Annotated in this window: 52 protein-coding genes (1 of these 52 running past the window's edge); 33 read left to right on the plus strand and 19 right to left on the minus strand. The window is 67.4% G+C overall.

Features of this window, described 5'->3' with window-relative positions; all coding sequences use genetic code 11:
• The 3 genes in view from EOW65_RS02050 to EOW65_RS20190 are tightly spaced (at most 12 nt apart) and all read left to right on the plus strand, a layout consistent with a single transcriptional unit that may run on beyond the window.
• Nucleotides 1–192, plus strand: the end of a protein-coding gene (locus EOW65_RS02050; protein WP_164879962.1) for a helix-turn-helix domain-containing protein. 645 nt of this gene lie to the left of the window's left edge; the window shows 192 of its 837 coding nt (coding positions 646–837); its start codon lies off the left edge, out of view; it ends in the stop codon at nucleotides 190–192.
• Between the two features lie 12 nt (nucleotides 193–204).
• Nucleotides 205–825, plus strand: a complete 621-nt coding sequence (locus EOW65_RS02055) for a helix-turn-helix transcriptional regulator (RefSeq protein ID WP_240664448.1) — start codon at nucleotides 205–207, stop codon at nucleotides 823–825.
• On the plus strand, nucleotides 825–1004 hold the full coding sequence (locus tag EOW65_RS20190) for a hypothetical protein (RefSeq protein ID WP_240664449.1): 180 nt from the start codon (nucleotides 825–827) through the stop codon (nucleotides 1002–1004). The genes EOW65_RS02055 and EOW65_RS20190 overlap by 1 nt, the downstream gene beginning before the upstream one ends.
• Before the next feature lie 229 nt (nucleotides 1005–1233).
• On the opposite strand, the gene ssb is transcribed toward EOW65_RS20190, so the two are convergent.
• Nucleotides 1234–1737 carry a single-stranded DNA-binding protein gene (gene ssb / locus EOW65_RS02060; RefSeq protein WP_128147348.1) on the minus strand — a complete coding sequence of 168 codons (504 nt, stop codon included), beginning with the start codon at nucleotides 1735–1737 and terminating at the stop codon, nucleotides 1234–1236.
• A 261-nt stretch (nucleotides 1738–1998) separates the two neighbouring features.
• Here ssb and EOW65_RS02065 point away from each other — a divergent pair, with 261 nt between their 5' ends.
• From EOW65_RS02065 to EOW65_RS02080, 4 genes are all read left to right on the plus strand, one after another.
• Nucleotides 1999–2262, plus strand: coding sequence for a PepSY domain-containing protein (locus tag EOW65_RS02065; RefSeq protein ID WP_128147349.1), 264 nt, complete (start codon nucleotides 1999–2001; stop codon nucleotides 2260–2262).
• A gap of 52 nt (nucleotides 2263–2314) precedes the next feature.
• A complete protein-coding gene (locus EOW65_RS02070; protein ID WP_128147350.1) occupies nucleotides 2315–2893 on the plus strand; it encodes a cytochrome b/b6 domain-containing protein in 579 nt (192 codons plus the stop codon).
• On the plus strand, nucleotides 2890–3420 hold the full coding sequence (locus tag EOW65_RS02075) for a helix-turn-helix transcriptional regulator (protein ID WP_128147351.1): 531 nt from the start codon (nucleotides 2890–2892) through the stop codon (nucleotides 3418–3420). The genes EOW65_RS02070 and EOW65_RS02075 overlap by 4 nt, the downstream gene beginning before the upstream one ends.
• Before the next feature lie 109 nt (nucleotides 3421–3529).
• Nucleotides 3530–4150, plus strand: a complete 621-nt coding sequence (locus EOW65_RS02080) for a lytic transglycosylase domain-containing protein (protein WP_128147352.1) — start codon at nucleotides 3530–3532, stop codon at nucleotides 4148–4150.
• A gap of 83 nt (nucleotides 4151–4233) precedes the next feature.
• Here the strand turns inward: EOW65_RS02080 and EOW65_RS02085 are convergent, their stop codons facing one another.
• Both EOW65_RS02085 and hemB read right to left on the minus strand, forming a co-directional pair.
• Nucleotides 4234–4791 (minus strand): lipid-binding SYLF domain-containing protein, encoded by a 558-nt coding sequence (locus EOW65_RS02085; protein ID WP_113900259.1) that lies wholly within the window; start codon nucleotides 4789–4791, stop codon nucleotides 4234–4236.
• A 123-nt stretch (nucleotides 4792–4914) separates the two neighbouring features.
• Entirely contained in the window at nucleotides 4915–5913 is a 999-nt protein-coding gene (hemB, locus tag EOW65_RS02090) for a porphobilinogen synthase (RefSeq protein WP_128147353.1), read from the minus strand.
• A 171-nt stretch (nucleotides 5914–6084) separates the two neighbouring features.
• Here hemB and EOW65_RS02095 point away from each other — a divergent pair, with 171 nt between their 5' ends.
• Nucleotides 6085–6615 carry a component of SufBCD complex gene (locus EOW65_RS02095; protein WP_338054885.1) on the plus strand — a complete coding sequence of 177 codons (531 nt, stop codon included), beginning with the start codon at nucleotides 6085–6087 and terminating at the stop codon, nucleotides 6613–6615.
• A 49-nt stretch (nucleotides 6616–6664) separates the two neighbouring features.
• Complete coding sequence (gene mfd, locus EOW65_RS02100) at nucleotides 6665–10099, plus strand: transcription-repair coupling factor (RefSeq protein WP_128147354.1); 3435 nt, start codon at nucleotides 6665–6667, stop codon at nucleotides 10097–10099.
• Between the two features lie 212 nt (nucleotides 10100–10311).
• Here mfd and guaA read toward each other — a convergent pair whose 3' ends face one another.
• The 7 genes from guaA to EOW65_RS02135 form a co-directional block, all read right to left on the minus strand.
• Complete coding sequence (guaA, locus tag EOW65_RS02105) at nucleotides 10312–11868, minus strand: glutamine-hydrolyzing GMP synthase (protein WP_128147355.1); 1557 nt, start codon at nucleotides 11866–11868, stop codon at nucleotides 10312–10314.
• 148 nt (nucleotides 11869–12016) lie between these two features.
• Nucleotides 12017–13345 (minus strand): branched-chain amino acid ABC transporter permease, encoded by a 1329-nt coding sequence (locus tag EOW65_RS02110; RefSeq protein WP_128147356.1) that lies wholly within the window; start codon nucleotides 13343–13345, stop codon nucleotides 12017–12019.
• Nucleotides 13342–14349: a branched-chain amino acid ABC transporter permease gene (locus EOW65_RS02115; protein ID WP_128147357.1), complete on the minus strand. Its 1008-nt coding sequence runs from the start codon at nucleotides 14347–14349 to the stop codon at nucleotides 13342–13344. Before EOW65_RS02115 ends, EOW65_RS02110 begins: the two co-directional genes overlap by 4 nt.
• 1 nt (nucleotide 14350) lies before the next feature.
• Nucleotides 14351–15055, minus strand: coding sequence for an ABC transporter ATP-binding protein (locus EOW65_RS02120; RefSeq protein ID WP_128147358.1), 705 nt, complete (start codon nucleotides 15053–15055; stop codon nucleotides 14351–14353).
• Between the two features lie 52 nt (nucleotides 15056–15107).
• Nucleotides 15108–15896, minus strand: a complete 789-nt coding sequence (locus EOW65_RS02125) for an ABC transporter ATP-binding protein (RefSeq protein ID WP_128147359.1) — start codon at nucleotides 15894–15896, stop codon at nucleotides 15108–15110.
• A 109-nt stretch (nucleotides 15897–16005) separates the two neighbouring features.
• Entirely contained in the window at nucleotides 16006–17190 is a 1185-nt protein-coding gene (locus EOW65_RS02130; RefSeq protein ID WP_128147360.1) for an ABC transporter substrate-binding protein, read from the minus strand.
• Between the two features lie 155 nt (nucleotides 17191–17345).
• Complete coding sequence (locus EOW65_RS02135; protein WP_128147361.1) at nucleotides 17346–18452, minus strand: GlxA family transcriptional regulator; 1107 nt, start codon at nucleotides 18450–18452, stop codon at nucleotides 17346–17348.
• A gap of 190 nt (nucleotides 18453–18642) precedes the next feature.
• Between EOW65_RS02135 and EOW65_RS02140 the strand changes: the two genes are divergently transcribed.
• Complete coding sequence (locus EOW65_RS02140) at nucleotides 18643–20013, plus strand: class II 3-deoxy-7-phosphoheptulonate synthase (protein WP_128147362.1); 1371 nt, start codon at nucleotides 18643–18645, stop codon at nucleotides 20011–20013.
• 83 nt (nucleotides 20014–20096) lie between these two features.
• On the opposite strand, the gene EOW65_RS02145 is transcribed toward EOW65_RS02140, so the two are convergent.
• On the minus strand, nucleotides 20097–20822 hold the full coding sequence (locus EOW65_RS02145) for a PAS domain-containing protein (protein WP_128147363.1): 726 nt from the start codon (nucleotides 20820–20822) through the stop codon (nucleotides 20097–20099).
• 163 nt (nucleotides 20823–20985) lie between these two features.
• Between EOW65_RS02145 and EOW65_RS02150 the strand changes: the two genes are divergently transcribed.
• From EOW65_RS02150 to EOW65_RS02160, 3 genes are read left to right on the plus strand one after another with little or no spacing between them, the layout of a single operon-like run.
• Complete coding sequence (locus tag EOW65_RS02150; protein WP_240664450.1) at nucleotides 20986–21900, plus strand: YicC/YloC family endoribonuclease; 915 nt, start codon at nucleotides 20986–20988, stop codon at nucleotides 21898–21900.
• Nucleotides 21901–21903: 3 nt separating this feature from the next.
• The gene (gene gmk, locus EOW65_RS02155) at nucleotides 21904–22545 is read left to right on the plus strand and encodes a guanylate kinase (RefSeq protein ID WP_128147364.1); all 642 of its coding nucleotides are present in this window, start codon (nucleotides 21904–21906) and stop codon (nucleotides 22543–22545) included.
• Nucleotides 22542–23063, plus strand: coding sequence for a gamma carbonic anhydrase family protein (locus tag EOW65_RS02160; protein WP_128147365.1), 522 nt, complete (start codon nucleotides 22542–22544; stop codon nucleotides 23061–23063). Before gmk ends, EOW65_RS02160 begins: the two co-directional genes overlap by 4 nt.
• A gap of 2 nt (nucleotides 23064–23065) precedes the next feature.
• On the opposite strand, the gene EOW65_RS02165 is transcribed toward EOW65_RS02160, so the two are convergent.
• Nucleotides 23066–23380: a hypothetical protein gene (locus EOW65_RS02165; protein WP_128147366.1), complete on the minus strand. Its 315-nt coding sequence runs from the start codon at nucleotides 23378–23380 to the stop codon at nucleotides 23066–23068.
• A 248-nt stretch (nucleotides 23381–23628) separates the two neighbouring features.
• On the opposite strand from EOW65_RS02165, the gene EOW65_RS02170 reads away from it, so the two are divergent.
• From EOW65_RS02170 to EOW65_RS02210, 9 genes are all read left to right on the plus strand, one after another.
• Nucleotides 23629–24684, plus strand: a complete 1056-nt coding sequence (locus tag EOW65_RS02170) for a sensor histidine kinase (RefSeq protein WP_128147367.1) — start codon at nucleotides 23629–23631, stop codon at nucleotides 24682–24684.
• A 191-nt stretch (nucleotides 24685–24875) separates the two neighbouring features.
• Nucleotides 24876–27278 (plus strand): glycogen/starch/alpha-glucan phosphorylase, encoded by a 2403-nt coding sequence (locus tag EOW65_RS02175; protein WP_276319587.1) that lies wholly within the window; start codon nucleotides 24876–24878, stop codon nucleotides 27276–27278.
• An 8-nt stretch (nucleotides 27279–27286) separates the two neighbouring features.
• Entirely contained in the window at nucleotides 27287–29446 is a 2160-nt protein-coding gene (glgB, locus tag EOW65_RS02180; RefSeq protein WP_128147368.1) for a 1,4-alpha-glucan branching protein GlgB, read from the plus strand.
• Nucleotides 29447–29467: 21 nt separating this feature from the next.
• A complete protein-coding gene (glgC, locus tag EOW65_RS02185) occupies nucleotides 29468–30739 on the plus strand; it encodes a glucose-1-phosphate adenylyltransferase (protein WP_128147369.1) in 1272 nt (423 codons plus the stop codon).
• Between the two features lie 60 nt (nucleotides 30740–30799).
• Entirely contained in the window at nucleotides 30800–32236 is a 1437-nt protein-coding gene (gene glgA, locus EOW65_RS02190; RefSeq protein ID WP_128147370.1) for a glycogen synthase GlgA, read from the plus strand.
• Entirely contained in the window at nucleotides 32233–34251 is a 2019-nt protein-coding gene (gene glgX / locus EOW65_RS02195; RefSeq protein ID WP_128147371.1) for a glycogen debranching protein GlgX, read from the plus strand. The genes glgA and glgX overlap by 4 nt, the downstream gene beginning before the upstream one ends.
• Nucleotides 34248–35873: an alpha-D-glucose phosphate-specific phosphoglucomutase gene (locus EOW65_RS02200; RefSeq protein ID WP_128147372.1), complete on the plus strand. Its 1626-nt coding sequence runs from the start codon at nucleotides 34248–34250 to the stop codon at nucleotides 35871–35873. Before glgX ends, EOW65_RS02200 begins: the two co-directional genes overlap by 4 nt.
• A 47-nt stretch (nucleotides 35874–35920) precedes the next feature.
• Nucleotides 35921–37969 (plus strand): 4Fe-4S binding protein, encoded by a 2049-nt coding sequence (locus EOW65_RS02205; RefSeq protein WP_128147373.1) that lies wholly within the window; start codon nucleotides 35921–35923, stop codon nucleotides 37967–37969.
• Nucleotides 37966–38823, plus strand: a complete 858-nt coding sequence (locus tag EOW65_RS02210; RefSeq protein ID WP_128147374.1) for an FAD:protein FMN transferase — start codon at nucleotides 37966–37968, stop codon at nucleotides 38821–38823. The genes EOW65_RS02205 and EOW65_RS02210 overlap by 4 nt, the downstream gene beginning before the upstream one ends.
• A 29-nt stretch (nucleotides 38824–38852) precedes the next feature.
• Here EOW65_RS02210 and EOW65_RS02215 read toward each other — a convergent pair whose 3' ends face one another.
• On the minus strand, nucleotides 38853–39761 hold the full coding sequence (locus EOW65_RS02215; RefSeq protein WP_128147375.1) for a substrate-binding periplasmic protein: 909 nt from the start codon (nucleotides 39759–39761) through the stop codon (nucleotides 38853–38855).
• Between the two features lie 3 nt (nucleotides 39762–39764).
• Nucleotides 39765–40454: a cytochrome c-550 PedF gene (gene pedF, locus EOW65_RS02220; protein WP_128147376.1), complete on the minus strand. Its 690-nt coding sequence runs from the start codon at nucleotides 40452–40454 to the stop codon at nucleotides 39765–39767.
• A 205-nt stretch (nucleotides 40455–40659) separates the two neighbouring features.
• On the opposite strand from pedF, the gene EOW65_RS02225 reads away from it, so the two are divergent.
• The 3 genes from EOW65_RS02225 to EOW65_RS02235 are packed head-to-tail and all read left to right on the plus strand — an operon-like array spanning nucleotide 40660 to nucleotide 43068.
• A complete protein-coding gene (locus tag EOW65_RS02225) occupies nucleotides 40660–41631 on the plus strand; it encodes an ABC transporter substrate-binding protein (protein WP_128147377.1) in 972 nt (323 codons plus the stop codon).
• A 4-nt stretch (nucleotides 41632–41635) separates the two neighbouring features.
• Complete coding sequence (locus tag EOW65_RS02230; RefSeq protein ID WP_240664452.1) at nucleotides 41636–42451, plus strand: ABC transporter permease; 816 nt, start codon at nucleotides 41636–41638, stop codon at nucleotides 42449–42451.
• A complete protein-coding gene (locus tag EOW65_RS02235) occupies nucleotides 42448–43068 on the plus strand; it encodes an ATP-binding cassette domain-containing protein (protein ID WP_128147378.1) in 621 nt (206 codons plus the stop codon). The genes EOW65_RS02230 and EOW65_RS02235 overlap by 4 nt, the downstream gene beginning before the upstream one ends.
• Here EOW65_RS02235 and EOW65_RS02240 read toward each other — a convergent pair.
• Genes EOW65_RS02240 through EOW65_RS02260 form a run of 5 tightly spaced genes read right to left on the minus strand, consistent with a single transcriptional unit; the run spans nucleotide 43038 to nucleotide 47121 of the window.
• Nucleotides 43038–43817 carry an ABC transporter permease gene (locus tag EOW65_RS02240; RefSeq protein ID WP_128147379.1) on the minus strand — a complete coding sequence of 260 codons (780 nt, stop codon included), beginning with the start codon at nucleotides 43815–43817 and terminating at the stop codon, nucleotides 43038–43040. The genes EOW65_RS02235 and EOW65_RS02240 overlap by 31 nt on opposite strands.
• A complete protein-coding gene (locus tag EOW65_RS02245) occupies nucleotides 43814–44533 on the minus strand; it encodes an ABC transporter ATP-binding protein (RefSeq protein ID WP_128147380.1) in 720 nt (239 codons plus the stop codon). Before EOW65_RS02245 ends, EOW65_RS02240 begins: the two co-directional genes overlap by 4 nt.
• Nucleotides 44526–44972, minus strand: coding sequence for a cupredoxin domain-containing protein (locus tag EOW65_RS02250; protein ID WP_206364003.1), 447 nt, complete (start codon nucleotides 44970–44972; stop codon nucleotides 44526–44528). The genes EOW65_RS02245 and EOW65_RS02250 overlap by 8 nt, the downstream gene beginning before the upstream one ends.
• Before the next feature lie 17 nt (nucleotides 44973–44989).
• Nucleotides 44990–45949: a YVTN family beta-propeller repeat protein gene (locus tag EOW65_RS02255; RefSeq protein WP_128147381.1), complete on the minus strand. Its 960-nt coding sequence runs from the start codon at nucleotides 45947–45949 to the stop codon at nucleotides 44990–44992.
• On the minus strand, nucleotides 45946–47121 hold the full coding sequence (locus EOW65_RS02260) for an ABC transporter substrate-binding protein (protein WP_128147382.1): 1176 nt from the start codon (nucleotides 47119–47121) through the stop codon (nucleotides 45946–45948). Before EOW65_RS02260 ends, EOW65_RS02255 begins: the two co-directional genes overlap by 4 nt.
• 112 nt (nucleotides 47122–47233) lie before the next feature.
• Here EOW65_RS02260 and EOW65_RS02265 point away from each other — a divergent pair, with 112 nt between their 5' ends.
• The 8 genes from EOW65_RS02265 (at nucleotide 47234) to rpe (ending at nucleotide 56577) form a co-directional block, all read left to right on the plus strand.
• Nucleotides 47234–47770, plus strand: a complete 537-nt coding sequence (locus EOW65_RS02265) for a tetratricopeptide repeat protein (RefSeq protein WP_128147383.1) — start codon at nucleotides 47234–47236, stop codon at nucleotides 47768–47770.
• Nucleotides 47771–47870: 100 nt separating this feature from the next.
• Nucleotides 47871–48266: a c-type cytochrome gene (locus EOW65_RS02270; protein ID WP_128147384.1), complete on the plus strand. Its 396-nt coding sequence runs from the start codon at nucleotides 47871–47873 to the stop codon at nucleotides 48264–48266.
• Between the two features lie 205 nt (nucleotides 48267–48471).
• Nucleotides 48472–50241 carry a PQQ-dependent methanol/ethanol family dehydrogenase gene (locus EOW65_RS02275; RefSeq protein ID WP_128147385.1) on the plus strand — a complete coding sequence of 590 codons (1770 nt, stop codon included), beginning with the start codon at nucleotides 48472–48474 and terminating at the stop codon, nucleotides 50239–50241.
• 154 nt (nucleotides 50242–50395) lie between these two features.
• Nucleotides 50396–51106: a response regulator gene (locus tag EOW65_RS02280; RefSeq protein WP_128147386.1), complete on the plus strand. Its 711-nt coding sequence runs from the start codon at nucleotides 50396–50398 to the stop codon at nucleotides 51104–51106.
• Between the two features lie 20 nt (nucleotides 51107–51126).
• Entirely contained in the window at nucleotides 51127–52299 is a 1173-nt protein-coding gene (locus EOW65_RS02285; protein ID WP_128147387.1) for an FIST N-terminal domain-containing protein, read from the plus strand.
• Nucleotides 52296–54530 (plus strand): hybrid sensor histidine kinase/response regulator, encoded by a 2235-nt coding sequence (locus EOW65_RS02290; protein WP_240664454.1) that lies wholly within the window; start codon nucleotides 52296–52298, stop codon nucleotides 54528–54530. Before EOW65_RS02285 ends, EOW65_RS02290 begins: the two co-directional genes overlap by 4 nt.
• Before the next feature lie 217 nt (nucleotides 54531–54747).
• The gene (locus tag EOW65_RS02295; RefSeq protein ID WP_128147388.1) at nucleotides 54748–55734 is read left to right on the plus strand and encodes a class 1 fructose-bisphosphatase; all 987 of its coding nucleotides are present in this window, start codon (nucleotides 54748–54750) and stop codon (nucleotides 55732–55734) included.
• A gap of 150 nt (nucleotides 55735–55884) precedes the next feature.
• On the plus strand, nucleotides 55885–56577 hold the full coding sequence (gene rpe, locus EOW65_RS02300) for a ribulose-phosphate 3-epimerase (RefSeq protein ID WP_128147389.1): 693 nt from the start codon (nucleotides 55885–55887) through the stop codon (nucleotides 56575–56577).
• Nucleotides 56578–56671 lie beyond the last annotated feature (94 nt).

Here is a 56671-nt window from a genome sequence, read left to right on the forward strand (position 1 = left end):
AGTTTCAGCTTTGGGGCGCGCCCGATCTTTACCTCCAACGTCGTCATGGAGCGGCGTCCGGCCGGGGTGAGCCTGCGCGACGACCTGCTCGCGAGCGGCCTCGTCGCACTGAACGATCCGGCGCTTTCGGTGGAGGTGCGCCAGCGTCTGTGCCGTGCCGACGGTACCCCGGTCATGCACCTCGCAGGGTAGGCTGAAGATCAGATGCACAAGGAATTTCCCGCCAATCTGCGCAGGCTCGTGCACCATTATCCGAGCACGTCCCGCGCCGCCGAGGCGCTCGGCATCAACCGCCAGCAGCTGAACAAATATCTGAGCGGGCTCAGCATGCCCTCGCTGGCGACGTTGCGCAACATCGCCGCGCATTTCGATCTGGAACCGGACGATCTGCTGCTACCGCCGGACCGGTTTGCGGCGCGCTGGCGGCCGCCGATGCGGATCGAGGGGCTTCCGCCCCGGATGCGGCAGGCGTTTGCCGCGCTGCTGGAAAACATGGCGCAGACCCGCCGCACCCTTTCGCAGTTTTGTGGCTGCTATCACGTCTGCACGCCGCTGCGCACCAATCCCGACAGGATCGGGCGCGCCTACACCGTGATCTCTCAGGAAGGCGATCTCACCCTGGTCAAGACGATCATGTATGCGACGTCGCGGGGGAGCTTCCGGGAAGCCGGCAGCCAATCAAGATCGACGGCATCGTGCAGTGGCTGGGGGAGCGCATCTATATCACCGATGCTCAAAACGTCGGCCTGCCCAATGCGCGGCTGCAGTCGATCGCGCTCTATCCTCCCGCTCTGCCCTCGATGCCCTTCCTCACCGGCCTGCTGATGACGACGAACAACGCGCGCACGCGGCCGATCTATTCGGCGCCGATCGTGTTCAAGCGCCTTGCCGGAACGGGGCCGAAGAAGGCGGACATCGAGGCCTGCGGGGTGTTCTACAGAAACGACCCGCGGCTGGACCCGGCGATGATTGCCCTGCTCGATGGCGGATCGTCGTCGCTCTAGGGCCTGCGCCGGGTCTGAGGCGCTGAGGGCAATGCCGCCGGACCAGATGCCGGGATCCTCGCAATCTTCCCGAGCGGCAAAGACCGATGCCGCCCCCGGCCGGGGGCGGGTCCGGCTGACCGGTAATCCGGGGCGGCGACGTGGCCGTGACCCGCACGCAATTCCGCGCTCGCCAAGAAAACGGGGTGGCCGATGGGCCACCCCGTGTCGTTTCACGCGCTCGGGCGCTTCAGAACGGGATCTCGTCGTCGAAATCTGCGCGGCCGCCGCCTGCGGGGGCCGCGCCGCCGGCGCCACCGCCGTAGGACGGGCCTTCGTCGTAGCCGCCGCCCTGCGCGCCGCCGCGGTAGCCGCCGCCACCGCCGCCCTGGCCGCCACCGTCACGACCGTCGAGCAGCGTCAGCTCGCCGCGGAACGGGCGCAGCACGACCTCGGTCGAATAGCGGTCCTGACCCGACTGGTCCTGCCACTTGCGGGTCTCGAGCTGACCCTCGACATAGACCTTCGAGCCCTTGCGCAGATATTGTTCGGCGATCTTCGCGAGGTTCTCGTTCAGGATCGCGACCGAATGCCATTCGGTGCGCTCCTTGCGCTCGCCCGTCGCCTTGTCGCGCCAGGTCTCCGAGGTGGCAATGCGCAGGTTGCACACCTTGCCGCCGTTCGAGAAGGTGCGCACCTCGGGGTCGCGCCCCAGGTTGCCCACCAGGATGACCTTGTTCACAGAGCCGGCCATGCAGTTCCTCCGCTGTGGCCGCGCGCGAGTGCCGCGCGGCGATTCCGATTTGTCCGACCGGGTATAGAACAGCGCTTCCGCCCCGCCTAGAGGCCGGGGCGGGAAACCGGCCTCAAACCCGGGGTGGAGGGGCCGAACCCGGGGTGGAGGCGGGCGAAAAGCCCCTCCCTCCATCCGGGTGCCGATGGTGCTGCGCCGCGGCATCGGCGAGAGCGGCGGCACCGAGCCCGGGCATGTCGCCCCGGCCGTAGGGAGATCGTGATGACTCATTTCCGCAAGTTCACCGCCGCCGCTGTCCTCGCTTCGCTCGTCGCGGGCGCCGCGCTGCCGGCTGCCGCCGCCGGTGTCGACGCCGCGACGCAGGAACAGCTGCGCACCAAGCTGACCCAGGAGGGCTATGAAGTGCGCAAGATCGGCACCGAGGACGGCCTGATCGAGGTCTACGCGCTGAAGGACGGCAAGAAGTTCGAGCTCTACTTCAACGACAAGCTCGAGCAGGTGAAGAACGGCGCGTCGGAGAACTGAGCCCGGCCGGGGCCGGGGACGTCTGTCCCCGGCCCGCCCGCAGGAGGACAAGATGACCGCCACGCCCCTTTCCCCCCCCGCCGAGCCCCGCCGCGACACCCGGATCTGGGATCCCTTCGTGCGGCTGTTCCACTGGACGCTCGTCGGCTGCTTTGCCGCGAACGCGCTTGTCACCAACCCCGAGCACAGCCTGCACCACTACATCGGCTTCACCGTCGTCGGGCTGGTTCTCGCGCGCGTCCTGTGGGGGCTGATCGGCACCCGCCATGCGCGCTTTTCCGACTTCCCCCCGTCGGTCTCGGGCGCGATGGAGCAGCTCTCCGAGATCGTCCGCGGCCGCCGTCACGTCCATGCCGGCCATTCGCCGCTTGGCGCGCTGATGATCTACAACCTCATCGTGACGCTGCTGGTGATCGGCTTTTCCGGCTGGCTGATGACGACCGACACCTATTGGGGTGTGCAATGGCCCGAGGACCTGCACAAGGCCGCCGTTACCTGGGCCGAGGTCTCGGTGCTCGCCCATGTCGCCGCGGTCTTCCTCGAAAGCCTGCGGCTGCGGATCAACCTTCCGCGCGGGATGATTACGGGCTACAAGGCTCTGCCAGTGAACGACACGGATAATGGCAGATGACCACCGAACGGGGGGATTCCCCCAAGCCGCGCCGACGGCGCGAGGCCGCGCTGATCGCGCTGATGGCGGTGCAGCTTCTCTGCTCCGCCTTCTTCATCAGCGATGTCATCACCGACACGATGGAAGCGGGCAGCATCTCGGCCCATCTCGATCTCGAGATGCTGGCAAACCTCGGCCTGATCGCCGGGATTGTGGTCGAGGGGCTGGTGCTGCGCGCCATGCTGGCGCGCGAGGCGCGCTCGGCACAGGCGCTGTCGGTGGCGCGCGGCGCGCTCGCCACGTTGATGCAGCAGCGCTTCGAGGCCTGGGGCCTGACCCCTTCCGAGGCTGATGTCGCAGGCTTCACCATCAAGGGCTGCACCATCGCCGAGGTCGCGGCGCTGCGCGGCTCCTCCGAGGCGACGGTGAAGACCCATCTGAATGCGGTCTATCGCAAGGCTGCGGTCAGCGGCCGTGGCCAGCTCGTCTCGCTGTTCATCGAGGACTTGCTTGCCGGTCCGATCGAGGGCGGGGCGGTCGGGGGCTGAGCATCGGCAAGGCTTTGCCGATGGCGCCCGGGGCAGGGCGTGCGCGGCGCTTTTCCTTTGTCGCGCTTTGCGTATAATCGCGACCGAAAAACAATTTTGGTAGGGACGGATGCGGAAGATTGCCGGGGTGGTGACCCTCGGGCTGGCCGTGGCGCTGGCTCCTCTTGACGGAACACAGGCCCGCGCTGAGGGGCTGCAGCTTTCCGGGGCCTCGACGAAATCGCGCGCGCTGCTGTTTCGCAACCAGACGCGCCTGCTCGACACCCGGCTCGCCGGGCAATATGGCAATTCCTCCCGGCTGCGGCCGAGCGGTGGCGACGCGATGATCGGCGATCTGGCCGCGATGCCGCGCTATTCCGGGCGCTACCGCGGCCAGTATCTGCAGGCGGCGAAGACCGCCGCGGCGCATCACGGTGTTCCCGAGGACCTGTTCCTGCGTCTCGTGCAGCAGGAAAGCGGCTGGAATGCCGCCGCCGTTTCGCCGAAGGGCGCGACCGGGCTTGCACAGCTGATGCCGGGCACGGCGGCGCGGCTTGGCGTCGATGCGACGGATCCGCACGAGAACCTCGAGGGCGGCGCGCGCTATCTGCGGATGATGTACGAGCGTTTCGGCAATTGGCGGCTGGCACTCGCGGCCTATAACGCGGGCCCCGAGGCGGTGGACAAGCACGGCGGCGTGCCGCCCTATGCCGAGACGGTGAATTACGTCCGGGTCATCTACGGCGGCTGAGGCGGCCGGCAGATCCCGCGACACCCGCAATGAAAAAGGCGCGCCTTCCGGCGCGCCTTTTGCTCTCGCATCGCCGTCCCGGATCAGGGGATGATGCGCGTGTACTTGGTGCCGGCAAGCGAGGCGCCGGCGATCAGCCCGGCCTGGCCGAAAACCAGCGCAATCACCGGCGCGAGCGAGGTGGTGGTGTCGGTGCCGATCGCGCCGCCACGGTCGGGCAGGGCGTAGCGCGCATCCGCGCCCACTTCCCAGCCGTCGTTGCGGCGGAAGTCGGCGAGTGAATCCTCGGTCATGAAAAACAGCGCATGGGCGAATTGCTGGGCGCCGATCTGGAAGCCGATCGAGGCCGAGGCGGCCGAGTAGTAATCGACCGTCACGTTGTTGATCCGCAGCGCGCCGCGGCCATAGGAGCCGCCGATGCCAAAGCCCGCCTCGGTCATCAGCGGCATGTAGAGCACGCCGCGCGCCTTGCCCATCAGCTCCTGCGTGCCGGGGTACTTCTGCAAAAGGTAATCGCGCGTCGCATCGACGCGTGCATCAATCTTTGCCGCCCCGTCCGACCCGATGCCGTTGCCGCAGGCCGCAAGCCCGAGTCCGGCACCGCCGATCGCCAGAAGGGTTCGTCTGGTAAACTGTGTCATCCGCTCGCTCCGCTCATGGTCCCGGGCATTATGGCTGCCCGCTGGCCACAAAGTATAGGGCAGAAACGCCGTCCTGCAACCGCCGGTTGGGCTGGGGTGCCGGCCCGCCGGCGCTTTCGGCAATCAGGCGCCGATCAGCCGCGCCGCTGCCGGGGCGAAATAGGTGAGCACCCCGTCGCAGCCCGCCCGGCGGAAGGCCATCAGGCTTTCAAGCATGACCTTGTCATGATCGAGCCAGCCGTTGCGCACCGCCGCCATCGCCATCGCGTATTCGCCCGACACCTGATAAGCATAGGTCGGCACGCCGAAGGCGTCCTTCACCCGCCGGCAGACATCGAGATAGGGCAGGCCGGGTTTGACCATGACCATGTCGGCGCCTTCCTCGAGATCGCGCGCCACCAGCCGCAGCGCCTCGTCGCTGTTCGCGGGGTTCATCTGATAGGTCTTCTTGTCGCCCTTCAGCGCCCCCGTCGCCCCGACCGCATCGCGGAACGGGCCGTAGAAGGCCGAGGCGTATTTGGCCGAATAGCTCATGATCGTGACGTTCTGGTGCCCGTCGGCCTCGAGCATCGTGCGCAGCGCGCCGATGCGGCCGTCCATCATGTCCGAGGGGCCGAGGATGTCGGCGCCGGCCTCGGCCTGGGCGCGGCCCATCTTCACCAAGCACTCGACGGTCTCGTCGTTCACGATCATCCCGTCGCGCACCAGCCCGTCATGGCCGTTCGCATTGAAGGGGTCGAGCGCAATGTCGGTCATGATCGCGACCTCGGGCACCGCCGCCTTCATCGCGCGGATCGCGCGGTTGGTGATGTTTTCCGGGTCCCAGGCCTCCTCGCAGCCTTCGGTGCGGCACGAGGGGTCGGTGTAGGGAAAGAGGCAGATCGCCGGGATGCCGAGGCTTGCCGCCTCTTCCGCGGCCTGCACCGCGCCGTCGACCGTGCGCCGGAACACGCCGGGCATCGAGCTGACCTCGACATCCGCGCCGGGCACGTCGGTGACGAAGATCGGCCAGATCAGATCCTTGACCGACAGCCGGTTTTCCTGCGCGAGGTCGCGCAGCGCGGGCGTGCTGCGCATGCGGCGCAGGCGGGTCACGGGGAAGGGCGGAATGATCGGGTGCATGAGAAGCCTCCTGTGTCGTCCTTTCGGTGCCACGGATCGGCCCGGGCCACAACCCTGCTCACGCGGCCGTGTCCGCGAAAGCCCCGTCGCCAGAGGTTTTCCCCAGCGAAAACATCGTCTACTGTGCCACTGGCGGGGGCGGACGGGGCCGCCGGACGAAAGGGCGACGCGGTGCTGCAGAACATCTTCCAGCTGATCGACATGCGGTCGTTTTCCAGCCTGTGGTACTGGATCGCGCTGGCCGTCACCTGGTCGACCACCTCGCACTGGGTGCTGGGCGTGCCCTTCGACATGGTCAGCCGCGCCCGCCGGCACGCGGGCCCCGGGGCCGACGAGCTGGTCACGCTCACCCGCATCAACGTCGCCCGGCTGCTGCTGATCGGGCGCGAGGCGGGGCTGGCGCTGACCCTCGTCGCTTCCTGCCTGCTCAGCCTGCTGGTCGTGCTGGGCTTCGTCTATCATTTCGAATTCGCCCAGGCGGCGGCGCTGATCCTGGTGCCGCTCTCGCTCGTCGGGCTGCTCAGCCTGCGCGCAGCGGAGCGGCTCGAACCTGGGCTGCAACCCGGCGGGCTCGATGCCGAGGCGGTGGCGCAGGCGCTGACAAGGCACCGTTTCCGGGTGCAACTCGTCGGGCTGATGGCGATCTCGGTCACCGCGCTGTGGGGCATGTTCCAGAACCTCAGCCACTATTACGTGGGCTGAGCCCGGCCGGGCTCTTGACACCGCGGACGGGGCGGATACCTCCGGAAGCATGGAACATTTTCTGCTGTCCGGTGCCCCTGAGGGCTTTGATGCGAAGCTGGTCGCGAAGGAGCTGTCCCGCGGCCGTCCGGTGATCCATGTCGCCCGCGACGATCGCCGGCTCGAGGCGATGCGCGCCGCGCTGGCCTTCTTCGCGCCCGAGGCGGTGGTGCTGTCCTTCCCGGCGTGGGACTGCCTGCCCTACGACCGGGTCTCGCCCAACCCCGAGATTTCGGCCGCGCGGATGGCGACGCTTGCCGCGCTCGCCGCGGGCGTGCCTGGGCCCTTCGTGCTGCTGACGACGCTCAACGCCGCGATGCAGCGCGTGCCCGCCCGCGATCTCGTCGCCGCCTCGAGCTTCACCGCCCGCGTCGGCGGCCCGGTGCGCGAGGAAAAGCTGCGCGCCTTCCTCGTGCGGATGGGCTTCTCGCCGGTTTCCACCGTGTCCGAGCCCGGCGATTACGCGGTGCGCGGCGGCATCATCGACATCTATCCGCCGGGCGAGGCGGGGCCGGTGCGGCTCGACCTCTTCGGCGACGTGCTCGACGGCGCGCGCCGCTTCGATCCGGTCAGCCAGCGCACCACCGAGAAGCTGAAGGCGGTCGAGCTTGCCCCGGTGAGCGAGGTGATCCTCGACGAGCCCTCGATCACCCGCTTCCGGCAGAACTACCGCGTCGAGTTCGGCGCGGGCGGCACGGACGATCCGCTCTACGAGGCGGTCTCGGCCGGGCGCAAGCACGCCGGCATGGAGCATTGGCTCGGCTTCTTCCACGAGCGGCTCGAAACCCTCTTCGACTATCTGCCCGAGGCGAGCGTGATGCTCGACGACCAGATCGAGCCTGCCCGGATCTCGCGGTGGGAAGGGATCGCCGATCAATACGACACCCGGCGCGAGGCGATGACCCGGCGCGACCGGGTCGACACCGTCTACAAGCCGGCGGCGCCGGGGCTCCTCTATCTCGACGAACCGACTTGGAAGGCGGTCCTGGCGGCGCATCGGGTGCTGCAATTGCAGGTGCTGCCGGCGCCGCCCGGCCCCGGCATCCTGAACGCCGGCGCCCGCATCGGTCGCAATTTCTCGCCCGAGCGCCAGCTTGAAAACGTCAGCCTTTTCGGCGCCTTGAAGGGGCATATCGAGAACCGGCTGCACCTTGGCCCGGTGGTTCTGGCCAGCTGGTCCGAAGGCGCGCGCGAGCGTCTGAAGGGGCTTCTGGAGGACGAGGGGCTGGGCGGCGCGAAGCTCATCCGCGACGCGCGCGAGATCTCGGGGCTTGGCCTTGCGGTCTGGACGCTCGACGCGGGCTTCGAGGCCGAGGGGCTGACCGTGATCTCCGAGCAGGACGTGCTCGGCGACCGGCTCGTCAGCCGGCCGAAGAAGAAACGCAAGGCCGAGAACTTCCTGACCGAGGCGCAAAGCCTGACGCCGGGCGATCTTGTCGTGCATGTCGATCACGGCGTCGGCCGCTACAAGGGGCTCGAGACCGTCACCGCGCTTGGCGCGCCGCTTGATTGCGTGCTTTTGGAATACGCGGGCGGCGACCGGCTTTACGTGCCCGTCACCAACATCGAACTGCTCAGCCGATACGGCCACGAGGACGGGCTTCTCGACAAGCTCGGCGGTGGCGCCTGGCAGGCGAAGAAGGCCCGGCTGAAGGAACGCATCCGGCAGATCGCCGACCGGTTGATGCGGATCGCGGCGGAGCGGCTCTTGCGCCACGCGCCGATCCTCGAGGCGCCGCATCACGAATGGGAGGCCTTCGCCGCGCGCTTCCCCTATAGCGAGACCGAGGATCAGCTGAGCGCCATCGACGACGTGGTCGAAGACCTGAAATCGGGCCGGCCGATGGACCGGCTGGTGGTCGGCGATGTGGGCTTTGGCAAGACCGAGGTGGCGATGCGCGCGGCCTTCATCGCCGCCGCCTCGGGCGTGCAGGTGGCGGTGATCGCGCCGACGACGCTGCTTGCCCGCCAGCATTACAAGACCTTCGCCGAACGCTTCCGCGGCACCGCACTCGAGGTCCGTCCGCTCAGCCGTTTCGTCTCGGCGAAAGAGGCGGCGAAGACCCGCGAGGGGTTGGCCGACGGCACCGTCGACATCGTCATCGGCACCCATGCGGTGCTTGCGAAGGCGGTGAGGTTCCGCAACCTCGGCCTGCTGGTGATCGACGAGGAGCAGCATTTCGGCGTCAACCACAAGGAACGCCTGAAGGAGATGCGCTCGGAAATCCATGTGCTGACGCTCACCGCAACGCCCATTCCGCGCACGCTGCAGCTCAGCCTGACCGGCGTGCGCGATCTGAGCGTGATCGGCACGCCGCCGGTCGACCGTCTGGCGATCCGCACCTATGTCAGCGAGTTCGACGCGGTCACCGTGCGCGAGGCGCTGCTGCGCGAACGCTTCCGCGGCGGGCAGAGCTTCTACGTCGTGCCGCGCATCACCGACCTGCCCGAGATCGAGGCCTTCCTGCGCGAACATGTCCCCGAGGTCAGCTTCATCACCGCACATGGGCAGATGGCTGCGGGCGAGCTCGACGAGCGGATGAACGCCTTCTACGACGGCAAGTATGACGTGCTACTGGCGACGACGATCGTCGAGAGCGGGCTCGACATCCCGACCGCGAACACGATGATCGTGCACCGCGCCGACATGTTCGGTCTGGCCCAGCTTTACCAGATCCGCGGCCGGGTCGGGCGCTCGAAGCTGCGCGCCTATTGCTACCTGACGACGAAGCCGCGCCTGCCGCTGACGCCGCAGGCCACGAAACGGCTGCGGCTGCTCGGCTCGCTCGACAATCTCGGCGCGGGGTTCAACCTCGCCTCGCAGGACCTCGACCTGCGCGGCGCCGGCAACCTTCTGGGCGAGGAGCAGTCGGGCCATATCAAGGAAGTCGGCTACGAGCTCTATCAGGCGATGCTCGAGGAGACGATCGCGCGGCTGAAATCGGGCGAGCTGACCGAGGCGGAGGGCGACGGCGAATGGTCGCCGCAGCTCAACCTCGGCGTGCCGGTGATGATCCCGGAAAGCTTCATCCCCGATCTCGACGTGCGGCTCGGCCTGTACCGCCGGCTGTCCGGGCTGACCACGAAGGTCGAGCTCGAGGGCTTTGCCGCCGAGCTGATCGACCGCTTCGGTGAGCTTCCGCGCGAGGTGAACACGCTGCTCCTGGTGGTGCGGATCAAGGCGATGGCGAAACGCGCCTTCATCGCCAAGATGGACGCGGGGCCGAAGGGCGCGACGGTGCAGTTCCACCTCGACAAGTTCCCGAACCCCGCGGGCCTCGTCGAATTCCTGCAAGCGCAGAAGGGCACGGCGAAGATCAGCGGCAACAAGGTGGTGCTGCAACGCGACTGGAGCTCGGATGCCGAGCGGATCAAGGGCGCCTTCGCCATCGCCAAGGAACTGGCCGAAAAGGTGATCGAGGCAAAGAAGGCCGCAAAGGCCTGACCCCCGCAAGGCCGGGGCGCACCCGCGGTCTTGCCCCAGGCGCCCCCCCGGGATCTGCCGGCGCTCGGGACGCCCCGGCTTCCAATTGCCTCAAATATCCCGGGGGGTGAGGCCGCAGGCCGAGGGGGGCAGCGCCCCCCTTTCTTTTTCCACCCGCAGACAAAGAAAAACGGCCCCCGAGGGGGCCGCTTCCTGTCACGCTCTCGCGCGGATCATTCCCACTCGATCGTGCCCGGGGGCTTCGAGGTGATGTCATAGGTCACGCGGTTGATGCCCTTCACCTCGTTGATGATCCGCGTCGCGGTCTCGCCGAGGAAGTCGTGGCTGAAGGGGTAGTAATCCGCCGTCATGCCGTCGACCGAGGTCACCGCGCGCAGCGCGCAGGCATAGTCATAGGTGCGCCCGTCGCCCATCACGCCGACGGTACGGACGGGCAGGATCGCCACGAAAGCCTGCCAGATCTCGTCATAGAGCCCGTGCTTGCGGATCTGGTCGATATAGACCGCATCCGCCTCGCGCAGGATGGCGAGTTTCTCGCGGGTGATCTCGCCGGGACAGCGGATCGCCAGACCCGGGCCCGGGAAGGGGTGACGGCCGATGAACTTCTCGGGCAGGCCGAGTTCGCGGCCAAGGGCGCGGACCTCGTCCTTGAACAGCTCGCGCAGCGGCTCGACCAGTTTCAGCCCCATCTTCTCGGGCAGACCGCCGACGTTGTGGTGCGACTTGATCGTCACCGAGGGACCGCCCGAGAACGACACGCTCTCGATCACGTCGGGATAGAGCGTGCCCTGGGCCAGGAACTCGGCGCCGTCGATCTGGTTCGCGTAGTTCTGGAACACGTCGATGAAGAGCTTGCCGATGGTTTTGCGCTTCACTTCCGGGTCCGACACGCCCTCGAGCGCGCCGAGGAAGAGATCGCTCTCGTCCGCCGCGATCAGCCGCATGTTGTAATGGTCGCGGAACATCGTGACGACTTCCTCGGCCTCGCCCTTGCGCAGCAGGCCGTGGTCGACGAAGACGCAGGTCAGGTTGTCGCCGATCGCCTCGTGGATCAGCACCGCCGCGACCGAGCTGTCGACGCCGCCCGAGAGGCCGCAGATCACCTTCTTGTCGCCGACCTGTTCGCGGATCTTCTCGATCGCCTGTTCGCGATAGCCCGCCATCGTCCAGTCGCCGGTGAAGCCCGCGAGACGGACGAAGTTCTCGTAGAGCTTCGCGCCCTTCGGAGTGTGGTGCACCTCGGGGTGGAACTGCACGGCGTAGAAGTGGCGTTCGGGATCGGCGGTGATCGCAAAGGGAGCGCCGGGCGAGGTGCCATAGACCTCGAAGCCCGGGGCGATGCGGCTGACATGGTCGCCGTGGCTCATCCAGACCTGCTCGCGCCCGTCCTGGAACCAGCCCTCGAGCAGCGGCAGCGCGCGCTCGGTCGGGGTGACATAGGCGCGGCCGAACTCGGCGGTGCCATGGCCGGATTCGACGAGGCCGCCAAGCTCCTGCATCATCACCTGCTGGCCGTAGCAGATCCCGAGGATCGGCACGCCGAGGGTGAAGGCCGATTTCGGCGGACGCGGAGAGCCCTCGCGGGTGACGCTGTCCGGGCCACCCGAGAAGATGATTGCCTGAGGGGCGAAATCGGTCAGGAAGGCATCGGTGACCTTCTGATAGGGATGGATTTCGCAATAGACGTTGAGCTCGCGCAGGCGGCGCGCAATCAGCTGCGTGACCTGGGAGCCGAAGTCGATGATGAGGAGGCGCTGATGCTGGGTCATGTGCGGGGAATAGGGGGGGATTTCGCCAAAAGCAAGAGCGCGGGGGCGCCGCCCCCGCACCCCCGAGGTATTTGTGGCAAGATGAATGGAAGGGGGGCGTGGCGTGCCGCGTTCCGGGCCGCGAAAAGGGGCCCGGAGGCCCCTTTCGTCATTTCTCGGGAAGCAGGCCGCGCGGGCTGAAGCGCAGCACGAGGAGCAGGATCAGCCCCATCATCACCAGCCGCATATGCGGTGCCGAATCGACGAGATGCTGTTTCAGCGCCCCGTCCGCGAGTGTCGCGGTGACGACGTGCATGATCTGCGGGCCCCAGACCTCGGCCTTGATCCAGACGAACCAGATCAGCATCCCGCCGAGCACCGAGCCCCAGTTGTTGCCGGACCCGCCGACGATCACCATCACCCAGATCAGGAAGGTATAGCGCAGCGGGTTGTAGGAGGACGGCGTCATCTGCCCGTCGAGCGAGATCATCATCGCACCGGCGAGCCCGATCACCGCGCAGCCGAGAATGAAGATCTGCAAATGGCGGCCGGTGACGTTCTTGCCCATGGCCTCGGCGGCAACCTCGTTGTCGCGGATGGCGCGCATCATCCGGCCCCAGGGCGAGTTCAGCGCCAGCTGCAGCGCCCAGATCAGCACCAGCAGCACCGCGGCGAACAGGGTGCCGTAGAGCAGCTTGACGGAGATCGTCGAGGCCGTGACCGGGTCGAGGCCGAAGGCCGCGGCGCGACCGAGGAAGCCCGGGTCGGCCTGCAGGTCAACCTCGTAGGGCACGGGCCAGGGGCGCGGGATGCCGGTCACGTTCAGCACGCCGCGGTCGAGCCATTCCTCGTTCTTCAGCACCGCGACGATGATCTCGCCGATGCCGAGGGTGGCGACGGCGAGATAATCCGAGCGCAGGCCGAGCGCGGTCTTGCCGACCACCCAGGCGGCGCCGGCGGCGAGCAGCGCGCCCAGAGGCCAGGAGAGCAGCGTCGGCAGGCCGAGCCCGCCCAGATAGCCCGCGGAGGCCGGGTTGATCGCCTGGATCGCGGCGACGGCCGGGTCGAAGACGGCGCGGTAAAGGAAGAAGCCCGCGATCAGCACGGCGAGGATCGCCAGCCCCTTCATCCGCGTCAGATGCCGGTTCAGCCAGACCGCAGCCATGATCGTGACGAGCGCGATCGCGAAGGCGATCAGGATGCCCCAGCCGCCGGCCGAGAAGGCGCCGGGCGTCGGCTTCATCGACACCAGCACCGGGCCGAGCCCGCCGAGCGCGATGAAACCGACGACGCCGGTGTTGAAGAGCCCGGCATAGCCCCATTGCATGTTCACGCCGAGCGCGAGGATCGCCGAGATCAGCCCCATGTTGACGATCACCAGCGCGCCGTTCCAGCCGGTGGTGGCCGCCTCGATCGCGATCAGCGCGGCCATCGCGGCGAAAAGCAGCGGTGCGCGCAGCTTGCCGCCCCGGGCGGCGCCAGGTTGACGGGTGCTCATACCGATTTCCCCTTGAAAAGGCCGGTGGGCTTGAACAGCAACACGATGATCAGGATCGTGAAGCTGACGGCGAACTTGTATTCGGTCGACAGGAGCTGAAGCAGGCTGTCGGGTTGGAAGCCGGGGATCAGATACATTGCGACCTTCTTCCAGGCATAGGTCACCGCCACCTCGGAATAGGCGATGATGAAGCCGCCGGCGATGGCGCCGAGCGGATTGCCGAGGCCCCCGACGATGGCCGCCGCAAAGACCGGCAGCAGCAGCTGGAAGTAGTTGAAGGCCTTGAAGCTTTTATCAAGGCCGTAGAGCGTGCCGGCGATCGTGGCGAGGGCCGCGGCGATGATCCAGGTCATCGCGACGACGCGGCTCGGGTTGATGCCCGACAGAAGCGCCAGATCCTCGTTGTCGGAGAAGGCGCGCATCGACTTGCCGGTGCGGGTCTTCGCGAGGAACCAGAACAGCGCCGCCACGACGATGGCCGCGGTGATCACGGTGATCGCCTGGGTCGAGCGGATCGCAAGCGGCTCGGCGAGGCCGGTGGCCTTCTTGAATTCCTGCGCCGAGATCAGGAAGCGCGCGCCATCGGCGAACTTGATCTCGTCGACCCCGATCAAGAGGCGGGTGAGGCCGTTCATCAGGAACATCACGCCGACCGAGACCATGGTCAGCACCACTGGCGCGGCACGCACCTTGCGGTAATAGGAATAGACGATCTTGTCGGTGCCGAGCACCAGAAGCGCCGTCGCGGCGATGCCGAAGGGCAGGGCGATCAGCGCCGTCGGCAGCGGGCCGAAGCCGATGCCCGCCGATTGCAGCGCCCAGGTGATGAGGATGGTGATCGCGGTGCCGAAGGCCATGGTGTCGCCGTGGGCGAAGTTCGAGAACCGCAGGATGCCGTAGATCAGCGTCACGCCAAGCGCGCCAAGCGCCAGCTGCGCGCCATAGGCGGTGGCGGGCACGACGACATAGTTCAGGATCGCGACCAGCGCGTTGAGGATATCCATCTCAGCCCCCCAGGAACGTGCGGCGGACCTCGGGGTCGGCCATCAGGGCGGCGCCCGTGTCGGTGTAGCGGTTCGCGCCCTGGACAAGCACATAGCCCATGTCCGCGATTTCAAGCGCCTGGCGGGCGTTCTGCTCGACCATCAGGATCGAGATGCCGGTGCGGGCAACCTCGATGATGCGGTCGAAGAGCTCGTCCATGACAATGGGCGAGACGCCGGCCGTGGGCTCGTCGAGCATCAGCAGTTTCGGCTTCGTCATCAGCGCGCGACCGACAGCGACCTGCTGGCGCTGACCGCCCGAAAGCTCGCCGGCGTTCTGGAAGCGTTTCTCGCGCAGGATCGGGAAGAGGTCATAGACCTGTTCCATCGTGTCGCGGAAATCGTCGGTGCGGATGAAGGCGCCCATCTCGAGGTTTTCCTCGACCGACATCGTCGGGAAGACGTTGTTCACCTGCGGCACGAAGCCCATGCCCTTGCGCACGCGCTCCTGCGGCGACAGCGCGGTGATGTCGTCGCCATCGAGCGTCACCTTGCCCGCGCGCAGCCGCAGCATGCCGAAGACCGCCTTCATCGCGGTCGACTTGCCGGCGCCGTTCGGGCCGACGATCACCGCGATCTGGCCCTTTTCGACCTTGAGCGTGCAATCGTGCAGGATATCGGCGGCACCATAGCCGCCGGTCATGCTGGAAGCGTCGAGAAAGCTCATGCGACACCTCCGGGACATCCCATGACACCTTGTTTTATCATGAAAAATCCGATCATTGCGCGGCTCCCGTCTTGACCTTGTTCTTGAGCCCGCGCCCGAGATAGGCCTCGATCACCGCCTCGTTCTGCATGATGGTGTCGGGGGCGCCTTCGGCCAGAACCTTGCCCTCGGCCATCACGATCACCGGGTCGCAGAGCCGGCCGATGAAATCCATGTCGTGCTCGATCACGCAGAAGGTATAGCCGCGTTCCTTGTTCAGCCGCACGATGGCGTCGCCGATGGTGTTCAGCAGCGTGCGGTTCACACCGGCGCCGACCTCGTCGAGAAACACGATCTTCGCCTCGACCATCATCGTGCGACCAAGCTCCAGAAGTTTCTTCTGGCCGCCCGAAAGGTTTCCGGCGCGCTCGTCCTTCAGATGAGAGATCGTCAGGAAATCAAGAACCTCGTCGGCCTTCTTCAGAAGTGCCGCCTCTTCCTCGGCGATCCGGCCACGCTGGAACCAGGCGTTCCAAAGCGTCTCGCCGGTCTGACCGCCCGGAACCATCATCAGGTTCTCGCGCACCGTCATCGTCGGGAATTCATGCGCGATCTGGAAGGTGCGCAGCAGCCCCTTGTGGAACAACTCGTGCGGCGGCAGGCCGGTGATGTCCTCGCCATCCATCGTCACGGTGCCGGAGGTGGGCTTGTGCACCCCGGCGATGACGTTGAACAGCGTGGATTTTCCCGCCCCGTTCGGGCCGATCAGCCCGGTGATGGAGCCCGTCGCGATCTCTAGCGAAGCGCCATCGACGGCATGGAAGCCGCCGAAATGCTTGTGCAGGTTCTCGACCCGTATCATGCAGTCCCCTGTGACCTTCACTCTTTGCGTGAAGAATGCCGTTTTCGGCCTTGTTTCAAAAGGAACAGCCCGGATTGCTCCGGGCCGCCCCCAGGTTCTCCGTGCCGCCTCAGCGGTATTTCACGGTCTCGATCTTGCCGTCCTTGATGGCGATCTCGCGGAAGGTGCCCGCGGATTCACCCGCACCGATCAGCTCGACCGAGGTGGCGCCGACATAGTCGATGTCCTTGCCTTCGGCCAGCAGTTCAAGGCCCTTCGCCAGTTCGCCGGGCATGATCTTCTCGCCCGGAGCGTTGGCGACGTCCATGATCTTGTCCTTGTAGACCTTCGGATCGGTCGACTTCGCCGCCTGCATCGCCAGCAGCATCAGCGCCGCCGCGTCATAGGCCTCGGCCGAGTAGATGCTCGAGCCGTCGAAGCCCGCGGTCTTGGCGAGGGAGACGAACATGTCCTTGCCCTCGCCTTCCGATGCCGGCATCTGGCCGAAGGAGCCGTCGAGCTCGGTGCCGAAGTTCTTCTCGAGCGTCGCCGCGACCATGCCGTCGGGCAGCACGAAGGTCGAGAAGGCACCGGTGTCGAGCGCGCCACGCAGGATGCCCGAACCGCCCTGGTCGACATAGCCCGCCACCACGAGCGCATCGCCACCCGCAGCCGCCAGTGCGCCGACCTCGGCCGAATAGTCGGCCTTGCCGTCTTCATGCGCGGCAACGATGGTCACCGTGCCGCCCTTGGCCTTGAACGCCTCGGCGAAGCTGTCGGCCAAGCCCTTGCCGTAGTCGTTGTTGGTATAGGTCACCGCCACGGACTTGATGCCGTGTTCCATGATGATGTCGGTCATCACTTCGCCCTGACGCGCGTCCGAGGGCGAGGTGCGGAAGAACAGGCCGTTGTCGTCGATCGTCGAGAGCGCGGGCGAGGTCGCCGAGGGCGAGATCATCACCACGCCGTTCGGCACGGCGACGTTGGTCAGCGAGGCGATGGTCTCGCCCGAGCACATGCCGCCGACGATGCCCTTCACGCCCTCCGAGGTCACCATCCGCTCGACGGTCGCGGTGGCCGCAGCGGCGTCGACGCAGGTGGAATCGCCGCGCACCGGGGTGACGGTGTCACCGCCCAGAAGCTTGCCCGAATCCGAGACTTCCTTCATCGCCAGTTCGGCGCCGGAGGCGATCGGCGGCGCGATCGATTCCAGCGGCCCGGTGAAGCCCATCGAGATCCCCATCTTGATGTCCTCGGCGAAGGCGCCGCCCGCGCACAGCGCGACGGCAGCCGTCGCCAGAAGCAGCTTCTTCATCTGTTCACTCCCCTGTTGGAACATGATTGCGGAAACGTTAGTCCCGCCTTTGGCAAAAGAAAATAGGGCAGCCCGCGACGGATTGGCCGAAAATAGACCATCTGGGCAAGAAATGGGCGCTTTGACGCAACGGCGCGGCGCATCGCCGGCGCGGCTCAGAACTTTTCTTCCGGAAAGTCGATTCCCGTCAGGTCGCACTCGTCAGCATCAAGCTCGATCACGCTGGTCGCCGACGGCACGCCCGAGGCGCCGCGTTCGCGATAGGGGGTGGTCTGATACTGCGCACGGTAGCATTTCGAGAAATGCGAGGGCGAGGTGAAACCGCAGGCCAGCGCCACGTTGATCACGCTCATCTCGGTCTGCATCAACAGGTTGCGCGCCTTCTGCAGGCGGATTTCCATGTAATAGCGCTTTGGCGAGCGGCTCAGGTAGCGGCTGAACAGACGCTCGAGCTGGCGCGTCGACATGCCGACCTCGGCCGCAAGGCGCGCCGGGCTGATCGGCTCCTCGATGTTCATCTCCATCCGCGCGATCACCTGCGCAAGCTTCGGGTGGCGCACGCCGATCCGGGTCGGGATCGACAGCCGCTGGCTGTCGCGGTCGGTGCGGATCGAGTTGTAGATCAGCTGGTCGGCGACGGTATTGGCCAGCGCCTCGCCATGGTCGAGCGCGATCATCTTCAGCATCAGATCGACCGAGGCGGTGCCGCCCGCCGTCGTCAGCCGGTTGCCATCGATCACGAAGACCGCCTTCGACAGCGTCACCTCCTCGAAATCCTCGGCGAAGCTGTCCTGATTCTCCCAGTGGATGGTGGCGCGCCGGCCGTCGAGCAGCCCGGCCTTCGCCACCGCCCAGGCCCCGGTGCACAGGCCGCCCACCGCCGCGCCGCGCCGCGCCTCGCGCCGCAGCCAGGCGAGGATCGGCTTCGTCGTCGCCTCGGCCACGTCGATGCCGCCGCACACCATCACCGTGTCGTCGCGGGTGACCTCGCCCAGCCCCATGTCGGCGCGGATCACCGTGCCGTTCGAGCAGGTCACGTCGCCACCGTCCTCGGAGGCGAGCTTCCAGTCATAGAGCTTCTCGCCGGAAACCTGGTTCGCAAGCCGCAAGGGCTCGATTGCACTGGCAAAAGCCATCAGTGTGAAGCGGTCGAGCAGCAGGAAGATGAAGCGCCGCGTGCGCCCACCGGTGGCCAGGCGCAGGATGCCGTGCGAGGGGGCCGGTCGGGAATGGGTGCGGGGTGTCGTGGAGGGGATGCGCATTTGCGACGGGGACCTTGTCGTTTCATGCCCAGAAAGCAGGGAACGGGGCGTCTCGCAAGAGGGCATCGGAGCCCGTCCTCATGTCCGTCCACGCGACAGTCATTTTCGCGCGCGCCTGCGGAAAAACCGGTTTGTTCTCGCTAACGCCTGCCTTATAACCGCGCAACCTGTGAAAGTCCTGGAGGAGAAGATGGTCAAGGGGTGGACGAAGTCCGGCTGGCGCGCGAAACCGCGGGTGCAGATGCCCGACTATCCCGACATGGCTGCGCTTGGCGCGGTCGAGGCGCAGCTCGCCAAGATGCCGCCGCTCGTCTTCGCCGGCGAGGCGCGCCGGCTGAAGGCAGATCTGGCGAAGGCCGCGCGGGGCGAGGCGTTCCTGCTGCAGGGCGGGGACTGCGCCGAGAGCTTTGCTGAATTCTCCGCCGACAACATCCGCGACACCTTCAAGGTGATGCTGCAGATGGCGATCGTGCTGACCTGGGGCGCGAAAGTGCCGGTGATCAAGGTCGGGCGCATGGCCGGGCAGTTCGCCAAGCCGCGTTCGGCCGCGACCGAGACGATCGGCGGCGTCGAGCTGCCGAGCTATCGCGGCGACATCATCAACGGCTTCGACTTCACCGCCGCGGCCCGTGTGCCCGATCCCTTCCGGATGCTGCAGGCCTATACCCAGGCCGCGGCCTCGCTGAACCTGCTGCGCGCCTTCTCGACCGGCGGCTATGCCGACATCCATCGGGTGCAGAGCTGGATTGCCGGCTTCACCGACGAGGACGAGGCGGCGCGCTATCGCGAGGTGGCCGAGCGCATCGGCGATGCGATGGACTTCATGACCGCGGCCGGGGTGACCTCGGACACCGCGCATGAGCTCGCGAAGGTCGATTTCTACACCTCGCACGAGGCGCTGCTGCTGGAATACGAAGAGGCGCTGTGCCGTGTCGACAGCACCACCGGCATTCCGCTGGCGGGTTCGGGTCACATGATCTGGATCGGCGACCGCACCCGTCAGCCCGACGGCGCGCATGTCGAGTTCTGCTGCGGCGTGCAGAACCCGATCGGGCTGAAATGCGGCCCCTCGACCACGGCCGACGATCTGAAGGTGCTGATGGCGAAGCTGAACCCGGAGAACGAGCCCGGGCGGCTGACGCTGATCGCGCGCTTTGGCGCGGGCAAGGTCGGCGAGCATCTGCCGCGGCTGATCCGTGCGGTGCAGGCCGAGGGCGCGAATGTGCTGTGGTCGTGCGACCCGATGCACGGCAACACGATCAAGGCGGCCTCGGGCTACAAGACCCGGCCCTTCGAGTCGGTGCTGCGCGAGGTGCGCGAGTTCTTCGGCGTGCACAAGGCCGAGGGCACGATCCCGGGCGGCGTGCATTTCGAGATGACCGGCCGCGACGTGACCGAATGCACCGGCGGCGTGCGCGCGGTGTCGGACGAGGATCTGTCGAGCCGCTATCACACCGCCTGCGACCCGCGGCTCAACGCCTCGCAGGCGCTGGAACTCGCCTTCCTCGTCGCCGAGGAGCTGCAGGACCGGCGCGCGCTGCGCAAGGCCTCTGGCCTCTGAGCAGGGCGGCGGCAGACGGGCACAAGGACCGCGGCCCGGAGCATCGCTCCGGGCCGTTCCCGTCATATCCTGCGGCATCGGTCTCAGGCGTTGCTGATGACGTGGAACATCGCGCGACGCTCTTCCGGCGTGCAGTCGGAAAGCGGGCGGGTGGCCAGGGGCGTGTCGAACTCGGGCAGGGCGGGCCGGCGGTTGCCGAAGACCGGGGCATCAAGGCCAATCTCCTCGGGACGGACCGGCAGCGGAAGGGGGCCGGGCGTCGGCGCGCCGGCGATCACCGGCTCGACATGGGCCGCGATCACATCGAAGCGGCGCGGCGGGCGGCCGAAACCGTCGCCCTCGGCAACGAGGCAGCCAAGCGCACGGGTGATGTCGCCGAGGTCGGATTTCATCGGCAGGATCAGCAGCCGCGCATCGAGCCGGGGCCGGCCGGGGCCGCCGTCCGAGACGAGCCGCAGGTCGGCGATCGCCGGACCGCCGAAGACCGCCTCCAGCGCCTCGGTGACATGCTTGCGGCCCTGCGGTGTGAACAGGGCAGTGAGCGGCATGCCCCGCACCTCCATCCCCATCAGCTCGTTCAGGTGCATGCCGGCAAGCCGGAACCGGCCGATGCCCGGCGCCACGCGCTCGAGGATGAAGGCGTATTCGAGGGCGCGCTCGATGCCGCGCGGATCGACGTCGGCGCGCGTGGGCACCAGCCGGCCACGGCGCAGCGCCTCCCAATAGGCGCGCAGTTCCGAGGCAATCTGCATGCCGAGCCCCGCCTGCGCCCCGAAGTGGATCACCTTGTCGTCGATATCACGGTCCATCGCATCACCCGTTCCTGCGGCACAGGCGTTCCGCCTCCGCCGCCATCCATTGCAATGCCTCGTGCATTCTGCGGTTATGGGCTTTCGAATGGCCCCGGAGGCGAAATCCTTACCAAAACCTTAATACGCCAGTTCCGGGCAAAAAGGGGAAAGAAAGTGTTAAATGGTTAACATCGCATCCGGCCCGCGCACGATCTCGATGACCGGCTTTGCCGCGCGGCAGGGCGGCGGGCTCGGCCATGACTGGGCCTGGGAGATCCGCTCGGTCAATGGCAAGGGCTTTGATTTGCGCCCGCGTCTGCCCGATGTCGAGGGACTCGAGGCGGCGGTGCGGGCGGCGGTCGCCGCGGTGGCGGCGCGCGGCAACATCTCGCTGACGCTGCGGCTGTCGCGCAGCGAGGGGGCCGAGGGGCTGCGCCTGTCGGACGCGGGGTTGCAGGCGGCGCTCGCGGCGCTCGCCCGGGTCGAGGCGGCGGCGGGCGAGCGGGGGCTTGCCCTGGCACCGACGCGGGCGGCGGACATTCTGTCGCTGCGCGGGGTGATCGAGCAGGGCGCACCCGAGATCGCCGATCCGGTGGCGCTGCGCGCGGCGCTGCTCGCCGATCTGGCGCCGCTGCTCGAGGACTTCGCCGCGATGCGCGCGGCCGAGGGCGCGCAGATCGGCGCGGTGATTGCGGCCCAGATCGACCGCATTGCCGCACTGACCGAGGCCGCGGCCGAGGCCGCCGAGGCGCGCCGGCCCGAGACCGCGGCGGCGCTGCAGGCGGCGCTGGCCCGCGTGCTCGACACCGCCCCCGGGGCCGATCCGCAGCGGGTGGCGCAGGAACTGGCGATGCTGGCGGTGAAGGCCGATGTCACCGAGGAAATCGACCGGCTGCGCGCCCATGTCGCCGCCGCCCGCGCGCTTCTGGCCGAGGCAGGCCCGGTCGGCCGCAAGCTCGACTTCCTCACCCAGGAATTCGTGCGCGAGTCGAACACGCTGTGCTCGAAGTCGGGCTCGACCGCGCTCACTGCGATCGGGCTTGACCTCAAGGCCGTCATCGACCAGATGCGCGAGCAGATCCAGAACGTGGAGTGAGCCATGACCCAGCCCCGGCGCGGCCTTCTGATTATCCTCTCCTCGCCCTCGGGCGCGGGGAAATCGACGCTGGCGAAGCGGTTGATGGCCTGGGACCCGACGCTGACATTCTCGGTCTCGGCCACGACGCGCGCCCCGCGCCCGGGCGAGACCGACGGCGTCGAGTATTATTTCCGCACCAAGCACGACTTCGAGGCGATGGTCGCGAATGGCGAGATGCTCGAACATGCCGAGGTCTTCGGCAATTTCTACGGCACGCCGAAGACCCCGGTCGAGGCGGCGATGAAGGCCGGGCGCGACACGCTCTTCGACGTCGACTGGCAGGGCGGGCAGCAGATCCGCCGCTCGAGTCTCGGCAAGGAGGTGATCTCGATCTTCATCCTGCCGCCCTCGATCGCCGAGCTGGAAAAGCGGCTGCGCACGCGGGCGCAGGACAGCGACGAGGTGATCGCGGCCCGGATGGCGAAAAGCCGCGATGAAATCAGCCACTGGGCGGAATATGATTATGTGATCGTGAATCACGACGCCGATCAGGCCGAGAGGGAGCTGCGCGAAATTCTCGCCGCCGAGCGCGCGCGGGCGGACCGGCAGCCCTGGCTGAACGACTTCGTGCGCGAGCTGAACAGGGAGTTTGAAGCGCGATGATCTATGAACTCGACGGCATTCGGCCGGAACTGGGGCAGGGTGCCTGGGTCGCCCCGGACGCGAACCTGATCGGCAAGGTGGTGCTGGAGGACGAGGCCTCGGTCTGGTTCGGCTGCACCCTGCGCGGCGACAACGAGGAGATCCGCGTCGGCCACGGTTCGAACGTTCAGGAGAACGTCGTGTGTCACACCGACATCGGCTATCCGCTGGTGATCGGGCCCGATTGCACCATTGGCCACAAGGCGATGTTGCATGGCTGTGTCATTGGCGCGGGCAGTCTGATCGGCATGGGCGCGACGGTGCTCAACGGCGCGAAGATCGGCCGAGGCTGCCTCATTGGCGCCGGCGCGCTGATCACCGAGGGCAAGGAGATCCCGGATTTCAGCCTGGTGATGGGCGCCCCGGGCAAGGTGATGCGGCAGCTTGACGACGCGGCGCAGGAAAAGCTGCTGAAATCCGCCGCGCATTACCGCGCCAATGCCGCGCGCTATGCGAAGGGCCTGCGCGCCCTCGGCTGAGCTCAGCCCAGTTTGGGCGGCAGTTCGAGAATGTCGAAATCGCCTCCGTGCCAGATCTGCCGCACCTCGGCGAGGATCAGCCGCGGGTTCGGTAGCGGTGCGCTATAGGCCCGCAGCGCGCCGCGATAGCCGAGCGCCTCGAGCTGGCGCGCGAGGTCGAGGATGTCGTGCTCGGGGCAGAGGAGCGGCGAGATCACCACATCTGGCACGGTCCGCGCGAGCAACGCCGCATCGACCGCGGCGAGCGGCACGATGGTGATCGTGACCCCCGACACCCCGCGCAGCGCGAGCGGCAGCGATTGCGACGGTTCCACCACCAGGATGCGTCGTCCCGACGGAGGCGAATCGGGTCCGTCCCCGGAATGGGGGCGGCCGGCGGAAGGGCCCTTCGAAGAAGGCATCGTCACGTTCCGTCACACCGCGCCGCCCGGCACCGGGCGCGCTGGAAAATGGATTAGCAGACGAAGGCTTTGCCCCGGGATGCTTCGCCTGCAAGCAGAGAATGACGCATGGTTTACTCCCGCGCGTTTTTGGTCAAGGTTTCGGCGCGCAGAAGGAGCGAAACATGTCCGATTTTTTGACAGCCTCTCTGGTCGACGCCCTGCCGCTTCCGATTTTGCTGGTTAATCGGGCGGAGAGGATCGTTTCGGCCAATCCCGCGGCCCGCCTGCTCTTCGGTCGCGACATCGAGGGGCGCGCTTTCGTCACCGTGCTGCGCCAGCCCGCGCTTGGTCAGGCGCTCGAGGAGGCGTTGCAGGATGACCGCCCCGGCCGGGTGCGGCTGCGGATCTCCTCGAACGGGCGCGAGATGGTGGCGATGGCGACGGTCTCGCCGCTGCCGCCGGGCGAGGAGATCGGCTTGGCCGAGGGCGGCGCGGTGGTGGCGATCGAGGATGTCACCGCGCTTGAGGAGGCCGAGGTGATGCGGCGCGATTTCGTCGCCAATGTCAGCCACGAGCTGCGCACGCCGCTCACCGCGCTGATGGGCTTCGTCGAGACCCTGCGCGGCGCGGCCAAGGACGACCCGGTGGCGCGCGACCGCTTCCTCGCGATCATGGAGCGCGAGGCAGGGCGGATGAACCGGCTGGTGGGCGACCTGCTGTCGCTGAGCCGGGTCGAGGCCGAGGAGCGGCGCCGCCCGACCGCGGATGTCGATATCTCGGCGGTGCTGAAAGGGGCAAAGCAGACCTTGCAGCCCTTGGCCGAGGCGCGCGGCGTCGCATTAATCCGCGAGGGCGAGGAAGGCGTGATGCGGGTGAAGGGCGACCCCGACCAGCTCACCCAGATCTTCGCCAACCTGATCGAGAATGCGATCAAATACGGTGGTTCGGGTGGCGAGGTGCGGATCAATGTCGCCCGCATCGCGCATGAGCCGGTGCTGCGCGGCCCGGCGCTGCGCGTCGAGGTGAGCGACAAGGGCGAGGGCATCGAGTCGATCCACCTGCCGCGCCTGACCGAAAGGTTCTACCGCGTCGACACCCACCGCTCGCGCGAACAGGGCGGCACCGGCCTTGGTCTCGCGATCGTGAAGCACATCGTCGCTCGCCATCGCGGCCGGCTGAAGATCGAAAGCGAGAAGGGCAAGGGCAGCCGGTTCAGCGTGATCCTGCCGGCAAGCTGAACACCGGCGCGACGGGCAAATTCCGGCCCAACCCCACGCCCTGCCATGAAGTCTTTACGATCCTCTGGTCGAGTGCCGCAGAAACGGGCAAAGCCGAAACCGCCGGGCCACAGGTGGCGACAGCCTTTCTGTGCGGCTTGACGGCGTGCCGCCCGCATCCCATCAAGGGGTTAACAACGTGCGCGAAAGGTGTGATCGTGAAAGATGTTATCGCCCCCTCCGTCGAAACCCTGCGGGAAGAGATCCTGCGGCATCTGATCTATTCGATGGGAAAGGACGCGGGGCACGCCTCGGTCTACGACTGGCGCATGGCGCTGAGCTTCGCGATCCGTGACCGGATCGTCGAACCGTGGTTCGCCGCCACGAAGCAGACCTGGGAACAGGGCCACAAGCGGGTCTACTACCTGTCGATGGAATTCCTGATCGGCCGCATGCTCGAGGATGCGGCGATCAACCTCGGCATGCGCGCGGCCTGCCGCGAGGCGATCGAGAGCCTTGGCCAGGACTGGCGCGCGGTGGTCGAGGACGAGCCCGACGCGGCGCTTGGCAACGGCGGGCTGGGCCGTCTGGCGGCGTGCTACATGGAAAGCATGGCGACGCTCGGCTGCCCGGGCTATGGCTATGGCATCCGCTACGAGCACGGGCTGTTCCGTCAGCGCTTCGAGGGCGGGCAGCAGGTCGAAACCCCCGAGGACTGGCTCAAGCAGCGCCACCCGTGGGAGTTCGAACGCCCCGAGGCGGCCTATGAGATCGGCTTCAAGGGCGGCGTCGAGACCCGCAACGGCAAGACCGTCTGGGTGCCGGCCGAGACGGTGATCGCCGAGGCCTTCGACATGCCGGTGATCGGCTGGCAGGGCAAATGGGCGAACACGCTGCGGCTGTGGTCGGCGAAACCCACGACGCTCTTCGACCTCGCGCGCTTCAACCACGGCGATTACACCGCCGCGGCCGAGCCCGAGACGCTCGCCCGCACGCTCAGCCGGGTGCTTTATCCGGACGATACCACCTATCAGGGCAAGGAGCTGCGGCTGAAGCAGGAGTATTTCCTGACCGGCGCGGCGCTGCATGACATCATCCGCCGGCATCTGGCGGGCGGCTTCAAGCTGGCCGATCTGGCGAAACATGTGGCGATCCAGATGAACGACACCCACCCGGCAATTGCCGGGCCGGAGCTGGTGCGGATCCTGACCGATCTTTACGACATGCCCTTCGACGATGCGATCGCGACGGCGATCGAGTGTCTGGGCTATACGAACCACACGCTCCTGCCCGAGGCGCTCGAACGCTGGGCGACCTATCTGATGGGCTCGGTGCTGCCGCGCCACATGCAGATCATCGAGCAGATCGACGCCTGGCACCTGCGCACAAACCCCTCGCGGCCGCATTACGTCGGCATCGTGAAGCATCACGAGGTGCGGATGGGCGAGCTCGCTTTCGTCACCGCGCACAAGGTGAACGGCGTCTCGGCGCTGCACACCGAACTGGTGAAGCAGAACCTCTTCCCCGAGCTGCACAAGCTGCACCCCGACCGGATCGTCAACGAGACCAATGGCGTCACCCCGCGGCGCTGGCTGCGGATGGCGAACCCGGCGCTGTCGCATCTGATCAGCGACACCATCGGCGAGGGTTGGGAAGCCGATCTTGACCGCCTGCGCGAGCTGGAACTCTCGATCGAGGACAAGGGCTTCCGCGACGCCTTTGCGGCGGCGAAACGGGTCAACAAGGAAGCGCTGTCGAACTGGATCGGGCAGACCCAGGGGGTGAAGATCGACCCCGATGCGCTCTTCGACGTGCAGATCAAGCGCATCCACGAATACAAGCGCCAGCTGCTGAACGTCCTGCAGACGATCGCGCAATGGCACGAGATCCGCAACGACCCGACCGCCGACTGGCAGCCGCGGGTCAAGATCTTTGGCGGCAAGGCCGCGCCCGGTTATCAGGCGGCGAAGGAAATCATCCGCCTGATCAATGACGTGGCGGCCGTGGTGAATAACGACCCCTATGTCGACGGCCGGCTGAAGATCATCTATCCGCCGAATTACAACGTCTCGATGGCGGAACGGCTGATCCCCGCCTCGGACCTCTCCGAGCAGATCTCGACCGCGGGCAAGGAAGCCTCGGGCACCGGCAACATGAAATTCGCGCTGAACGGCGCGCTGACCATCGGCACGCTCGACGGCGCGAACGTCGAGATCCGCGAGCAGGTCGGGCCGGAGAATTTCTTCCTGTTCGGTCTGACCGCGCAGGAGGTGATGAAGCACCGCGAGGACCCCGAGCATGCCCGCCATGCCATCCTCGAGAGCCAGACGCTGCAGGACGTCTTGCAGATGATCGCCGAGGGCCGTTTCAGCCCCGACGAGCCGACCCGCTATCACGGCCTCGTCCACAATATGTGGCACTCTGACTATTTCCTTGTGGCCTCGGATTTCGAGGCCTACCGTGAATCTCAGGCCGAGGTCGACAAGACCTTTGCCGAGCCGGATAAATGGTGGCGCATGGCGGCTATGAACACCGCGCGCATGGGTTTCTTCTCCTCTGACCGAGCCATTCGTGGTTACATGACCGATATCTGGGGGACTGAGTCCGCCCTCTGAGGAATTGCATGAGCTTGATTGACAGATCCGAAGCCGAGGCGCTGGTCGAAGGCCGGCATGGTGATCCGTTTTCCATATTGGGGCTACACCGGACAGCGAAAGGCAACAGGATCGTGGCCCTCGTGCCGGATGCGCAGCGGCTCTGGGCTGTGGGCGCGACGGAGGTCGAGCTCGAACAGGTCCTGCCGGGGCTCTTCTGTGGCAAGTGGAACGAGCCGCTCTACCGGCTGCGGGCGCAGAACGCGCAGGCGACCTGGGATTTCGAGGATCCCTATCGGCTGTCTCCCGTGCTCGGCTCGATCGACGAATACCTGATCGGCGAGGGCACGCACCACCGGCTGTGGGAGGCGCTCGGTGCGCATGTGATGACGCATGAGGGCCATGAGGGCGTGCATTTCGCCGTCTGGGCGCCAAATGCCGAGCGCGTCTCGGTCGTCGGCAACTTCAACAGCTGGGACGGGCGGCGCCACCAGATGCGCCGGCGCGGTTCGACCGGGGTGTGGGAGATCTTCCTGCCCGGGCTGATGCCGGGCGACATGTACAAGTACGAGATCCTCGGCGCCGGGGGCAAGCTGCTGCCGACCAAGGCCGACCCGGTCGGTTTCGGCGCCGAGCATCCGCCGGCGACCGCCTCGGTGGTGCGCGAACTGGGCCTGCACGACTGGGGCGACGGTCTGTGGATGAAGGAGCGTGCCAAAGCGCAGGACGTGCATGCCCCGGTGTCGATCTACGAGGTCCATCTGGGCTCGTGGCGGCGGGTATGGGAAGAGGGCGGGCGACCGCTCAGCTATTACGAGCTCTCGACGCAACTCATTGATTACGTTGCGGATCTTGGGTTCACCCATGTCGAGCTTCTGCCGATCACCGAGCACCCGTTCGACGGCAGCTGGGGCTATCAGCCGGTTGGCCTTTTCGCGCCCACCATCCGCCACGGCCGGCCCGAGGAATTCGCGGCCTTCGTCGATGCGGCGCACCAGCGCGGGCTTGGCGTCATCCTCGATTGGGTGCCGGGCCATTTCCCCACCGATGACCACGGGCTGCGGCGGTTCGACGGCACCCCGCTTTACGAACATGCCGATCCGAAGGAAGGCTTCCACCGCGACTGGAACACGCTGATCTACAACTTCGGCCGGCGCGAGGTGGCGAACTATCTCGAGGCGAACGCACTGTTCTGGCTCGAGCAGTACCACCTCGACGGGCTGCGCGTGGATGCCGTGGCCTCGATGCTCTACCGCGACTATTCCCGCTCGGAAGGCGAATGGGTGCCGAACCGCTACGGCGGGCGGGAGAATCTCGAGGCGATCGAGTTCCTGAAACAGGTGAACACACTCGCCTATGGCAAGTCGCCGGGGATCATGACCGTGGCCGAGGAGAGCACCGCCTTCCCCGGGGTGACAAGCCCGGTGCACCGCGGCGGGCTCGGTTTCGGCTATAAGTGGAACATGGGCTGGATGAATGACACGCTGCGCTATTTCAGCCGTGATCCGATCCATCGCCGCTGGCATCATAACGAGCTGACCTTCGCAAGTTCATATACTTACAGCGAAAACTTCATTCTTCCTATCAGCCATGACGAGGTCGTGCACGGCAAGGGCTCGATGATCGGCAAGATGCCGGGCACTGCTGCCGAGAAATTCGCCAATCTGCGCGCCTTCTATGCCTTCCAATGGGCGCACCCGGGCAAGAAGCTGCTGTTCATGGGGCAGGAATTTGCCCAGTGGCACGAATGGGACAGCGGCGCCGCGCTCGATTGGGCGCTGCTCGACGCGCCGCTGCATGCCGGGATGCGCAATCTGGTGCGTGATCTGAACCGGATCTATCGCGAGACGCCGGCGCTGCACTGGGGCGATTGCGAGCCCTGTGGCTTCTCCTGGATCGAGGCTGACGATGCCGAGCATTCGCTTTACATTTTCGAGCGCAGCGCGCCGGGGCAGCGTCCGGTGGTCATCGCCGCCAACCTGACGCCGGTCGAGCGCACGACGCGCATCGGCCTGCCCGTGGCCGGCAGCTGGCGCGAGATCCTGAACACCGAGAGCGGCCATTACGGCGGCGCCAACTGGGGCAATCTCGGAGAGATAATTGCAGAAGAAATTCCTTGGATGCGCAGAGAGTTCAGCGCCGAAGTTTACCTGCCGCCGCTGGCGGTGGTGATGTTCACGCCGGACTGACGCAGGAAAGAGGAGGGGAAAATGAACACGCATCCCAACCAGCGGCTCTCGTCGCAGGCGATGGCCTTCATCCTGGCCGGTGGCCGTGGTTCGCGGCTCAAGGAACTGACCGACCGCCGCGCCAAGCCCGCCGTCTATTTCGGCGGCAAGACCCGGATCATCGACTTCGCGCTGTCGAACGCGCTGAACTCGGGCATCCGCAAAATGGCGATTGCCACGCAATACAAGGCGCACAGCCTGATCCGCCACATGCAGCGCGGCTGGAACTTCTTCCGCGCCGAGCGCAACGAATACCTCGACATCCTGCCCGCCTCGCAGCGGGTGAGCGAAAGCAAGTGGTACATGGGCACCGCCGATGCGGTGGCGCAGAACATCGACATCATCGAGGATTACAAGGTCAAGTATGTCGTGATCCTGGCGGGCGACCACGTCTACAAGATGGATTACGAGATCATGCTGCGCCAGCATGTCGAGACCGGCGCCGATGTGACCATCGGCTGTCTGACCGTGCCGCGGACCGAGGCTTCGGCCTTCGGCTGCATGGCGGTCGATGCGCGCGGCCGGGTGACGGATTTCCTCGAGAAGCCGAAGGATCCGCCGGGCATCCCCGGCGATCCGACGCAGACGCTCGCCTCGATGGGGATCTATGTCTTCGACTGGGCGTTCCTGCGCGATCTGCTGATCCGCGACAGCGAGGACCCGAACTCGAGCCATGATTTCGGCCACGACCTGATCCCGCAGATCGTGAAGAACGGCAAGGCGATGGCGCATCGCTTTTCCGAAAGCTGCGTCAAGACCGGGCTCGAGACCGAACCCTACTGGCGCGACGTCGGCACCGTCGATGCGTTCTGGCAGGCGAATATCGACCTCACCGAATTCACCCCGAAGCTCGATCTTTACGACAATGCCTGGCCGATCTGGACCTACGCCGAGCTGGTACCGCCGGCGAAGTTCATCCATGACGAGGACGGCCGGCGCGGCTCCGCGGTCAGCTCGCTCGTCTCGGGCGACTGCATCGTCTCGGGCTCCGAGGTGCGCAATTCGCTGCTTTTCACCGGCTGTCGGGCGCACAGCTGGTCGAGCCTCGATCACGTCGTGGCGCTGCCCTATGCCGACATCGGCCGCAAGGCGGAACTCAGCCGCTGTGTCATCGACCGCGGCGTGCAGATCCCCGAGGGGCTGATCGTCGGCGAGGATCCGGACGAGGATGCGAAATGGTTCCGCGTCACCGAGGGAGGGGTCGTGCTGATCACCCAGGCGATGCTGGACCGTCGGGCGGCCACACTCGAGTAAGACCGGCGGCGACCTGCGGGTCGCCCCGCCATCATCCCGAACAAGGCGAGAGGGAGACGCATGAAACGGGTTCTTTCGGTGGCTTCGGAGGCCGTCCCGCTGGTCAAGACGGGCGGGCTGGCCGATGTGGTGGGCGCGCTGCCGGCGGCGATGGCCGGGCAGGGCTGGCACATGCGCCTGCTGGTGCCGGGCTATCCCGCGGTGATGACGCGCATCGGCCGCAGGGATATGGTCTGGGCCGAGGAGAATTTCTTCGGCGGGCTCGGCGAGGTCTATCTCGGCACCGTCGACGGCATCGAGGTGATGGCGCTCGATGCGCCGCATCTGTTCGACCGCGTGGGCGGGCCCTATTCCGACATCCATGGCGACTACTGGGACAACCCCGAGCGCTTCGCCGCGCTCAGCTGGGCCGCGGCGGTGATCGCGCGCGACGGCGTCGAGGGCTGGAAGCCGGAACTGCTGATCGCTCATGACTGGCAGGCAGCGCTGGCGCCGGCCTATCTGCGCTATTGGCGCGTCGATCTGCCGACGGTGCTGACGATCCACAACATCGCCTTCCAGGGCCGCGTCGGCACCGCGAAGATGGATGCGCTGCGGCTGCCACATGAATGGTTCCACCCCGACGGCTACGAGTTCTGGGGTGACATCTCGATGCTCAAGGCGGGGATGATGGCGGCGAACGCGATCACCACGGTCAGCCCGCGCTATGCCGAAGAGCTGATGCGCGGCGAATTCGGCCTCGGCCTCGACGGTGTGATCCGGGCGCGGGCGAATGCCGTGCACGGCATCCTGAATGGCATCGACCAGAGCGTCTGGGACCCGGCGGCCGATCCGGCGGTGGTGCCGTTCTCGGCGCCCCGGCTGGCCGCGAAGGGCCGCAACCGCGACGCCCTGCTGGCGGAGTTCGGCCTTGATCCGACCCTGCCCGGGCCGCTCGCGGTGCTGGTCTCGCGGCTCACGCCGCAAAAGGGCATCGACCTGCTGCCACAGGTGATCGACGAATTCGTCCGGCTGGGCGGCGGGCTGTGCGTGCTCGGTTCGGGCGATGGCTGGGCCGAGCAGGAGATGCGCGCCCTCGCCGAGCGCCATCCCGGCCGCGTCGGCGTGCGCATCGGCTATGATGAGGGGCTGAGCCACCGCATGTTCGCCGGCGGCGATGCGGTGCTGGTGCCCTCGCGCTTCGAGCCCTGTGGCCTGACCCAGCTTTACGGACAGCGCTATGGCTGTGTGCCGGTGGTCTCGGCCGTGGGCGGGCTGTTCGACACCGTGATTGGCGCGACACCGGCGACCGAGGCGGCGAATGCGGCGACCGGCGTGGTGTTCCATCCGGTCGATGCGCTTGCGCTCGGCCAGGCGTTGCGTAAGCTGGTGTCCTTGTATCAAGACAGTAAGGGGTGGAGCGCGATGGTGCGGCGCGGGATGAAAGCCGACTGGGGCTGGGGCCGTTCGGCCGCTGCCTATGCGGCCCTGTTCGACAGTCTCGTGCAGCGGTCATGATCCTCGCCGGAGACCCCTGCCGCCCGGGTGCCACACCCGTTGCGGGCGGGGTGAATTTCGCAGTCTTCGCGGCCCATGCCGAGAAGGTCGAACTCTGCCTGTTCCGCGACGGGCTCGAGGAACGGATCGAGCTGCCCGAACGCTCGGGCGAGATCTGGCACGGTTTCGTGCCCGGGCTCGAGACCGGGGCGGACTACGGCTATCGCATCTCCGGCCCCTGGGCGCCCGAGATGGGGCATCGCTACAACGCTGCCAAGCTGCTGATCGACCCCTATGCGCGCGAGCTGACGGCGCCGCTGCGGTGGGACCCGCTGATGCAGGGCGGCGGCGGACCGATGCGCCCCGACCGCCGTGACAGCGCTCCGGTGATGCCGCGCTCGCGCGTTTGCGCGGTTGAGAAACTGCTTTGGAACCGGCCCGCAACCCCTTGGCCGGAAACAGTGATCTACGAAGCCCATGTAAAGGGGCTGACGATGCTGCACCCGGATGTGCCGGCCGCGTTGCGCGGCACCTTCCGCGGCGTGGCGACCGAGCCGGTGATTGCTCATCTGCGCGCACTTGGCGTCACCGCGATCGAGCTTTTGCCGGTCTGCGCCTTCATCGACGACCGCTTCCTCGTCGAGAAGGGGTTGCGCAACTACTGGGGCTATCAGCCGGCGGCCTTCTTCGCCCCCGAGCCGCGCTATGGCACGCGCGAGGATTTCCGCGCCATGGTGCGCGCGCTGCACGCGGCGGGGATCGAGGTGATCCTCGACGTCGTCTTCAACCATACCGGCGAGGGCGACGGCGCGGGCCCGACGCTCAGCCTGCGCGGTGTGGACAACGCCGCCTTCTACCGGCTGGCCGAGGGCGGTCGCTCCTATGTCAACGACACCGGCACCGGCAATACGCTGAACCTCTCGCATCCTTTCGTGCTGCGCATGGTGATGGACTGCCTGCGCCACTGGGTCGAGGAGATGGGCGTCGACGGCTTCCGCTTCGACCTCGCCGCGACGCTCGCCCGCGACGCGACGGGCGGGTTCAACAGCGATGCCGCCTTCCTCTCGGCGCTGCGCCAGGATCCGGTGCTGTGCGGCGTGAAGCTGATCGCAGAGCCCTGGGACATCGGCCCGGGCGGTTATCGGCTGGGTGGTTTCCCGCATCCGTTCTCGGAATGGAACGACCGTTTCCGCGACGGGATGCGGCGGTTCTGGCGCGGTGATGCCGGGCAGATGCCGGAGCTTGCGCGCCGCATCTCGGGCTCGGCCGAGGTCTTCGATCACGCCGGACGCCCCGCGACAGCAAGCCTGAACTTCCTCACGGCCCATGATGGCTTCACCCTGCACGACCTTGTGTCCTTTAACGAAAAGCACAACGAGGCGAATGGCGAGGCGAACCGCGACGGCCATAACGAGAACTATTCTCAGGCGCTTGCCGACCACGCCGCGCAGCTTGCGCGCAAGCGCGCGCTGCTGGCCACGCTGATGATCTCGCAAGGCGTGCCGATGCTGCTCGGCGGTGACGAGATCGGCAACAGCCAAGGCGGCAACAACAACGCCTATGCCCAGGACAACCCGATCGGCTGGATCGACTGGCCGCGCGCCGATACCGCGCTTGCGGCCTTTGTCGGCCGGCTCACCGCGATCCGCCGCGCCCATCCGGTGCTGCGCCAGCGCCGCTTCCTGCACGCCAAGCTGCGCGCCCAGGACGGCATGCGCGACCTGATCTGGTGGCGCCCCGACGGCATCGAACCCTCGCAGCGCGACTGGCTCGATGCGCAGGAGCGCTGCCTGTGCGCCGAGATCCGCGGCGCCGCCGAGGGCTTTGAGGGCGAGGCGGCACGCGAGGCTGTCTTCGTCATCTGCAACGCCGGGCCGGCGACCGAGGTGGTGCTGCCGGCCGGCCGCTGGACCCGGCTGCTCGACACCGCCGAGCCCGAGGCGCCCGAAGCCCCCCACGCCGCGGCGGTGACTTGCGTCGCCGCGCAATCTGTTCAACTGTTCGCCCGGCCTACGGCTCAAGAGGAGCACCCATGACGATCCATCCCACCACGCCCTTCGAGGGGCAAAAGCCCGGCACCTCGGGCCTGCGCAAGAAGACCCCGGTCTTCATGCAGCCGAATTTCCTCGAGAATTTCGTCCAGTCGACCTTCGATGCGATCGGCGGCGTGGAGGGCAAGACGCTGGTGCTCGGCGGCGACGGCCGCTATTTCGGCGCCGCGGCGGCGCAGACCATCCTGAAGATGGCGGCCGCGAACGGCGCCGCGCGGGTGATCGTCGGGCAGGGCGCCTGGCTGTCGACGCCCGCCGCCTCGAACATGATCCGCGCGCGCAAGTCGGATGGCGGGCTGATCCTCTCGGCCAGCCACAACCCCGGCGGCCCGAACGCGGATTTCGGGGTGAAATACAACAGCGCGAACGGCGGCCCGGCCCCCGAGGCGGTGACCGACGCGATCTTCGCCCGCACCAGGACGATCACCGAATTTCGCAAGCTCGACGTGGCGGATGCAGACCTGTCGCGGCCCGGCGAACAGCCGATGGGCGCGATGGTGGTCGAGGTCGTCGACCCCGTGGCGGCCTATGCCGACCTGATGGAAACCCTTTTCGATTTCAAGGCATTGCGCGGCCTTTTTCATGGTGGCTTCACGATGCGCATGGATTCGATGTGCGCGATCACCGGCCCCTATGCGAAAGAGATCTTCGAGCACCGGCTGGGCGCTGCGCCGGGCACCGTGGTGCATGGTACGCCGCTTCCCGACTTCGGCGGCATGCACCCCGACCCGAACCCGACCTGGGCGCATGAGCTGATGGACGAGCTGATGGGCCGCGAAGCGCCCGATTTCGGCGCGGCCTCGGATGGCGACGGCGACCGCAACATGATCCTTGGCCGCGGCGTCTATGTCTCGCCCTCGGACAGCCTGGCGGTGATCGCGGCGAATGCGACGCTGGTGCCCGGCTATGCCGACGGGCTGAAGGGGGTGGCACGCTCGATGCCGACCTCGACCGCGGTCGACCGGGTGGCGCAGGCGCTTGGCCTTGATTGCTACGAGACGCCGACGGGCTGGAAGTTCTTCGGCAACCTGATGGATGCTGGCCGCGTCAGCCTGTGCGGCGAGGAAAGCTTCGGCACCGGTTCCGACCACGTGCGCGAGAAGGACGGGCTCTGGGCGATCCTGATGTGGCTCAACATCATCGCCGTGCGCGGTCAGTCGGTGGCCGAGATCATGGCCGAGCATTTCGCCCGCTATGGCCGGAACTACTATTCCCGCCACGATTACGAGGCCCTGCCGACCGAGGTGGCAACTGCCATGCTCGATGCGCTGCGCGCCCGCCTCGACGCCCTGAAAGGGATGTCTTCGCAAGGGCTTGTGGTCGAAAGCGCAGATGAGTTCTGCTACACCGACCCGGTCGACGGCTCGGTCTCGGCGCATCAGGGCTTCCGCATCCTCTTCGAGGGCGGCTCGCGCGTGGTGCTGCGGCTCTCTGGCACTGGCACCGAGGGGGCGACGCTGCGCGTCTATCTCGAACGTTACGTTGCCGGCCCGGAGGGCCTGAGCGAAGACCCGCAGGCGGCGCTGGCCCCGATCATCGCGGCGACCGAGGAGATTGTCGGCATCAAGGCCCGCACCGGCCGGCCGGGCCCGAACGTCATCTCCTGAGACTTAGGTCGAATAGGAAAAGCCAGACGCGCGGATAGGCTGACGCCATGATCCGCGCGTTTTTCATATGGTTCTTGCTCGCCACACCGCTCTTTGCGGCGCCGCTGATGCGTGACGCGCTCGAGCCGATGATCGTCGCGCCCTATGCGCTTGGCGCGCCGGTCAATGACAAGGGCGTCTGGACGCTGCTGAACTCGGGCGGTGGCGAGGCCGGATATGTCTTTGAAACCGGCCCCTTGGCGCCGCTTCCGGGGTTTTCCGGCCAGCCCATCGACATGCTGGTGATGCTTGACCGCGAGGGCCGCTTCATCGACGTGCGGCTGGTCTCGCAAAACGAGCCGATCTTCGTTTCGGGGCTGGGCGAGGCGCCGTTCCGCGCCTTTTTGGAACAATATCGCGGCCACTCGATCAGCGAGCCGCTGGTGGTGGGCACGCCCTATGGCTCGGGCGGCGCGGCCTCGGACAACGTCTATCTCGACGGGGTGACGAAGGCGACGGCCTCGGTTCGCATCGCGCATGAATCGATCCTCGCTGCCACGCTTGCCGTCGCGCGCGAGAAGATGCAGGGCATCTCGGCCGGACCGCCGCCACGGCCTGACCCTTCGGTGGATCAACCACTCGACTGGAAAGCGCTGGTGGATCAGGGCCTTGTGACCCGTCTTGTGGTCAGCGAGGGGCAGCTCGACGCGGCTTTTGCCGGCACTCGCTGGGCCGCCGATGGCACCGGAGAGGATCCCGACACCCCGTTCATCGACCTTTACGCCGTCGACCTTGGCCCGCCGTCGATCGCCCGCGCGGTGCTGACCCCCGGCACCTTGGCCGAGGTGCAGCGCTTCACCGCGCGCGCGCCCGATGACGAGCTCTATCTGCTGATCGAGGCCGGGCGGCACGGACTGGTGTCCGAGGATTTCGTGCGCAACACCGCGCCCGACCGGATCTCGGCCACGCAAGACGGGTTGCCGCTGGCGCTGCGCGATGCCGACATCTTGCCGGACCTTGCGAAGGATGTTCCGCAAGAGCTTGGCGATGCAACGAAAATGGTCGTCCGGCTCGACCGTCGTCTGGGCTTCGACCCGACGCGGGAGTGGCAATTGTCGCTGCAGGCGGTGCGGCTGCATGGCCAGTTCCAGCCCGAGGTGGGCGAAACCCATTTCACCGTGGCCCTGCACACGCCCGAGCGGTTTTTCCTGCGGCCCGAGGCGCCGAAGCAGCTTTCGCCCTTCGGCGAGGCGCTGCGCAACCGGGCGACGGATCTGATGGTTCTGACCGGCTTCCTTGCCGTTCTGATCGCAGCACTTCTGGCGCAATCGCGGCTGGCGGGACTGCGCGCCTTCACCCCGGTACGCCTGAGCATCCTGGCCTTTGTCATTGGGTTCATTGGCTTCTGGGGGCAGGGACAGCTGTCCGTGGTGACCATTCTCGCAGTCATCCGCGGCGTGACGACGGGCGGGCTCGAGGTGCTGCTCTACGATCCCGTCGGCCTGCTGGTCTGGACCGCGGCGATCGTCGGCTTTCTGCTCTGGGGCCGTGGCTTCTTCTGCGGCTGGCTCTGCCCCTTTGGCGCATTGCAGGAATTTTCCCATCATCTCGGGCGTTTGCTGCACCTTCCTCAGATCGAGCCACCGGCAAGCCTGGCGCGTGCGCTGCTCTGGACCGGGCCCGTGGCGCTGATCGCACTGATCGTCGTGGCGATCGCGGCGCCGGAGCACGCAGAGACCGCCGCCGAGGTCGAACCCTTCAAGACTGCGATCACCGTTCATTTCGACCGGCCCTGGCCCTATGTGCTGTGGGCGGGTGGCTGGCTTGCGGTGTCGATGGTCTGGTTCAAGGGCTTCTGCCGCTCGCTCTGTCCGCTCGGGGCGGCGATGCGGGTGGGCGGGCTGTTGCGGCTGTGGCGCTGGATCCCACGGCGGGCGGAATGCGGCACTCCATGCCAGCTATGCCGCGTCCGCTGTCGCTACGGCGCCATCGCAAAAACCGGAGAGATCCGCTATTCCGAGTGTTTCCAATGCCTTGACTGCGTGAAGATCCATGACGATCCGGCCACCTGCGTGCCGCTCGTCCTGGCTGCGCGGCGCGACCGGAGGGCGAAATGAAGCGACGGCGGTTCCTGCAGATCTGCGCGGGGGCGGCGCTGGCCGGCCGGCCCGCCGCGGCGAGCGACTGGCGCGGGCAGGCCTTCGGCGCCGATGTCTCGTTACGCCTTGCGGGCGAAGCGCCGATGGCCGCCGTTCTGGCCGAGATTGCAGCGATCGAGGACACTTTCTCGCTCTACCGTGAGAGCGAGCTTACACGGCTCAACGCCACCGGCCACGGGCCGGGGTCGGAACGGATGCGCGCGGTTCTGGCCTGCGCCGCGCGGGTGCATGCGGCGACCGCGGGCGCCTTCGATCCGACGGTGCAGCCGCTCTGGCAGGCGCTGGCCCGGGGCACGGACGGCGCGGCAGAGCGCGCAAGCATCGGCCTTGAACGCATTGATATTTCGTCTGAAATCCGGCTTTCCGCGGGGCAGGGGTTGACCCTCAACGGCATCGTTCAGGGCTATGCCGCCGACTGCATCGCCGCGCTTCTGGCCGAGACCGGGCTGACCGATTGCCTGATCGACATGGGCGAGTATGCGGCACTTGGCGGGCCCTATCGGCTGGGCATCGAAGATCCGGCTGCCGGGATGCTCGGTGCGCGCACGATCGGCGCGGGCGCACCGCGGGCGATGGCGACCTCGAGCCCCGCGGCGCTTGCGCTGCCGGGCGGCAGCCATATCCTCGGGCCGCGGGGCGAGGCGCCGCGCTGGTCGACGGTCAGCGTCGGGGGCGACAGTGCGATGCTCTGCGATGCCGCCTCGACCGCCTTCGTGCTGATGGATGCGAGCGCCATCGAAAAGGCCCGCGCCGAGCTGGGGCTCGGCGCGGTGACGCTGATCGACTTTGATGGAAACCTGAGTGTGATCTGAGGTTTGCGAGGCGGAGCTGAACCCCCGCCTCAACGCTCCGGTGGACGGAAATCGACGCCATAGCCGGCGAAGATCGCGGCAATCCGGCCGTCTTCCAACCCTGCCGCCACCGCGTCATCGACCGCATAGGCGAGCGGCCGGTGCTGCAGCGAGATCGCCGCGCCGAGCGTCCATTTCGACTTCGCGAGCCCCAGCAGCGGCGGCTCATGCACCGCCAGCCCCGGCGCAAGGTTCGCATCGAGTTCCGCGCGCGGCCCCATCACCGCCATCACCTCATGCGCCGACAGCCCGGCCATCGCCGAGGCCGTGCTCTTGTAGCGGTGAACCTTGTCGGCCGTCGCCCCATGCGCCACCGAGGTCAGGAAGAAATCCGAGATCGAGTCATTCTCGACCCCGACCGGATCGAAGCGGAACACCGCTGGCACCGGGCCCTTCTCGGGGTAATCCGCCGTGCCATAGGCAATCGCCAGCCGCTCGACCGCATATTGCCCGGTGAACACGACCTGATCGAAACGGCACGCGTAATCAACGTCATAGGGCACATGCAGCATGACGTCAGAGACCCGGCCGCCCACCGTCGCGCCCTTGTAGACGTAGTTCAGCAAGTCGGCGTCCAGCGTCTCGCTCGAATTCACCAGACGGATGCGCGCCTTCACCCCGAGATCGGCCGCGATCAGATTGGCAAGATCGACGTCAATGCCGCGCGGCGTGCCATCTTCCGACCAGGACCATGGGCGGAAATCGTCGTAAAGCGCGAATTCCATCCAGCCATCCGCGCGGATCTGGTCAAGCGACCGGCCGATGTCCTGCGTAAAGGTGTTTTGCAGCTTCTGGTCCGGGGCCACGCCCTTGCAGGCGGCATGGGCAAGGCCGGGCGCAAGGCCCAGCCCCCCCAGCATCACCGCCAGAACCAGAGCCCGCCGCGACAGACGCGCCATGGTTCACTCCGCCGCGGAGAGGCCGATGGTCAGCACCTCGGCGGCGTGCTTGAAGCTGGCCGGGTCCGGGGTCAGAACGGCGGCCGCGCGGCTGACCGCGCTGTCGGCCACCGGCGCACCCGATGCGGTGGCGACCTGCGCCCCGATCTCGGTCAGCTCGGCCTTGATCGCCGCCTCGTCGCCTTCGCCCTTCATCAGCTCGTCGCGGATCGCGTGGAGCCGCGCCGAATGGGCATCCAGCGCGCCATCCTCGGGGCGGGTCTCGATATAGGTGCGGATCGCCCAGCCGGCCTTCTGTCCCAGAACCTCGCCGAAGGCCGGCATCTTGGTGGTGCCATTCTGGGTGAAGCCGTGCTGGAAGCGCTCGACGAACCATTCGTCGCCGCTCTCGTTCGCCTCGAGATAGCGCAGGTCGGGGGCCAGACCGCCCGACACGGCACCCAGACCGTGGCAGCGCGCACAGTTCTGGTTGAAACCGGAGTCGCCGATCTGCACGGCCTTGGCCCAGACCTCTTCCCCCGCCGTCTCGGCGCGATAGGGGTTTTCGGTCAGCCAGTCTTCGCCCACCTCGGGCAGGGCATCGGTGTTCACCGGCTGCGGTGTCACGTCGCCATGCGCCCAAAGCTGCACGGGGGCGATCAGCCCGGCCATGGTCAGTGCCGCCAGCAGGCGGCGGGTGCGGACATCGAGCATGTCTCCCTCCCTCTCGATCCTCATGTTTCCCGACATAAGCTGCGTTGCGGCATTACGGCCATTCGACCTTCGTCGGGATCTGCGGCGAGTCTGCCTGATCCGGGCGGGGTGGCGTATTGGCCATTGGTCTAATAGGCCCCGCATGACCCGCCCCCTAGGGTGGATGGCAGAGGGCCCGCACCCTTGCGCGGGCGGGGAGGACGGAATGTTTCATCGGATCGGCCGCGTCTTTGCGGCGCTGGCGCTTGGCCTTGGCCTTGGCGCCGCCCAGGCTCAGGATCTGCCGGTGCTGACGGTGGCCGCGCTTGAGGGCGGCACGGTCACCTGGGAGCTCGACACCATCCGCCATTACGGGCTCGACCGGGCGGCGGGGTTCACCCTTGCGGTGATGCCGGTCGCGGGCAACCCCGCGGCGCAGGTGGCGCTGCAGGGCGGTGCGGCCGATGCGATCGTGACCGACTGGTTCTGGGTCGCGCGGATGCGCGCCACGGGACAGGATTACTGCTTCCTGCCCTATTCGAAGGCGGTCGGCGGGATGTTCGTGCGCGCTGACAGCTCCGTCCGGGAAGTGACCGATCTGAAAGGGAAAAAGATCGGCATCGCGGGCGGGCCGCTGGACAAGAGCTGGCTCGTGCTGCGGGCCTGGGCACTGCAGGCGGCTGGCTTCGATCTGGCGAAGGAGACCGGGCAGGTCTTCGGCGCGCCGCCCTTGATCCTGCAGGCCGGGCTTTCGGGCGAGGTCGATGCGGCGATCAACTTCTGGCATTTCAACGCGAAGATGCAGGCCGCGGGCATGCGGCAGCTGATCTCAGTCTCCGAGGCGGCGCAGGCGCTTGGCCTCGATCCCGAAACGCCGCTGCTCGGCTATGTGGTCTCGGGCAAGCTGGTCGAGGAAAAGCCTGCCCTGGTGGCCGCGCTGGCGCAGGCCTCGCGCGCGGCCAAGGCGCGGCTGGCCACGGATGACGCCGCCTTCGAGCGGCTGCGGCCGCTGATGAAGGCAAAGGATGACGCGCAATACGCGGCATTGGTCGCGGGCTATCGCGCCGGCATTCCGGCACCGGGCCCGGTGGACGAGGCGGCGGCGGCGAAGATGTTCGCGCTGATGGCGGTGCTCGGCGGGGCCGATCTTGTGGGCCCGGCGACGGCGCTTCCGCCCGGCGTGTTCCTTCCGGACTGAGCCGATGAGCAGCGTCGCACGGACAGGGCTTGCCCAGACGGCGCGCAAGGGGGCGGCGCCGAAACCGCCTTCACTGCGCGGCATGTTCCGTGCGCTGATCTCGCTCGCCGTTCTGGTGCTGCTCTGGGCCGGGCTGTCGGCGCTCCTCGCCGATCCGCTGCGCGCGCCCGGGCCGCAACAGGTGCTGCCGGCGCTCTTTCAGGGGGTCGTCTCGGGCGAGATCCTCCTCGATCTGTCCGCCACGCTGCGCCGCGTCGGGCTGAGCTTTGTGCTCGCCATGGCGACGGGGACGGCGGCGGGGATCGTGCTGGGCCTGATGCCGCGGCTCGACCGCTGGCTCGATCCGTGGCTCACCGTCTTCAACACCATTCCGGCGCTGGTCACGATCGTGCTGTGCTACCTCTGGATCGGGCTGAACGAGAGCGCGGCGATCGCCGCCGTGGCGCTGAACAAGGTGCCGCTCGTCACCCTGATGCTGCGCGAGGGGGTGCGGGTGCTCGACCCCGACCTTGCCGCGATGGCGCAGGTCTACCGGATGGGGCCGCTCGCGCGGTTGCGCCACATCGTGCTGCCGCAGCTGGCGCCGCATCTGGTGTCGGCGGCGCGCGCGGGGCTGGCGCTGATCTGGAAGATCGTGCTGGTGGTCGAGTTCCTGGGACGCTCGGACGGCATCGGATTCCGCCTTCACCTCGATTTCCAGATGTTTGATATCACAGGGGTTCTGGCGAATGCTCTGGCCTTCGTCGCGGTCATGCTGGCGCTCGAGGCGCTGCTGATCGCGCCGCTCGCGGCGCGCGCCGCAAGATGGAGGACGCAATGATCGCCCTCGATCTGACCGCGAAAAGTTTCGGCGCGACCCAGGTGCTCGGCCCGATGCGGCTGCGCGTCGAACCGGGCGAGGTGCTGGGTATCTCGGGCCCTTCGGGGGCTGGCAAAAGTACGTTGCTGCGCATCCTCGCGGGCATCGACCGCCGGTTCGAGGGCATGCTCGACGCACCGGGCCGCCGCGCCATGGTGTTCCAGAGCCCGACGCTGATGCCCTGGCGACGGGTGATCGACAATGTCACGATCCCGACCGGCGCCACGACAGCCGAGGCCGCCGAGATTCTCGCCCGCGTCGGCCTTGCAGGGCTGGAGCGGCGCTGGCCCGGGCAGCTCTCGCTCGGTCAGGCACGGCGGGTGGGGATTGCGCGCGCCTTCGTCGGGCGGCCGGACTTGCTGATCCTCGACGAGCCCTTCGCCTCGCTCGATGCCGAGCGGATCGAGGATCTGCTTGCCCTCACCGCCGCGCTGATCGCCGAGACCCGGCCGGCGGTGGTGCTGGCGTCGCACGCCGAGCACGAACTTGCGACGCTTGCCACCCGCCGCGCGCGGCTGGACGGCCGGCCGGCGCGGCTGATCGAGGCTCAGCGCGAGCGGGTGCGGGCGGGCTCGTAACCCAGGAGCGCCAGCCCGAAGAAGAGCGCGAAGGCCAGCACCGTCCAGCCAAGCGCGGCAAGGTTCATCTGGCCGTAAAGCGCAAAGCGCACAAGCTCGACCGCATGGGTGAAAGGGTTGATTTCGCAAAGGGTTGCAAGGAGAGGTGAGCTTTCCTGCATCTTCCACAGCGGATAGAGCGCGGTTGACAGGAAGAACATCGGGAAGATCACGAAATTCATCACCCCGGCGAAGTTCTCAAGCTGGCGGATACGGGCCGAGAGGAACAGCCCGAGCGCGCCCAGCATGATCCCGGCCAGCGCCAGCGCGGGCAGCGCGGCAAGGTATCCTATGAGGCTGAACTTCAGCCCGTAGCCCCATGCGATCACAAGAAAAATAGCCACTTGCAGCAGCCCGACCATGGCCCCGGCCAGCAATTTCGCGCCGAGCAGGAACCAGCGCGGCCAGGGCGCCGTCAGCATCAGCCGCATCGTGCCGCTTTCGCGATCGTTCACCAGAGACAGCGAGCTCTGCATCCCGGAAAACAGCAAGATCATCCCGCAAAGCCCTGGAACGATGTAGGTCTCATAGCTGATATAGGTCTTGTAGGGCGGGATGATCGACAGACCGAGTGCCGCCCGGAACCCCGCGGCGAAGACGAAAAGCCAGACCAGCGGTCGCACCAGCGCGGCGAAGAAACGCTCGCGCTGCGTGACGAAGCGGGCAAGCTCGCGGGTGATGATGGCGCGGGCGGCGATCAGGGCCTTCATGCGGCGGCTCCGGTCCGGGTGAGGAACCACTCGGCCAAGGGGGTCGCGCCGGTGACGGCATCGACCCGCCCGGCAGCGGCAACGCGGCCCTGATGCAAGAGCACGAGGTCATCGTCCGGGTGCAGCTCGTCCACCAGATGCGTCGCCCAGAGCACCGAGATCCCCTCGGCGGTCAGCGCATGGACATGGGCGGTGATCGCGGCGCGGGCCGGGGCGTCAAGGCCGACCGTCGGCTCATCCAGCAGCAGGAGCCGCGGCGCATGGATCAGCGCGCGGGCGATCTCCATCCGCCGCCGATGCCCGCCGTTCAGTGCCGCGACCTTCTCGCCGGCGCGCTCCTCCATGCCCAGCCGGGCCAGCGAAGCCGCGATCCGATCGCGCGCCATCGCTCCGGAAAGCCCCTGCAAGGCTGCGAAATACTTGAGATTTGCGAAAACGGAGCGGTCGAGGTCATAGGTCGGCGCCTGATAGACCACACCGATCCGGGCCAGCGCCGCACGCGGGCTGCGGCCAAGATCGTGGCCGCCCACGCTGACGACGCCGGGGGCCGGGCGGATCAGCCCGGTCAGCACCGCCATCAGCGTCGACTTGCCCGCGCCATTGGGGCCGAGGAGCGCGCAGAACCGCCCCTCGGGCACGGCGAAGGACACGTCGCGCAGCGCCGGCTTGCGGCCCCAGTCGTGGCTCAGCCCGGCGACGCGCAACGCTTCAGTCAATGGTGATCTCCAGCCGCTGCTCGGCGCCGGTGGAGCCGGGAATGGCCAGGCTGTAGCGCCCGGGCTTCACCGCGACGAAGCCGATCTCCATCGTGCCGGCGCGGTCGAACTCGATGGAATGCAGGCCCATCGGGCGGATCTCCAGCCCCTTGATGACGACCTCGTCGACCCAGATCGCGCGGAAGAAGTCGGCACCGGAAAGGCCAATTTCGCCAGAGCCATCGGCGGTGATCTTCACCTCGTAGTAATGGCCCGACTTGAGCGCCCAGGGCCCGCCGAGCGGTTCGCCCACGGAGAGGATCACCTCGGGCAGGTCGGACTTGTTCGGGCCGGCGAGCAGGCCCGCCGGCGGCGCGGCATCGTCGTCATCGTCCTCGGCGAGCGCGGGATGGGCAATCGCAAGACTCAGGCAGCACATCAGGAAAGCAATGGAACGCATTGAAATACCTTTCTTCGTCAGGGAGTCGGGCGCGCGGCGGCGCCCCAGGGGAAGCGGCCGACCTTGATCGTCGCCACGGGCTCGAGGCTTGCCACGTCGATCACCGTCACGTCGCCCGAAACGCCGTTGGTGGTGAAGAGCCTGGTCTGGTCGGGCGAGAACGCCATGTGCCAGACGCGGCGGCCGACGAGGATGTAGCGCTCGACCTTGAGCGTCTTCGCATCGACCACGGCGATGTGGTTTGCCGGGCCGAGCGCGACGAAGACCTTCGTCGCGTCGGGCGAGAAGAGCATCCCCACCGGCTGGATCTTTTCGGCCCGCACTCCCTTGATCGCGAAGGAGATCTTGCCTTTCTCGACCTGCGTCGCGGCGTCGAGCACCGCGACCGTGCCGCCGATTTCCGAACTCACCCAAAGCTCGGATCCGTCGGGGCTGAACTCGGCGTGGCGGGGGCGGCTGTCGACAAGGGAATTCGCAATGATTTTGTGGGTTTGCGTGTCGATCCAATGGGCCATGTTGGTGGTTTCCGAGGTCGTCACCTGGACCTTGCCATCGGGAGAAATCCCCATGCCCTCGGGCTCGACGCCCACGTCGATCTGCGCCACCACCTTGCGGGTCTGGGTGTCGACCACCGTCGTGACCGCGTCATTCTCGTTCGCGATGTAGAGAAGCCGGTCATCGGGGGCGAGGACGAACTGCTCGGGGTCGTCGCCCGAGGGCAGGTCGTGCAGGACCTTGCCGGTGTCGGGGTCGATCACCTGCACAGCGTTGCTGTCCGACGCGCAGACGTAGAGATACTTGAAATCCTTGGAAAAGGTGATGCCACGGGGGCGTTCGCCGATGGCGTAGGTCGCCTTCACCGTCAGCGTGTCGACGTCGATCACGCTCAGCGTATCGTCCATCTCGTTCGTCACCCAGATCTCGTCGGCGAGGGCCGGCGAGGCGAGCAGAGTGGTGAGCAACAAGGTCCGGATCATTTCGCGCCTCCGAAGGCAGTGCATTGGGTTTCGGGCCGGTCGGGGCCGAGGGTGTCGAGCTCGTTGGTGGCATGCAGGAAGCCCTCGAACGGGGCCTGCGCCACCACCGCGCGTTCGGTGACGATCGGGATCGGCTGGCGCAACTGGCCGTCCCAGTCGCGAAAGCCGAGCGGGCGACCGAGGAAACCGCCGATGCGGGCCTTGTCTGACAGGAGATAGCTGCGCAGCGTGGCGGCATCGGTGGCCCTGGTGCGCGTCGCGGCCTCGCCGATCGCGGCGACGGCGACCCAGGCAGCATAGTCGTCGGCACGCATCTCGCGCCCCGAAAGGTCGCGAAAACGGTTTTGCAGCTGCGCGGCGCCATTCTGTTCGACCACGCCCGACCAGCCGACGGGCTTTGCGCCCTCGGAGCCCGCCAGCGGGCGCGGCAGCCAAGTGTTATAGGCGACATAGCGGGCGAAATCGCCGGGCTCGTCGGCCACCAGCAGCAGGTCGTGCTCGGGCAGGTCCTGGGTGAAGAGCGGCACCTCGGCGGCGGCGGCGCGGCGCATGTTGGCGTCGAAAACCCAGGTCTTCTCGGCGGCGAGCGACAGGCCGAATTTCGTCAGTGACGCCCGCAGCGCGGCGGCATAGGCACGGTCCTCGGGCAGCGTGCCCTCGATCATCGCCAGATACGTCCAGCGCTTCGTCACGATGAACTGCGCCAGCGCATCGGCGCGCATCGCATAGGAGGGCAGGGTGTGCAGCACATTCGCCCGGCAATCGATGCCGCGCAACGCCTCGTCGGGCGCCTCGGTGTTGAAGATCAGGGCGCCCTGCGCCTCGGGCAGATCGGCCAGCGCCAGCAGATCGGCCGCGGGGGCACGCACGACCAGAACCCGCGCGCCGTCGGCCAGCGCCGCCTTTGCGGCGGGCAGGAAGTCTGCCTCGGGCGGCACCACAGTCTCGACCAGACGATAGTCCTGCCCGGTGAATTTGCCGGTCGTGGCGATGTCGGCCAGCGACAGCCGCGCACCGTCGAGGCCAAGCGTCGCGGGCTCGGCCTGCATGTTCGACAGCACCGGCGGTGGCACCACCTGCCGCTCGAGCCAGTCGATCCGCAGCATCTCTGCCTGCGCGCCGGTCGCGCCCGCAAGCCCGCCGGCCAGCACTCCTGCCAGCATCCGTTTCATCACGTCCTCCCTCGGGCCAAGGTGGTCGGCCGGGTCGCGCCGCCGCAATACGACCAATGTCTAGGTCGGGCGCCGCCCCGCGCGCGCTAGGCTGGGGGCGGGAGGACACGCGATGAAGACATGGATGCTGGCTGCGATCACCTCGGCGCTGGCGCTGCCGGGCTTCGCCGAGGAACCCGGCGGCGATCTCAATCCCGAGGAGCTGACGATCGAGCGGGTGCTGCGCGACGTCGGCCGGGGCGAGACCTCGATGACCAATTGCGCGACCGGCTATTTCATCACCAAGTCGGGCCGCCATGTCGAGGCGCGCGGCCTGTTCGAGCGCTGCGCCGCGGATGGCTGGACCGGGGCGATGACCTGGATGAGCCAGCTTGACGACAACGGGCTTGGCGGGCCGCTCGATCCGCAGGCGGCGGCCGAGTGGGACCGGCAGGCGGCCGAGGCGGGCGACCCGGTCGGCGCCTTCAACTTCGGGCTCGACCTGATGCGCGGGCGCGGCGTGGCGCGCGACGCGGCGCGGGGCAGGGCGATGGTCGACCGCGCCGCCGAGGCCGGGCTACCGGTCGCCCGCCGGCTGCAGGGCGCGGATTATGACCTCGATGAGGTGACCCCCGACGCGGACAACTGGAAATATGCGCCGCTGTCGTGAGAACCGCGACCAAAGTCGCATGACGGGTTTGACCTGCATCAAGCCCGCCGGCGGCCTCCCGGACCTAACCTTCCCCCAGCTCAGACACAGGAGAAAGCGCATGTTCCCCAAAGCCTTCGGCGCCGCAGTGGCGCTGTGCCTCGCGGCCCTTGGCGGGGCCGCCACGGCGGCCGACACCACCGACGCGGTGAAGATCGCCGCCGGCAAGGCCTATTTCGACAGCACCTGCCACCGCTGTCACTCGGTCGATGCCGACAAGAAGAGCTATGGACCGCTGCTCGATGGCGTGGTCGGCCGCCGCGCCGGCACCTTCCCGGGCTATCCCTATTCCGAGGCGCTGCAGAAGGCGGGCTTCGTCTGGACGCCCGGCGCGCTGCGCGCCTGGATGGAGGCAAACGACAAGTTCGTGCCGGGGACCAAGATGCGCCATGTCGGCATCGAGGATCCGACGGTGCAGGATTTCATTGTCACCTACCTCGCAAGTCTCAAGAAATAAAGGATCTTTCCTGAACTCAGGGGCGTGTGCGGACCTCCGCGCGCGCCCCTTTTTTCATGCCCGGATGCCGCACCGCAGGGTCGTAAGACCAATGGACAATATACCTCTCGCGCCGCTCACCGATACTTGAACCCGAGTCCGCCCCCGGTGCGCAGTGCCCGGCCGGCGGGCAGGGAGTGATCGGGAGATCGGGAGGACGACTGCGATGAACCGTTTTGTTCTGGCCACGGTGCTGGCCATCACCTGTCTCGGCACGGCGGCCACGGCCGGTGTGACCGAGGAGGACCTGCTGAAGGATCAGGAAAGCACCGAGAACGTGCTGACCAACGGGATGGGGCGCAACCTGCAGCGCTACAGCCCGCTCGAGATCCTGAACAAGGGCAACGTCAAGAACCTGGTGCCGGCCTGGGCGTTCTCGCTGGGGGGCGAGAAGCAGCGCGGTCAGGAAAGCCAGCCGCTCGTCTATGACGGGATGATGTACATCACCGGCTCGTATTCGCGCATGTATGCGATCGACCTGAAGACCGGCAAGGAAGTCTGGCAATATGACGCCCGCCTGCCCGAGGGCATCCTGCCGTGCTGCGACGTCATCAACCGCGGCGCGGCGATCTTCGGCGACAACATCTATTTCGGCACGCTCGACGCGCGCATCCTCGCGCTCGACCTGAAGACCGGCAAGGTCAAGTGGAACAAGAAGATCGCCGATTACAAGGAGGGATACTCCTACACCGCGGCGCCGCTGATCGTGAACGGGCTCGTCGTCACCGGCAACTCGGGCGGCGAATTCGGCATCGTCGGCGAGGTGCAGGCGCGTGACGCCGAAACCGGCGAGCTGGTCTGGACCCGGCCGATGATCGAAGGCAACATGGGCACCTACATGGGCAAGGAAAGCACCATGACGGGCACGCTCAACGCGACCTGGCCGGGCGACATGTGGAAGACCGGCGGCGGCGCGACCTGGCTGGGCGGCTCCTATGATGCCGACACCGACACGCTGATCTTCGGCGCGGGCAACCCGGCGCCCTGGAACAGCCACCTGCGCAACGCCGGCACGCCCGTCGAGGGCAACAAGGGCGACAACCTCTATGCCGCCAGCCGCGTCGGCATCGACCCGAAGACCGGCGAGATCAAGTGGCACTTCCAGACCACGCCGCGCGAGGGCTGGGACTTCGACGGCGTGAACGAGGTTGTGGGCTTCGTCGACAAGGACGGCAACAAGCGCTATGCCACCGCCGACCGCAACGGCTTCTTCTATGTTCTGAACCGCGAGGACGGCAAGTTCGTCTCGGCCCATCCCTTCGTGAAGGAGATCAACTGGGCCAAGGGCATCGATGAGAACGGCCGGCCGATCTACAACGAGGAAAATCGCCCCGGCGCCCCCGATGCCGCGGCCGAAGGCGGCAAGGGCCAGCAGGTCTTCGCCGTGCCCTCGTTCCTTGGCGGCAAGAACTGGATGCCGATGGCCTACAACCAGAAGACCGGTCTGTTCTACGTGCCGTCGAACGAATGGGGCATGGATATCTGGAACGAGCCGATCAGCTACAAGAAGGGCGCGGCCTATCTGGGCGCGGGCTTCACCATCAAGCCGCTGTTCGAGGATTACATCGGCTCGCTGAAGGCGATGGACCCGAACACCGGCGAGGTGAAGTGGGAATACAAGAACTCGGCCCCGCTCTGGGGGGGCGTGATGTCGACGGCGGGTGGCCTCGTCTTCACCGGCAACCCCGAGGGTGAGTTCCTCGCCTTCGACGCCGACACCGGCGAGAAGCTGTGGTCGTTCCAGACCGGCTCGGGCATCGTCGGCCAGCCGATCACCTGGGAACAGGACGGCGAACAGTATGTCTCGGTCATGTCGGGCTGGGGGGGTGCGGTGCCGCTCTGGGGCGGCGAGGTCGCGAAGAAGGTGAACTATCTGAACCAGGGCGGCATGGTCTGGACCTTCAAGCTGCCGAAGCAGCTCGCCTCGGCGAACTGATCGTCACGAGTGGCCTTGGTCGGGGCGCGGGGGAAACCTCGCGCCCTTTCGCGTGCCGGGCGCTCCGACCAAAGGACAGTATGGCGTGCGGGCGGGGCTTGCTAGGGTGGAGACAAGCCCGCAAGATCGGGAAAGAAGACGACAGGATCGCAAGATGACCCATTCCGCCACAGCCCCTCATCGCGGTGATTTCCGCTCGGCGCTGATCGTCGACGACCATCCGCTGTTTTGCGACGCGCTCGGCATGACGCTGCAGGCGGTGGCGGGGATCGGGGAGATCGCCCAGGCCGACCGGCTGTCAGTGGCGCTCGAGCGGATCGAGGGGCAGGGGCCGCGCCCCGATGTCATCGTGCTCGACCTCAACCTGCCCGACGTGAACGGTCTGGAGGGGCTGATGAGCCTGCGCGCGGCGGCGCCCGATCTGCCGATCGTCGTCGTCTCCTCGGTCGACGAGCCGCGGGTGATCCGCGCGGCGATCCTCGCCGGTGCGGCGGGCTTCGTGCCCAAGCATTCGAAGCGCGAGCTCTTTCGCGCGGCCTTTGCCGCGATCGCACGCGGCGAGACCTTCGTCCCTGAAAGCAGCGGCGAGACGCTGGCCGAGGGCAACGGCATGACGCCGCAGGACGAGGCGATCCGCCGGCTTAGCGCGCTCACCCGGCAGCAGGCGAACATCCTCGAGCAGATCTGCGCCGGCAAGATGAACAAGCAGATCGCTTATGACCTGTCGATCGCCGAGACCACGGTGAAGGCTCATGTCACCGCGATCATGCGCAAGCTCGGCGTCTACAGCCGCACCCAGGCGGTGCTGCTGGCACGCGAGGCGCAGACCACCGGGGCATTGCCCGGAAGCTGGCAGTCGCGCTAGGCTGGCCCGGGGAGGAGCCCATGCCAGAACAACCGAACGCCCGTGCCGGCGCGCCGGGGCCCTTGCCGTGCCCGGTGTCCGCCTCGGCCCCCGCCGGGGCCGAGAACCTGATCGCGCGTCTCGCCTGCGGCCTTGGCCCCGGGCCCTTCGCGCAGATCTTCCTGTTCGCCAGCCCCGCGGCCGATCTGGGTGCCCTGTGCGCTGAGGTCGAGGCGGCCTTTCCCCGCGCCCTTGTCTGCGGCTGCACCACGGCGGGCGAGCTGACCGGGGCGGGATATGACGAGGGACAGGTGGTGGCCTTCGCGCTGCCGCAGGCAGGGTTCGAGGTCGAGATGCTGCTGATCGAACACCTCGACAGGCTCGACCCGAAGGCGCTGATCGGTGAGGTGCTGCGCGCCCGTCAGGGGCTGGGCCGGCGTGCGGGCGCGGCGATCCACGAATTCGCCGTGCTGCTTGTCGACGGGCTCTCGGGCGAGGAAGACCGGCTGGTGGCACAGCTGTCGGGCGCCCTTGGTGCGGTGCCGATCGTCGGCGGTTCGGCGGGCGATGGCGGCGACTTCCGCCGCACCGAGATCTGCGCGCGGGGCAGGGTGCTTGGCAATGCCGCAGTGCTCAGCCTGGTGCGCTCGTCCTGCGCGGTGCAGCCGTTCTCGCTCGATCACCTGCAGCCGACCGGGCGGCGGATGGTGGTGACCGGCGCCGATCCGGCGCGCCGCGTCGTCACCCGGATCAACGACGAGCCCGCGGCGCGGGAATACGCGCGCCTGCTGGGCCTTGCGCCCGAACAGCTGTCGCCCTTCGTCTTCGCCTCGCACCCGGTGCTGGTGCGGGCGGGCGGGCGCCACCATGTGCGCGCGATCCAGTCGGTGGGCCCCGACGGCGCGCTGATCTTCTTTGCTGCGATCGCCGAGGGGCTGGTGCTGACGCTCGCCGAGCCCACCGACATCGCCGAGCACCTCGACCGCGAGCTGGCGGCGCTGGCCCGCGACGGCGCGCCCTCGGCGATCCTCGGCTTCGACTGCATCTTCCGCCGGATCGAGGCGACGGCGCGGCAGCGGGTGCGGGCGGTCTCGGAAACGCTCGCGCGGCACCATGTCACCGGCTTCTCGACCTATGGCGAACAGATCGGCGCAATGCATGTGAACCAGACGATGACCGGCCTCGCCTTCTTCCCGCCCGGAGAGCGGCGATGAGCGGGCAGGGGATGGACGCCGATCTGGCGCTCTCGCTGGTTGATCCGGCTGACAGCCTGGCGCGGCAGAACGAAAAGCTGCTGACCATCGCCGGCGCGCTGATCCGTCATGCCGAAGAGATGACCGAGGACCGCGGCACCGGCTTTGCCCAGTTCCAGCGCGCCGCGATGCTGGAGGAACAGGTGCGCGAGCGCACCCGCGACCTCGAACGCGCGCTCGACCTGCTCAACGCCTCGAACGCGCGGCTCGCCGATGCCAATCGCGAGACCGCGACGACGCGGCAGAACCTCGCCGCCGCGGTCGAGACGCTGCACGAGGGCTTTGCGCTCTTCGACAGCAACGAAATCCTGGTGATGTGCAACACGCGCTTCAATGCGCTTTTGCCCGACATCCGCGATCAGCTGATGCCGGGGCTGCATTTCTTGGACTATCTGCGCACCGTGGCGCGTTCACGCCATCTCGGCCTGGCCGAGGGCATGACGCCCGAGACCTGGATCGAGATGCGCCAGCTGCGCCACGAGCAGCACCATTTCATCCTGACCCAGAGAATGGGCGAGGATCGCTGGGTGCAGGTCTCGGAACACCGCACCCAGGACGGCGGCACGGTGATCCTGCAGACCGAGGTCACCGACCTGATCCGCGCCGAGCGGCGCGAGCGGGGGCGGATGCTCGACGATCAGGCGGCGGTCTTGCGCGCCACGCTTGAACACCTGAACCTCGGCGTGTGCATCTTCGACGCGCGGCTGCATCTGCTGGGCTGGAACGGGAAGATGGCCGATTTCCTGACCCTGCCGCGCAACCGGCTGCGCGCGGGGATGCATTTCGACACGCTGCTCGAACAGGTGCGCAACCAGTTCATCTTCCCGAACGGGCTCAGCGCCTATCGGCTGGCCGACTGGGTGCGCCGCGCGCGCCGGCGCGACCATTTCCAGATGGAGGTGCGCCACGAGGGCGGGCAGATCTACGAGATCTTCGCGCAGGAGCTGCCCGACGGCGGCTTCGTGATCTCGCTCGCCGATGTCACCGCGGAACGATCGGCGCTGGCCGCACTCGAGCGCGCGAACGAGACGCTCGAGGCACGGGTGGCCGAGCGCACGCTCGAGCTCGAGGATGCGCTCGAACGGGCCGAGCGGGCGAATGCCTCGCGCTCGCGCTTCGTCGCGGCGGCCAGCCACGACCTGTTGCAGCCGCTCTCGGCGGCCAAGCTCTATCTGACCTCGCTTGGCGATGACGCGATCAGCCCGACGGCGCGCGGCACGCTGGAAAAGGCGCAGAACGCGCTTCTGTCGGTCGAGGGCATCCTTGGCGCGCTTCTCGACATCTCGCGCCTGGAATCGGGCCGGGTCGCGGTCGACATGGCACCGGTGGCACTCGGCCCGATGTTCCGCGCACTCGCCGACGAATTCGCCCCGATCGCCGCGCTGAAGGGGATCGATCTGGCGATCCGGCCGACCGAGGCCGTGGTGATCTCCGACCGGGCCTATCTGCGGCGGATCCTGCAGAACCTGATCTCGAACGCGATCCGCTATACCGAGAGCGGCCGCGTCGCGGTGCTGACGCGCCGGCGCGGCACGATGCTGCGCGTCGAGGTGCGCGACAGCGGCACGGGCATTGCCGAGGAGGATCAGGAGCTGATCTTTCGCGAATTCCATCGGTTGAACGCCCATGCCTCGGCCTCCGAGGGGATGGGGCTTGGCCTGGCCATCGTCGAGCGCGCGGCGGCGGTGCTGGGCCATCCGCTCGGCCTGCGCTCGGCACTGGGCTGCGGCTCGACCTTCAGCGTCGGGCTGCAGCCGGTGGCGGGCCCGGTGCCGCGGCCCGAGGGACCGGCACCGGTCGAGATGCGGGGCGCCGAGACGCGCGATCTGCTCGTGCTGCTGGTCGAGAACGACGCGGCGCTGGCTGGTGCGATGGTCCAGCTTTTGGAGAAATGGGGGGTGACGGTGCTGGATGTGGCGAGCGGCGAAGAGGCGCTCGAGCTGATCGACGCGACCGGGGTCGAGCCGGACGTCTGCCTGATCGACTTCCAGCTTGGCGACGGGATCGACGGGCTCGACTGCCTGAGCGGGCTGCGGGCCCGGCTGGGCGATGTGCCGGCGCGGATCGTCACCGCCGACCGCAGCGAGGCGCTGCAACGCCGGGCAACGGCTATGGGGGCGCAGATCATGGCGAAACCGATCCCGCCGTCGGAACTGGCGACGGTTCTGTTCGGCCGTCAGCGCCGCGGCTGAGCCCGTCGCAGGGGCCGTTTTTGTGACGCGTCCAATTGGCCAATAATTGGTATTATGTAAATTTAGAACGCCATCCGGGCCAGTTTTGGCCGGTCCCCGGCAGATCTGCCCGCGAAACGATGCCAAGGCCGTGTTTTCAATTCCTTGGCGATTGAATCTTTCGCGCGCCGGGTGCAAATCAGGACGCGCACGCGACCTATCGCGCAAGGAGGATTCCATGTCACTCGATCTCGACGGTCTGGCGCTCGCGCCTGAACTCGCCGATGTGATGCAGCGGCTCAGCATTGTCGGGGCCCGGCTGCAACGACTGATCGCCCGCAACGGCATCGACCAGGACCTGGCCGCAGCCCGCGGCACCAATGCCGGCGGCGACGGCCAGAAGGCGCTCGACGTGATGGCCGACGCCGCCTACATGGAGGCGCTCAAGGGCTCTGCCGTGGCCTTCTACGCCTCGGAAGAAGAAGACGAGATCCTGACCCTCGGCCCGGGCACGCTGGCGCTCGCCGTCGACCCGCTCGACGGTTCGTCGAACATCGACGTCAACGTCTCGATCGGCACGATCTTCTCGATCTTCCCGGCAGCCGCGACGCCCGAGGCGAGCTTCCTGCGCCCGGCGCGCGAGCAGATCGCCGGTGGCTACATGATCTTCGGGCCGCAATGCGCGCTGGTCGCGACCTTCGGCGACGGCGTGCACCACTGGATCCTCGATCCCGACACCGGCCGCTTCGAACGTCAGCCGGATTTCGCGCCGATCCCCAAGGATACCTCGGAATTCGCCATCAACGCCTCGAACAAGCGGCACTGGCCGGCGCCGATCCGCGCCTATGTCGACGACCTGATCGCCGGCGAGGAAGGCCCGCGCGGGCGCAACTTCAACATGCGCTGGATCGCCTCGCTGGTCGCTGAAACCCACCGCATCCTGCGCCGCGGCGGCGTGTTCCTCTATCCGGGCGACAGCCGCAAGGGTTATGAGCGTGGCCGTCTGCGCCACGTCTACGAATGCGCGCCGATCGCCTTCGTCATCGAACAGGCCGGTGGCCGGGCGACCGACGGCGTGCACCCGATCCTCGACCAGGCGCCCGACAGCCTGCATGCGCGCACGCCCTTCGTCTTTGGCACCGCGCCCAAGGTGAAGCGCATCGCGCATTATTATGACTCGCCCGAGACCGCCGCGGTGATGCCCGACGAGCACCTGATGCCCTGAGACTTGCGCCGCGGGGCGCTCCCGTGGCACAAGCCCCGCAAGACCCTGAGCGCCGCCCCTGGACACCGCCTTGGGCGGCGCTTCAGCTTTACCCTTGAACGCCTTGGCTAGACGGGGAAATCCGTCCGCGCCCCCTGCCCCGAGGATACCATGACCAGCTTTGACCGCTCCATCAAGATCGCGCCGTCGATTCTTTCCGCCGATTTCGCCAACTTCGGACAGGAGATCCGCGCGATCGAGGCGCAGGGTGCCGACTGGGTCCATGTCGACGTGATGGACGGGCATTTTGTGCCGAACCTGACCTTCGGCCCGCCGCTGGTGAAGGCGATCCGGCCGCATATCAAGACGGTGATGGACGTGCACCTGATGATCTCGCCGGTCGATCCCTATATCGACGCCTTTGCCGAGGCTGGCGCCGACGTGATCTCGGCCCATCTCGAGGCAGGGCCGCATGTCCACCGCACTCTGCAGGCGATCCGCGGTGCGGGCTGCAAGGCGGGCCTCGCGATCAACCCGGGCAGCGGGCTCGATGGCGTCGAGTATCTGCTCGACATGATCGACCTCGTCTGCGTGATGACGGTGAACCCGGGCTTTGGCGGGCAGAAGTTCATCCACAGCCAGATCGACAAGGTGAAGACGCTGCGCGCGAAGATCGGCGACCGCCCGATCCATATCGAGATCGACGGCGGCATCACCCCGGAAACCGCGCCGCTGATGGCGGCGGCGGGCGCCGATGTGCTGGTCGCGGGCTCGGCGGTGTTCAAGGGCGGCTCGGTCGAGAACCCCGAACCCTATGGCGCGAACATCCGCGCAATCCGCGCCGCGGCAGAAGCCGCCCGCTAAGGGAAAACACGTCTCTTCAAGGGCCTGCGGCGCATATCTGATGTGCCGCGGGTTTTCTTTTGCCGCCCGCGACCGCGCGGCGCCTTGCCTCGGG

The sequence above is a fragment of the Paenirhodobacter ferrireducens genome, from assembly GCF_004022265.1.
Classification (GTDB): Bacteria; Pseudomonadota; Alphaproteobacteria; order Rhodobacterales; family Rhodobacteraceae; genus Rhodobacter; species Rhodobacter ferrireducens.

Coding starts and splice junctions, on each gene's coding strand:
- EOW65_RS02070 (WP_128147350.1), top strand. CDS start 2,315: ATGACCGCCACGCCCCTTTCCCCCCCCGCCGAGCCCCGCCGCGACACC.
- EOW65_RS02125 (WP_128147359.1), bottom strand. CDS start 15,896: ATGATACGGGTCGAGAACCTGCACAAGCATTTCGGCGGCTTCCATGCC.
- EOW65_RS02255 (WP_128147381.1), bottom strand. CDS start 45,949: ATGATCCGGACCTTGTTGCTCACCACTCTGCTCGCCTCGCCGGCCCTC.
- EOW65_RS02150 (WP_240664450.1), top strand. CDS start 20,986: ATGGTTAACATCGCATCCGGCCCGCGCACGATCTCGATGACCGGCTTT.
- EOW65_RS02140 (WP_128147362.1), top strand. CDS start 18,643: ATGGTCAAGGGGTGGACGAAGTCCGGCTGGCGCGCGAAACCGCGGGTG.
- EOW65_RS02280 (WP_128147386.1), top strand. CDS start 50,396: ATGACCCATTCCGCCACAGCCCCTCATCGCGGTGATTTCCGCTCGGCG.
- EOW65_RS02240 (WP_128147379.1), bottom strand. CDS start 43,817: ATGAAGGCCCTGATCGCCGCCCGCGCCATCATCACCCGCGAGCTTGCC.
- EOW65_RS02210 (WP_128147374.1), top strand. CDS start 37,966: ATGAAGCGACGGCGGTTCCTGCAGATCTGCGCGGGGGCGGCGCTGGCC.
- EOW65_RS02250 (WP_206364003.1), bottom strand. CDS start 44,972: ATGCGTTCCATTGCTTTCCTGATGTGCTGCCTGAGTCTTGCGATTGCC.
- EOW65_RS02275 (WP_128147385.1), top strand. CDS start 48,472: ATGAACCGTTTTGTTCTGGCCACGGTGCTGGCCATCACCTGTCTCGGC.
- pedF (WP_128147376.1), bottom strand. CDS start 40,454: ATGCTCGATGTCCGCACCCGCCGCCTGCTGGCGGCACTGACCATGGCC.
- EOW65_RS02170 (WP_128147367.1), top strand. CDS start 23,629: ATGTCCGATTTTTTGACAGCCTCTCTGGTCGACGCCCTGCCGCTTCCG.
- hemB (WP_128147353.1), bottom strand. CDS start 5,913: ATGCACCCGATCATTCCGCCCTTCCCCGTGACCCGCCTGCGCCGCATG.
- EOW65_RS02270 (WP_128147384.1), top strand. CDS start 47,871: ATGTTCCCCAAAGCCTTCGGCGCCGCAGTGGCGCTGTGCCTCGCGGCC.
- EOW65_RS02130 (WP_128147360.1), bottom strand. CDS start 17,190: ATGAAGAAGCTGCTTCTGGCGACGGCTGCCGTCGCGCTGTGCGCGGGC.
- glgC (WP_128147369.1), top strand. CDS start 29,468: ATGAACACGCATCCCAACCAGCGGCTCTCGTCGCAGGCGATGGCCTTC.
- EOW65_RS02265 (WP_128147383.1), top strand. CDS start 47,234: ATGAAGACATGGATGCTGGCTGCGATCACCTCGGCGCTGGCGCTGCCG.
- EOW65_RS02290 (WP_240664454.1), top strand. CDS start 52,296: ATGAGCGGGCAGGGGATGGACGCCGATCTGGCGCTCTCGCTGGTTGAT.
- EOW65_RS02215 (WP_128147375.1), bottom strand. CDS start 39,761: ATGGCGCGTCTGTCGCGGCGGGCTCTGGTTCTGGCGGTGATGCTGGGG.
- EOW65_RS02260 (WP_128147382.1), bottom strand. CDS start 47,121: ATGAAACGGATGCTGGCAGGAGTGCTGGCCGGCGGGCTTGCGGGCGCG.
- EOW65_RS02160 (WP_128147365.1), top strand. CDS start 22,542: ATGATCTATGAACTCGACGGCATTCGGCCGGAACTGGGGCAGGGTGCC.
- EOW65_RS02135 (WP_128147361.1), bottom strand. CDS start 18,452: ATGCGCATCCCCTCCACGACACCCCGCACCCATTCCCGACCGGCCCCC.
- EOW65_RS20190 (WP_240664449.1), top strand. CDS start 825: ATGACGACGAACAACGCGCGCACGCGGCCGATCTATTCGGCGCCGATC.
- glgB (WP_128147368.1), top strand. CDS start 27,287: ATGAGCTTGATTGACAGATCCGAAGCCGAGGCGCTGGTCGAAGGCCGG.
- EOW65_RS02115 (WP_128147357.1), bottom strand. CDS start 14,349: ATGGATATCCTCAACGCGCTGGTCGCGATCCTGAACTATGTCGTCGTG.
- glgA (WP_128147370.1), top strand. CDS start 30,800: ATGAAACGGGTTCTTTCGGTGGCTTCGGAGGCCGTCCCGCTGGTCAAG.
- EOW65_RS02055 (WP_240664448.1), top strand. CDS start 205: ATGCACAAGGAATTTCCCGCCAATCTGCGCAGGCTCGTGCACCATTAT.
- EOW65_RS02225 (WP_128147377.1), top strand. CDS start 40,660: ATGTTTCATCGGATCGGCCGCGTCTTTGCGGCGCTGGCGCTTGGCCTT.
- mfd (WP_128147354.1), top strand. CDS start 6,665: ATGGAACATTTTCTGCTGTCCGGTGCCCCTGAGGGCTTTGATGCGAAG.
- rpe (WP_128147389.1), top strand. CDS start 55,885: ATGACCAGCTTTGACCGCTCCATCAAGATCGCGCCGTCGATTCTTTCC.
- guaA (WP_128147355.1), bottom strand. CDS start 11,868: ATGACCCAGCATCAGCGCCTCCTCATCATCGACTTCGGCTCCCAGGTC.
- EOW65_RS02075 (WP_128147351.1), top strand. CDS start 2,890: ATGACCACCGAACGGGGGGATTCCCCCAAGCCGCGCCGACGGCGCGAG.
- EOW65_RS02110 (WP_128147356.1), bottom strand. CDS start 13,345: ATGAGCACCCGTCAACCTGGCGCCGCCCGGGGCGGCAAGCTGCGCGCA.
- EOW65_RS02295 (WP_128147388.1), top strand. CDS start 54,748: ATGTCACTCGATCTCGACGGTCTGGCGCTCGCGCCTGAACTCGCCGAT.
- EOW65_RS02230 (WP_240664452.1), top strand. CDS start 41,636: ATGAGCAGCGTCGCACGGACAGGGCTTGCCCAGACGGCGCGCAAGGGG.
- EOW65_RS02200 (WP_128147372.1), top strand. CDS start 34,248: ATGACGATCCATCCCACCACGCCCTTCGAGGGGCAAAAGCCCGGCACC.
- EOW65_RS02145 (WP_128147363.1), bottom strand. CDS start 20,822: ATGGACCGTGATATCGACGACAAGGTGATCCACTTCGGGGCGCAGGCG.
- EOW65_RS02235 (WP_128147378.1), top strand. CDS start 42,448: ATGATCGCCCTCGATCTGACCGCGAAAAGTTTCGGCGCGACCCAGGTG.
- EOW65_RS02085 (WP_113900259.1), bottom strand. CDS start 4,791: ATGACACAGTTTACCAGACGAACCCTTCTGGCGATCGGCGGTGCCGGA.
- EOW65_RS02120 (WP_128147358.1), bottom strand. CDS start 15,055: ATGAGCTTTCTCGACGCTTCCAGCATGACCGGCGGCTATGGTGCCGCC.
- glgX (WP_128147371.1), top strand. CDS start 32,233: ATGATCCTCGCCGGAGACCCCTGCCGCCCGGGTGCCACACCCGTTGCG.
- EOW65_RS02285 (WP_128147387.1), top strand. CDS start 51,127: ATGCCAGAACAACCGAACGCCCGTGCCGGCGCGCCGGGGCCCTTGCCG.
- EOW65_RS02205 (WP_128147373.1), top strand. CDS start 35,921: ATGATCCGCGCGTTTTTCATATGGTTCTTGCTCGCCACACCGCTCTTT.
- EOW65_RS02065 (WP_128147349.1), top strand. CDS start 1,999: ATGACTCATTTCCGCAAGTTCACCGCCGCCGCTGTCCTCGCTTCGCTC.
- ssb (WP_128147348.1), bottom strand. CDS start 1,737: ATGGCCGGCTCTGTGAACAAGGTCATCCTGGTGGGCAACCTGGGGCGC.
- gmk (WP_128147364.1), top strand. CDS start 21,904: ATGACCCAGCCCCGGCGCGGCCTTCTGATTATCCTCTCCTCGCCCTCG.
- EOW65_RS02080 (WP_128147352.1), top strand. CDS start 3,530: ATGCGGAAGATTGCCGGGGTGGTGACCCTCGGGCTGGCCGTGGCGCTG.